Annotated in this window: 52 protein-coding genes, 1 tRNA gene and 1 pseudogene; 23 read left to right on the top strand and 31 right to left on the bottom strand. The window is 58.7% G+C overall.

The features are described from left to right. Positions 1-7: 7 nt before the first annotated feature. Positions 8-745: a 23S rRNA (guanosine(2251)-2'-O)-methyltransferase RlmB gene (rlmB, locus tag ACJO5Y_RS08605; protein WP_406986185.1), complete on the bottom strand. Its 738-nt coding sequence runs from the start codon at positions 743-745 to the stop codon at positions 8-10. A gap of 3 nt (positions 746-748) precedes the next feature. Further along, a complete protein-coding gene (rnr, locus tag ACJO5Y_RS08600; RefSeq protein ID WP_406986183.1) occupies positions 749-3,322 on the bottom strand; it encodes a ribonuclease R in 2,574 nt (857 codons plus the stop codon). 253 nt (positions 3,323-3,575) lie between these two features. On the opposite strand from rnr, the gene ACJO5Y_RS08595 reads away from it, so the two are divergent. After that, positions 3,576-3,662 (top strand) — tRNA-Leu (locus ACJO5Y_RS08595). 95 nt (positions 3,663-3,757) lie between these two features. On the opposite strand, the gene ACJO5Y_RS08590 is transcribed toward ACJO5Y_RS08595, so the two are convergent. From ACJO5Y_RS08590 to mpl, 4 genes are all read right to left on the bottom strand, one after another. Continuing rightward, the gene (locus ACJO5Y_RS08590; protein ID WP_406986180.1) at positions 3,758-5,602 is read right to left on the bottom strand and encodes a hypothetical protein; all 1,845 of its coding nucleotides are present in this window, start codon (positions 5,600-5,602) and stop codon (positions 3,758-3,760) included. A 140-nt stretch (positions 5,603-5,742) separates the two neighbouring features. Continuing rightward, positions 5,743-6,882 carry an acyl-CoA dehydrogenase family protein gene (locus ACJO5Y_RS08585; RefSeq protein WP_406986178.1) on the bottom strand — a complete coding sequence of 380 codons (1,140 nt, stop codon included), beginning with the start codon at positions 6,880-6,882 and terminating at the stop codon, positions 5,743-5,745. Between the two features lie 111 nt (positions 6,883-6,993). Beyond that, the gene (locus tag ACJO5Y_RS08580; RefSeq protein WP_406986175.1) at positions 6,994-7,647 is read right to left on the bottom strand and encodes a flavin prenyltransferase UbiX; all 654 of its coding nucleotides are present in this window, start codon (positions 7,645-7,647) and stop codon (positions 6,994-6,996) included. Then, complete coding sequence (mpl, locus tag ACJO5Y_RS08575) at positions 7,644-9,041, bottom strand: UDP-N-acetylmuramate:L-alanyl-gamma-D-glutamyl-meso-diaminopimelate ligase (protein WP_406986172.1); 1,398 nt, start codon at positions 9,039-9,041, stop codon at positions 7,644-7,646. Before mpl ends, ACJO5Y_RS08580 begins: the two co-directional genes overlap by 4 nt. A gap of 156 nt (positions 9,042-9,197) precedes the next feature. Between mpl and ACJO5Y_RS08570 the strand changes: the two genes are divergently transcribed. Then, positions 9,198-10,460: a 6-phosphofructokinase gene (locus ACJO5Y_RS08570; RefSeq protein WP_406986170.1), complete on the top strand. Its 1,263-nt coding sequence runs from the start codon at positions 9,198-9,200 to the stop codon at positions 10,458-10,460. A gap of 68 nt (positions 10,461-10,528) precedes the next feature. On the opposite strand, the gene ACJO5Y_RS08565 is transcribed toward ACJO5Y_RS08570, so the two are convergent. Continuing rightward, complete coding sequence (locus ACJO5Y_RS08565; RefSeq protein WP_406986167.1) at positions 10,529-10,783, bottom strand: GrxA family glutaredoxin; 255 nt, start codon at positions 10,781-10,783, stop codon at positions 10,529-10,531. A gap of 170 nt (positions 10,784-10,953) precedes the next feature. Further along, positions 10,954-13,080 carry a methyl-accepting chemotaxis protein gene (locus ACJO5Y_RS08560; RefSeq protein ID WP_406986164.1) on the bottom strand — a complete coding sequence of 709 codons (2,127 nt, stop codon included), beginning with the start codon at positions 13,078-13,080 and terminating at the stop codon, positions 10,954-10,956. 46 nt (positions 13,081-13,126) lie between these two features. Here ACJO5Y_RS08560 and ACJO5Y_RS08555 point away from each other — a divergent pair, with 46 nt between their 5' ends. After that, positions 13,127-13,579: a YqaA family protein gene (locus ACJO5Y_RS08555; protein ID WP_406986162.1), complete on the top strand. Its 453-nt coding sequence runs from the start codon at positions 13,127-13,129 to the stop codon at positions 13,577-13,579. Here ACJO5Y_RS08555 and ACJO5Y_RS08550 read toward each other — a convergent pair. After that, a complete protein-coding gene (locus tag ACJO5Y_RS08550) occupies positions 13,510-14,964 on the bottom strand; it encodes an ABC1 kinase family protein (protein ID WP_406986159.1) in 1,455 nt (484 codons plus the stop codon). The genes ACJO5Y_RS08555 and ACJO5Y_RS08550 overlap by 70 nt on opposite strands. Positions 14,965-15,226: 262 nt before the next feature. On the opposite strand from ACJO5Y_RS08550, the gene ACJO5Y_RS08545 reads away from it, so the two are divergent. Next, positions 15,227-16,318, top strand: a complete 1,092-nt coding sequence (locus ACJO5Y_RS08545; RefSeq protein WP_406986157.1) for a GGDEF domain-containing protein — start codon at positions 15,227-15,229, stop codon at positions 16,316-16,318. Between the two features lie 16 nt (positions 16,319-16,334). Here the strand turns inward: ACJO5Y_RS08545 and lipB are convergent, their stop codons facing one another. From lipB to ACJO5Y_RS08490, 11 genes are all read right to left on the bottom strand, one after another. Next, a complete protein-coding gene (lipB, locus tag ACJO5Y_RS08540; protein ID WP_406986154.1) occupies positions 16,335-16,973 on the bottom strand; it encodes a lipoyl(octanoyl) transferase LipB in 639 nt (212 codons plus the stop codon). A 4-nt stretch (positions 16,974-16,977) separates the two neighbouring features. Then, positions 16,978-17,247 (bottom strand): HP0495 family protein, encoded by a 270-nt coding sequence (locus ACJO5Y_RS08535; protein ID WP_406986151.1) that lies wholly within the window; start codon positions 17,245-17,247, stop codon positions 16,978-16,980. Positions 17,248-17,281: 34 nt separating this feature from the next. After that, positions 17,282-18,445 (bottom strand): D-alanyl-D-alanine carboxypeptidase family protein, encoded by a 1,164-nt coding sequence (locus ACJO5Y_RS08530; protein WP_406986148.1) that lies wholly within the window; start codon positions 18,443-18,445, stop codon positions 17,282-17,284. 38 nt (positions 18,446-18,483) lie between these two features. Further along, positions 18,484-19,377 carry a septal ring lytic transglycosylase RlpA family protein gene (locus tag ACJO5Y_RS08525; RefSeq protein ID WP_406986226.1) on the bottom strand — a complete coding sequence of 298 codons (894 nt, stop codon included), beginning with the start codon at positions 19,375-19,377 and terminating at the stop codon, positions 18,484-18,486. Further along, positions 19,374-20,381: a lytic murein transglycosylase B gene (mltB, locus tag ACJO5Y_RS08520; RefSeq protein WP_406986146.1), complete on the bottom strand. Its 1,008-nt coding sequence runs from the start codon at positions 20,379-20,381 to the stop codon at positions 19,374-19,376. The genes ACJO5Y_RS08525 and mltB overlap by 4 nt, the downstream gene beginning before the upstream one ends. A 138-nt stretch (positions 20,382-20,519) precedes the next feature. Beyond that, positions 20,520-21,656: a rod shape-determining protein RodA gene (gene rodA / locus ACJO5Y_RS08515; RefSeq protein WP_406986223.1), complete on the bottom strand. Its 1,137-nt coding sequence runs from the start codon at positions 21,654-21,656 to the stop codon at positions 20,520-20,522. Further along, positions 21,656-23,548, bottom strand: a complete 1,893-nt coding sequence (gene mrdA / locus ACJO5Y_RS08510) for a penicillin-binding protein 2 (protein ID WP_406986144.1) — start codon at positions 23,546-23,548, stop codon at positions 21,656-21,658. The genes rodA and mrdA overlap by 1 nt, the downstream gene beginning before the upstream one ends. Positions 23,549-23,556: 8 nt before the next feature. After that, positions 23,557-24,027, bottom strand: coding sequence for a 23S rRNA (pseudouridine(1915)-N(3))-methyltransferase RlmH (rlmH, locus tag ACJO5Y_RS08505; protein ID WP_406986141.1), 471 nt, complete (start codon positions 24,025-24,027; stop codon positions 23,557-23,559). A gap of 2 nt (positions 24,028-24,029) precedes the next feature. Then, positions 24,030-24,380 (bottom strand): ribosome silencing factor, encoded by a 351-nt coding sequence (gene rsfS, locus ACJO5Y_RS08500; RefSeq protein WP_406986140.1) that lies wholly within the window; start codon positions 24,378-24,380, stop codon positions 24,030-24,032. 70 nt (positions 24,381-24,450) lie between these two features. Then, complete coding sequence (gene nadD, locus ACJO5Y_RS08495) at positions 24,451-25,101, bottom strand: nicotinate-nucleotide adenylyltransferase (RefSeq protein ID WP_406986137.1); 651 nt, start codon at positions 25,099-25,101, stop codon at positions 24,451-24,453. 6 nt (positions 25,102-25,107) lie between these two features. After that, the gene (locus ACJO5Y_RS08490; protein WP_406986135.1) at positions 25,108-26,364 is read right to left on the bottom strand and encodes a glutamate-5-semialdehyde dehydrogenase; all 1,257 of its coding nucleotides are present in this window, start codon (positions 26,362-26,364) and stop codon (positions 25,108-25,110) included. Positions 26,365-26,566: 202 nt separating this feature from the next. Here ACJO5Y_RS08490 and ACJO5Y_RS08485 point away from each other — a divergent pair, with 202 nt between their 5' ends. Genes ACJO5Y_RS08485 through ACJO5Y_RS08475 form a run of 3 tightly spaced genes read left to right on the top strand, consistent with a single transcriptional unit; the run spans position 26,567 to position 30,032 of the window. Continuing rightward, entirely contained in the window at positions 26,567-27,586 is a 1,020-nt protein-coding gene (locus tag ACJO5Y_RS08485; RefSeq protein WP_406986132.1) for a GGDEF domain-containing protein, read from the top strand. Then, entirely contained in the window at positions 27,583-28,581 is a 999-nt protein-coding gene (locus ACJO5Y_RS08480) for a GGDEF domain-containing protein (protein ID WP_406986130.1), read from the top strand. Before ACJO5Y_RS08485 ends, ACJO5Y_RS08480 begins: the two co-directional genes overlap by 4 nt. Then, positions 28,578-30,032: a bifunctional DedA family/phosphatase PAP2 family protein gene (locus ACJO5Y_RS08475; RefSeq protein WP_406986127.1), complete on the top strand. Its 1,455-nt coding sequence runs from the start codon at positions 28,578-28,580 to the stop codon at positions 30,030-30,032. Before ACJO5Y_RS08480 ends, ACJO5Y_RS08475 begins: the two co-directional genes overlap by 4 nt. A gap of 9 nt (positions 30,033-30,041) precedes the next feature. On the opposite strand, the gene ACJO5Y_RS08470 is transcribed toward ACJO5Y_RS08475, so the two are convergent. Continuing rightward, positions 30,042-30,620 (bottom strand): LON peptidase substrate-binding domain-containing protein, encoded by a 579-nt coding sequence (locus ACJO5Y_RS08470; protein ID WP_406986124.1) that lies wholly within the window; start codon positions 30,618-30,620, stop codon positions 30,042-30,044. A 50-nt stretch (positions 30,621-30,670) separates the two neighbouring features. Continuing rightward, positions 30,671-31,927, bottom strand: a complete 1,257-nt coding sequence (locus ACJO5Y_RS08465) for an HDOD domain-containing protein (RefSeq protein ID WP_406986122.1) — start codon at positions 31,925-31,927, stop codon at positions 30,671-30,673. 172 nt (positions 31,928-32,099) lie between these two features. On the opposite strand from ACJO5Y_RS08465, the gene ilvD reads away from it, so the two are divergent. Beyond that, positions 32,100-33,935, top strand: coding sequence for a dihydroxy-acid dehydratase (gene ilvD / locus ACJO5Y_RS08460; RefSeq protein WP_406986120.1), 1,836 nt, complete (start codon positions 32,100-32,102; stop codon positions 33,933-33,935). A 70-nt stretch (positions 33,936-34,005) separates the two neighbouring features. Here ilvD and ACJO5Y_RS08455 read toward each other — a convergent pair whose 3' ends face one another. Next, a complete protein-coding gene (locus ACJO5Y_RS08455; RefSeq protein WP_406986117.1) occupies positions 34,006-34,425 on the bottom strand; it encodes a peptidoglycan-binding domain-containing protein in 420 nt (139 codons plus the stop codon). Between the two features lie 142 nt (positions 34,426-34,567). Then, the gene (locus tag ACJO5Y_RS08450; RefSeq protein ID WP_406986115.1) at positions 34,568-35,644 is read right to left on the bottom strand and encodes an AI-2E family transporter; all 1,077 of its coding nucleotides are present in this window, start codon (positions 35,642-35,644) and stop codon (positions 34,568-34,570) included. Between the two features lie 126 nt (positions 35,645-35,770). Here ACJO5Y_RS08450 and ACJO5Y_RS08445 point away from each other — a divergent pair, with 126 nt between their 5' ends. The 3 genes from ACJO5Y_RS08445 (at position 35,771) to ACJO5Y_RS08435 (ending at position 37,513) form a co-directional block, all read left to right on the top strand. Continuing rightward, positions 35,771-36,115 (top strand): hypothetical protein, encoded by a 345-nt coding sequence (locus ACJO5Y_RS08445; protein WP_406986113.1) that lies wholly within the window; start codon positions 35,771-35,773, stop codon positions 36,113-36,115. A gap of 125 nt (positions 36,116-36,240) precedes the next feature. Continuing rightward, positions 36,241-36,489: a hypothetical protein gene (locus tag ACJO5Y_RS08440; protein WP_406986112.1), complete on the top strand. Its 249-nt coding sequence runs from the start codon at positions 36,241-36,243 to the stop codon at positions 36,487-36,489. Between the two features lie 124 nt (positions 36,490-36,613). Continuing rightward, positions 36,614-37,513 carry a haloalkane dehalogenase gene (locus ACJO5Y_RS08435; protein WP_406986109.1) on the top strand — a complete coding sequence of 300 codons (900 nt, stop codon included), beginning with the start codon at positions 36,614-36,616 and terminating at the stop codon, positions 37,511-37,513. A gap of 40 nt (positions 37,514-37,553) precedes the next feature. Here ACJO5Y_RS08435 and ACJO5Y_RS08430 read toward each other — a convergent pair whose 3' ends face one another. Further along, positions 37,554-38,147 carry a phenylacetic acid degradation protein PaaY gene (locus tag ACJO5Y_RS08430; RefSeq protein ID WP_406986107.1) on the bottom strand — a complete coding sequence of 198 codons (594 nt, stop codon included), beginning with the start codon at positions 38,145-38,147 and terminating at the stop codon, positions 37,554-37,556. 453 nt (positions 38,148-38,600) lie between these two features. On the opposite strand from ACJO5Y_RS08430, the gene paaG reads away from it, so the two are divergent. The 11 genes from paaG to paaZ all read left to right on the top strand — a co-directional run bounded on the left by paaG (position 38,601) and on the right by paaZ (position 50,149). After that, entirely contained in the window at positions 38,601-39,392 is a 792-nt protein-coding gene (paaG, locus tag ACJO5Y_RS08425; RefSeq protein WP_406986103.1) for a 2-(1,2-epoxy-1,2-dihydrophenyl)acetyl-CoA isomerase PaaG, read from the top strand. Positions 39,393-39,395: 3 nt separating this feature from the next. After that, positions 39,396-40,916, top strand: coding sequence for a 3-hydroxyacyl-CoA dehydrogenase PaaH (gene paaH, locus ACJO5Y_RS08420; protein WP_406986101.1), 1,521 nt, complete (start codon positions 39,396-39,398; stop codon positions 40,914-40,916). Further along, entirely contained in the window at positions 40,913-41,359 is a 447-nt protein-coding gene (gene paaI, locus ACJO5Y_RS08415; RefSeq protein ID WP_406986098.1) for a hydroxyphenylacetyl-CoA thioesterase PaaI, read from the top strand. Before paaH ends, paaI begins: the two co-directional genes overlap by 4 nt. Then, the gene (gene pcaF, locus ACJO5Y_RS08410; RefSeq protein WP_406986096.1) at positions 41,356-42,603 is read left to right on the top strand and encodes a 3-oxoadipyl-CoA thiolase; all 1,248 of its coding nucleotides are present in this window, start codon (positions 41,356-41,358) and stop codon (positions 42,601-42,603) included. The genes paaI and pcaF overlap by 4 nt, the downstream gene beginning before the upstream one ends. A 60-nt stretch (positions 42,604-42,663) precedes the next feature. Continuing rightward, positions 42,664-43,971 carry a phenylacetate--CoA ligase PaaK gene (gene paaK, locus ACJO5Y_RS08405; RefSeq protein ID WP_406986094.1) on the top strand — a complete coding sequence of 436 codons (1,308 nt, stop codon included), beginning with the start codon at positions 42,664-42,666 and terminating at the stop codon, positions 43,969-43,971. Positions 43,972-44,298: 327 nt separating this feature from the next. Continuing rightward, positions 44,299-45,291 (top strand): 1,2-phenylacetyl-CoA epoxidase subunit PaaA, encoded by a 993-nt coding sequence (paaA, locus tag ACJO5Y_RS08400; protein WP_406986092.1) that lies wholly within the window; start codon positions 44,299-44,301, stop codon positions 45,289-45,291. Between the two features lie 17 nt (positions 45,292-45,308). Then, on the top strand, positions 45,309-45,590 hold the full coding sequence (gene paaB / locus ACJO5Y_RS08395; RefSeq protein ID WP_406986089.1) for a 1,2-phenylacetyl-CoA epoxidase subunit PaaB: 282 nt from the start codon (positions 45,309-45,311) through the stop codon (positions 45,588-45,590). 11 nt (positions 45,591-45,601) lie between these two features. After that, on the top strand, positions 45,602-46,366 hold the full coding sequence (paaC, locus tag ACJO5Y_RS08390) for a 1,2-phenylacetyl-CoA epoxidase subunit PaaC (protein WP_406986087.1): 765 nt from the start codon (positions 45,602-45,604) through the stop codon (positions 46,364-46,366). Next, the gene (gene paaD / locus ACJO5Y_RS08385) at positions 46,350-46,919 is read left to right on the top strand and encodes a 1,2-phenylacetyl-CoA epoxidase subunit PaaD (RefSeq protein ID WP_406986085.1); all 570 of its coding nucleotides are present in this window, start codon (positions 46,350-46,352) and stop codon (positions 46,917-46,919) included. The genes paaC and paaD overlap by 17 nt, the downstream gene beginning before the upstream one ends. A gap of 13 nt (positions 46,920-46,932) precedes the next feature. Continuing rightward, on the top strand, positions 46,933-48,012 hold the full coding sequence (gene paaE / locus ACJO5Y_RS08380) for a 1,2-phenylacetyl-CoA epoxidase subunit PaaE (RefSeq protein WP_406986083.1): 1,080 nt from the start codon (positions 46,933-46,935) through the stop codon (positions 48,010-48,012). A 91-nt stretch (positions 48,013-48,103) separates the two neighbouring features. Further along, positions 48,104-50,149, top strand: coding sequence for a phenylacetic acid degradation bifunctional protein PaaZ (gene paaZ / locus ACJO5Y_RS08375; RefSeq protein WP_406986080.1), 2,046 nt, complete (start codon positions 48,104-48,106; stop codon positions 50,147-50,149). A gap of 121 nt (positions 50,150-50,270) precedes the next feature. On the opposite strand, the gene ACJO5Y_RS08370 is transcribed toward paaZ, so the two are convergent. From ACJO5Y_RS08370 to ACJO5Y_RS08345, 6 genes and pseudogenes are all read right to left on the bottom strand, one after another. Then, on the bottom strand, positions 50,271-50,975 hold the full coding sequence (locus ACJO5Y_RS08370) for an ABC transporter ATP-binding protein (RefSeq protein WP_406986221.1): 705 nt from the start codon (positions 50,973-50,975) through the stop codon (positions 50,271-50,273). A 210-nt stretch (positions 50,976-51,185) separates the two neighbouring features. After that, positions 51,186-51,614, bottom strand: a pseudogene (locus tag ACJO5Y_RS08365) (hemerythrin domain-containing protein); the annotation flags it as partial. A 38-nt stretch (positions 51,615-51,652) separates the two neighbouring features. Further along, entirely contained in the window at positions 51,653-52,411 is a 759-nt protein-coding gene (locus ACJO5Y_RS08360; RefSeq protein ID WP_406986077.1) for an ABC transporter ATP-binding protein, read from the bottom strand. Next, positions 52,408-53,415, bottom strand: coding sequence for a branched-chain amino acid ABC transporter permease (locus ACJO5Y_RS08355; RefSeq protein ID WP_406986075.1), 1,008 nt, complete (start codon positions 53,413-53,415; stop codon positions 52,408-52,410). The genes ACJO5Y_RS08360 and ACJO5Y_RS08355 overlap by 4 nt, the downstream gene beginning before the upstream one ends. Further along, positions 53,415-54,290 carry a branched-chain amino acid ABC transporter permease gene (locus ACJO5Y_RS08350; protein ID WP_406986074.1) on the bottom strand — a complete coding sequence of 292 codons (876 nt, stop codon included), beginning with the start codon at positions 54,288-54,290 and terminating at the stop codon, positions 53,415-53,417. Before ACJO5Y_RS08350 ends, ACJO5Y_RS08355 begins: the two co-directional genes overlap by 1 nt. Before the next feature lie 79 nt (positions 54,291-54,369). After that, the gene (locus ACJO5Y_RS08345) at positions 54,370-55,527 is read right to left on the bottom strand and encodes an ABC transporter substrate-binding protein (protein ID WP_406986072.1); all 1,158 of its coding nucleotides are present in this window, start codon (positions 55,525-55,527) and stop codon (positions 54,370-54,372) included. A gap of 306 nt (positions 55,528-55,833) precedes the next feature. Between ACJO5Y_RS08345 and paaX the strand changes: the two genes are divergently transcribed. Beyond that, positions 55,834-56,796 carry a phenylacetic acid degradation operon negative regulatory protein PaaX gene (gene paaX, locus ACJO5Y_RS08340; protein WP_406986070.1) on the top strand — a complete coding sequence of 321 codons (963 nt, stop codon included), beginning with the start codon at positions 55,834-55,836 and terminating at the stop codon, positions 56,794-56,796. The last annotated feature ends 90 nt before the right edge of the window (positions 56,797-56,886 follow it).

Genomic DNA, 56,886 nt, shown 5'->3' with positions numbered 1-56,886 from the left:
GGACACTCTATGCAAGCCTCTGACGCAGCGCTTCGTACAGACAGACGCCTGTCGCCACGGACACATTCAGGCTGTCCACGTGCCCCTGCATCGGAATGTTGATCAGGGCATCGCAGTGTTCCCGGGTCAGGCGCCGCATGCCCTTGCCCTCAGCCCCCATGACCAGGGCCACGGAACCGGTAAAGTTTGCCTGGTACAGTGTGCTGTCCGCTTCTCCTGCGGTGCCGATTAGCCACACCCCCTCATCCTTAAGGGTTCGCAGGCATCGCGCCAGATTGGTCACCCGCACGAAGGGTACGGTTTCCGCTGCGCCACAGGCGACCTTGCGGGCCACCGGCGTCAGGGTTGCTGACTTGTCCTTGGGAACAATCACCGCCTGCACGCCAACGGCATCCGCCGTTCGCATGCAGGCCCCCAGGTTATGAGGATCGGTCACGCCATCCAGCACCAGAAGAAACGGCGGCTTGTCGGACCCGGCGAGCATAGCCATCAAGTCGTCTTCGCCCCATTCCCGGCTTTCAGACACCGCTGCCACAACCCCCTGGTGGACACCGGACACTTTCCCATCCAGCTCCTTCCGGTGCACAACGCTCCAGCGAACACCGAGATCATCAAGGGCAGAAGTGATGCCTTTTACCCGTTTGTCCTGACGCCCCGTCTGTATCCAGACCTGTTGCAGCCGTTCCGGCTCGCGCTTGAGGACGGCCTCAACCACGTGCCAACCAAATATGAATTCTCCGGACACTGGTTATTTTCCTGACTTGCGGGATTTCCGTTTCTTGTCCTTGCCAAGGGCCAGCTTGGCAGCCTGCGCCACCAGCTCATCCCGCGCGGACATTGGCTCATTGCCAGAACCCTGCTCCTTTGCAGCTGGCTTGCCCTTGGGCTTGTCACCTGCGGCTTTGGCGGGACGCTTTTTAGCTGCGGGCTTTTCACTGGCCTCGGAACGGGGCGTGGATCTGGACTTGCCACCCCTTGCCGCACCCTTGGGCGCGCCCTTCGCCCCGCCCTTACCTCGACCTTTCGCCTTGCCGCGAGGTTCCTTGCGGGTCACGTCCAGCGCATCCCGGTCGGCCTGCCGATGGCGGGGCTCACTGATCAGTTCAAGGTCTATTTTGCGATCTTCCATACCAACTCGAACCACCTTGACCCGCACCTCGTCGCCAAGGCGGAAACTCTGGGCGGTACGCTCACCGATCAGGCGGTGCTTGGCCGCATCATGGTGGAAAAAGTCACCACTGAGGGTAGACACATGGACCAGCCCCTCGATGTAAACGCCGGACAATTCCACAAAGAAGCCAAACGGCACTACCGCGGCAATAACCCCGTCGAACTCTTCGCCAACGTGGTCACTGAGGTATTCGCACTTGAGCCAGGCCATGACATCGCGGGTAGCGTCATCGGCACGCCGCTCGGCCATGGAGGTATGCTCGCCAAGTCGCTCCATGCTGGCAAAGTCGTAGGGATATTCCGCCAGCTCCGGGTCACGCCTGGGCGGCTTTACGACATCTTTTGCCGGGTTTTCACCGTGGATAATGGACTTGATGGCCCGGTGCGCGATCAAGTCCGGATAGCGGCGAATGGGCGACGTGAAATGGGCATAACCGGCAAAGCCAAGACCAAAATGGCCGCCCTCTTCCGGGCTGTAAACCGCCTGGCTCAGTGACCGCAACATCACGGTCTGGATCACATTCGCATCCGAGCGGTCAGAAATATGAGACAACAACTCCTGGTAATCCGCCGAGGTCGGGCTATCGCCGCCACCGAGCTGAAGGCCTAGCTCGCCAAGGAACAACCGGACTGCATTCAGGCGCTCTTCCGAGGGGCCATCATGAACCCGGTACAGCGCCGGCAGCTTGTATTTCTTGAGGAAACGAGCAGTGGCAACGTTCGCGCACAGCATGCATTCCTCGATGATCTTGTGGGCTTCGTTGCGTTGCACCGGCACGATTTCTTCAATCTTGCGCTCGGCATCGAATACGATTTTGGTTTCGGTGGTTTCAAAATCAATCGCGCCGCGCTCGGTGCGCGCTTTCCGCAGCAGCTGGTACAGACCATACAGATTGTGCAGCTGCGGCAGCACATGGGCGTACTGCTCACACAGCTTGTAGCCCTGCTCCGAGTCCGGGTGTTCCAGCATGGAACTGACCTTGTTGTAGGTCAGCCGAGCATGGCTGTACATCACCGCCTGATAGAAGCTGTAACTGCTGATATTGCCCGCCGCACTGATGGTCATATCCGCCACCATGCACAGCCGGTCAACCCCGGGGTTCAGGGAGCACAGCCCGTTGGAGAGTTTCTCCGGCAGCATCGGCACCACATGGTCCGGGAAGTAAACCGACGTGCTGCGATTGACGGCCTCGTCGTCCAGCGGCGTTCCCGGGCGGACATAATGGGACACGTCAGCAATCGCCACCAGCAGGCGATAACCGCCACGCGGGCGCGGCTCGCAGTAGACTGCGTCATCAAAGTCCCGCGCGGTTTCATCATCAATCGTCACCAGGCGCAGATTGCGGATATCCACCCGGTTGGCCTTGTCTTTTTCTTCGACCTCTTCGGAAATCTTCGCCGCCTGTTCGCCGACGGCGGGCGGCCAGCTGTGGGGAATATCATAGGAGCGAATGGCAACGTCGATCTCCATGCCGGGCGCCATGTGTTCGCCCAGGATCTCCACCACCTTGCCAAGCGGCTGGGTACGAACGGTCGGCTGGCGAACAATGTCCACAACCACATACTGACCGTGCCGGGCCTCGCCACAATTCTCCTGGGGCACCAATACCTCGTGGTTGATACGGGCGTTTTCCGGAACCACAAAGCTGATCCCGCTCTCCTGGAAAAAGCGGCCAACGGTCTGGTTGGTCTTGTGTTCCAGCACCTCGACAATGACCCCCTCGCGGCGGCCTTTGTCATCAACACGGTCCACCCGGGCGGCAACCCGATCACCATGAAATACCTGGCGCATCTGGCGTGCGGTCAGGAACAGGTCACTGCCGCCATCGTCCGGGACCAGAAAACCGAAACCATCCTTGTGCCCTATCACCCGGCCCGAGACCAGGTCGGCTTCTTCGATGGGCAAATAAGCACCCCGACGGTTACAGATCATCTGGCCGTCACGGCACATGGCGATCAGTCTGCGCCGCAATGCCTCGATACCTTCCGGGGAATTCTGTCCGAGTTCCTGGCAGAGGGTTTCGTGGGTCGCCGGGGCGCCACGCTCTTTCAGATGCTCAAGAATGAACTCCCGGCTCTGGATAGGGTTGTCGTATTTTTCCGCCTCACGACTGGCGTGCGGATCTCTGTCCGTCTTATTTCTTGAAACCATTCGGATCCTTGTCCTGTCCGCCTTTAAATAACGCGGTCATATTGCATGTGCTCAGGAGTATAACGCCGGTTCGACCAGCCTGCCTAACCGTCAGCAAAATAAAGCAATTAATTTCCCGATAATTTACCGAAAAAAATGTTTGACAGCTTTTTCCGCAATCATTAAAGTACGCGCCATCGGTTGAGGGACACACCTCACCGCTGGCAGAAACGCCAAGTTTTCAATAAACTGTAGGCAACTCTGTGAATCACCTGCCGAGGTGGTGAAATTGGTAGACACGCTAGCTTCAGGTGCTAGTGGGGGCAACCCCGTGGAGGTTCAAGTCCTCTCCTCGGCACCATTTCCTTCCCCAGGAAATGGCAAGAAAGAATCCCAAACACAGCAAACACTTATGGTTATCCAGTCACCCGGCCGTTGATCGCTCAGGGCTTTTGGCTATTCCACCAGCTCCGTCAGATAGTCCGAGAGCCGCTGGTACTGATAACTCACCCGCCCGAACACTGCGGACGGCACCTCCTCGAATTCCCGGCCACAGTCCGCGGTGGATCGATGATCCGTGAGGTAGGCATCCGCAATCAGGTTGGGTTGCTCACCCACATAATGGCTCATACCTTCCTGCGGATAGAACATGATCCAGTCGAACCCGTCTTCCGCAGACACATGGTCTGGCCCGGACATCCCCGGGTCAGTAAATGAGTATCGCAGCAACCGGACATAGTCACCCCGGGTATCGAACTCCAGAGCCAGACTGGCGAAGCCATCGGGGGCGTCTGCAGCGGCGTAACTGTACGCCTGCTGAGTAGAAACCACATGGCTGGCACCTTCACTGCCGTCATCAATGGCGCACTCGCCCGGTGCGCCTGCCAGACTGATGGCCGCCTGCTCCACACCATCAACCAGGAGCCGATAGCCGTTGAACAACGGGGTTCCGTTGGTGTAGTCCGGCTCAAGGCTCCGGTTTTCAAGAGCGGAATCGGCTGTCAGCCGTTCCAGCCTGCCATCGGACATGGCCCAGCTGTAGGTAATTTCCGGCGGGCCGCCAAACTCCGAGGCATCCGCCAGACCATCCTGACATTGCGTGGTGGTCTCGAAAGTGGCCTGGCGATTGGCCCAGTCAAAACTCAGGCGCTCATCCACCCCGGGATCGTCATAAGCCACCCGGCTTTGCAGGGACAGGGAGATCGATGGCAACCACTGGACATCCAGATCCGCCATTCGCCCACCGACGCTGATCAGCCTCGCAATCTCGGGCATGGAGGGAGCCATGCACCCTTCTGACGCTATCGCCATCAACCGACCATCGGGACCGTAATCAAAGGACAGTTCCGCCGTGGTTAACAGCGAGGAGCGGTTAGCAGGCAGGTCACCATATTCCGACTGGCCCGAGACCACCTGACGCGTCAACAGCACGGGATCGGTCAGCTCCAGATCGACTTCCGGCAACGCCAGACTGTCGATGTCGACATTGGCGTAACCTCCCTGGGAGGCGGCGTCGTCCACGACGGTGACAATCCCGGCGGCGTTCTGAACCAGTGACAGCCCCAGCAGATAGGCCGCCCGCGGGCTCAGGAAGCGCTCTGTCCCATCGGCAGCGTCTTTAGCCAGTGCCTCGCTGTATGCCTTGGGGAACTGCCCCGCCATGAACCGTGCAAACGCCCGTGCGTAACCATGAGCGCGCAGATCTCCGGCCCGAATGTAATCGGTCAGCAGGTTCACTTCCGCCAGGGACGAACCTGCACCCTCCGACACCAGTGACGATGCGCCGGCCAGACCACGGTACCGCGCCAGCGTCGTCAAAGGCGTAACCTGCCTGACACCCGGCGGCGCCGACATCATATAGGCGCTGTCAACGGGCCGGTCACCACCAGGCAATTGCTCCACCGTCTTACCCGGCAAGGCCAGGGCGTAAAGGGGATAGTCCCTCGGATCAATATCGGGGGCATCTGCAGAATCCTGCACCAACTCCTCAATCTCCAGCGCGAACGCGCCGTCTTCCCCGGACATCGCAGTCGGTTCACCGGATGCCAGAGTCACAGTGGTGCCAGACGCCAGTTCCACCGTCAGTGGCCCCGGCGAGTACTGGCTGTCGCCGTCAATATCGAGCCACACCCTGGCATTACGCAGGTAACCGTCAATCACTTTTCCGGTGTAGGGCGCGGGTTCACTGTAACCCACCCCGTCGAAATCACGACCATCAACAGGCCGCTCATCGGATTCCTTGCCACATCCGGCCACGGCCAGGGCAAAAAGAGACACGGACAGGGGAAGAAGACGTTTCATGGCAGCAACCGGTTATCCTTGTTAGAGGTTGTGCCGCTACTGTAGGGGATGATGAGGGGAGGAACCTTGATAGGTTTGGCAATTTGTAAAGTTTGGTAACAGAAGGCTCCGGCGGGGCATGGCCGCCGGAGCCAACCCGATCAGAACGACCGGGCGACGATTTCCTTCATGATCTCGTTGGTGCCAGCGTAAATGCGCTGTACGCGGGAGTCGGCCCAGGCGCGGGCGATCGGGTATTCCCACATGTATCCGTAGCCGCCGTGCAACTGGACGCACTCGTCCATCACCTTACACTGGATGTCGGTGGTCCACTGCTTGAGCATGGCCGCAGTGGGGATGTCGAGCTTCTTCTCCAGGTGCAGCTCCAGGCAGCGATCACAAAATACCCGTGCTGCGGTGATTTCCGCTTTCATTTCCGCCAGCTTGAAGCGGGTGTTCTGGAACGCAATCACCGGTTTGCCAAAGGCCTTGCGCTCTTTGACGTAATCCAGAGTCCACTGCCAGGCCGCTTCAGCTGCGGCAACGGCGGCCAATGCCACCTGCAGGCGCTCAGCCGGCAGTTCCTGCATCAGCTGGAAGAAGCCCTGCCCTTCCATGGAACCCAACAGGTTTTCCGTCGGCACTTTCACGTCCTGGAAGAACAGTTCCGAGGTATCCTGGGCCTTCATGCCCACCTTGTTCAGGTTCTGGCCTTTCTCAAACCCTTCCGATGCGGTCTCGACCAGCAGCAGGCTGGTGCCTTTGGCGCCTTCCTTCGGATCGGTCTTGGCCACCACAATAACCAGATCCGCCAACTGACCGTTGGTGATAAAGGTCTTGGAGCCGTTAAGAATGTAGTGGTCGCCATCCTGGATCGCGGTGGTTTTGACGCCCTGCAAATCGGAACCGGCGCCAGGCTCGGTCATGGCGATGGCACCGATCATTTCGCCGGTGGCCAGCTTGGGCAGGTATTTTTCCTTCTGTTCCTGTGAACCGTGATTGAGAATGTAGGGCGCTACGATATCGGAATGCAGACCCCAGCCAATACCCGACAGGCCGGCGTAGGAAATTTCTTCCATGATCACGGCGCTGTAACGGAAGTCAGCGCCCACACCACCAAACTCTTCCGGCATGGTCGGACACAGGAAGCCCAGCTCCCCGGCTTTGAGCCACAGCTCACGGCTGACCTGCCCGTCTTTTTCCCATTGTTCATGATAGGGCGCCGCTTCCTGCTCCAGGAATTTGCGAACGGAATCGCGGAAGCCTTCGAGATCGGCGTCAAAGAGTTTGCGTGGAATCATGGTAAACCTCGGTGAATGACCTGTGTTGTGGTTATCGTTCACCAAGTCTCTGCGCAGAGGCGGTTTCGCTCAATGGTGAAAACCATCAATCGGGCTGACCAAAACCATCGTCTAGCGCTGATCACCGCGCTTGCCGTTGGCGCGCTCCTCGCCCCAGCGCGGCATCAGGTCCTGGGGCAGGCCCAGGTGATCGAGTATGCGAGCGACAATGAAGTCGACCAGATCACTCACCGATTGCGGGCTGTGATAGAACCCGGGGCTGGCCGGCATGATGACCGCGCCCATGCGGGTCAGCCGCAGCATATTCTCCAGGTGCACCTCGGAATATGGCGCTTCGCGGGGCACCAGAATCAGTTGCCGGCGCTCTTTCAGGGCCACATCTCCGGCCCGTTCGATCAGGTTGTTGCTGGCACCGGTGGCCAGTGCTGACAGGGTGCCGGTACTGCAGGGACAAACCACCAGCGGAGCTTTTTCGCCGGAACCGGAAGCCGGTGGCGCGAACCAGTCTTCCCGCCCGAATACCAGCAATTGCCCGGGGCCCGCGTGGGCATACCCGGCCAGCGCCTCTTGCATCGCCTGCGGGGAGCCCGGCAACTTGAGCTCGGTTTCCGTGGCGATCACCACCTGGGCGGCACGGCTGACCATCACATTCACCCTACAGCCGGCCGCCACCAGGCACTGCAACAGGCGCAGACCGTACTGGGCGCCAGAGGCACCGGTAAAGGCCAGGTTGATGGTTCGTGGTTGTGCCGCAGGTTCAGTCATGACGGGTATCTACGTTCGAGTTCGGCAACCAGTTTCTGATGAATACCACCGAAACCGCCATTGCTCATAATCACAATGTGGCAGGGACCGCTCACATTCGCCAGTGTCTGTTCAATCAGGGCGTCGACGTTGGCTTCCACATGGTGTTGTACGGTTTCGCCCTCACCGCCCTTCCAGCTCTTCACCAGCGCAGGCAGCCACTCCAGCTGATTCAGATTGGCCCAGATTACATGGTCGGCGGCGACGGCACTGGGCAACAGTGCCTGCTGGTGTACCCCCTGCTGCATGGTGTTCGAACGGGGTTCGATCAGGGCGATCACCGGTTCCTCGCCCACTTTATTGCGCAACCCCTCCAGGGTGGTGGCAATGGCAGTTGGATGGTGGGCAAAGTCATCATAGACGCTGACGCCGTTAATCTCAGCCAACAACTCCATGCGCCGCTTCACCCCGGAAAAGCGGCACAGGGCAGCAACGGCGTGGTCCGGCGTGACGCCCACATGACGGGCGGCGGCAATGGCCGCCAGGGCATTGCGAACGTTGTGCATGCCGGTCTGGGACCAGTTCACCGTGGCCACTGGCTGCTCGTGGTGAACCACCATGAAACGGCTGCCGTCCTCTGACAGCAACTCCGCCCGCCAATCCGTGGTGTAGGGTACTTCACTGCCAATGGCGGTGGTTTGCACCCCGCTCCAGCATCCCATGTCCAGGGCGCGATCCAGATGCACATCGTTCGCTGGACGAATGATCAGACCGTTGGACGGCACGGTACGAACCAGGTGGTGAAACTGGCGCTCGATGGCCTCGACATTGTCGAAGATGTCGGCGTGATCGAATTCCAGGTTATTCATGATCAGGGTGTGGGGCCGGTAATGGACGAACTTGGAACGCTTATCGAAAAACGCGCTGTCGTATTCATCGGCCTCGATCACAAAGAAGTCACTGGAACCGAGGCGTGCCGATACCGGGAAATCCTTCGGCACCCCCCCGACCAGGTAACCAGCGTCAAAGCCGGCCTGCTCGAGAATCCACAGCAGCATGGACGTTGTGGTGGTCTTGCCATGGGTGCCGGCCACCGCCAGTACCCAGCGATGGCGCAATACTTCCCGCGCCAGCCATTCCGGGCCGGACATGTAATCAATATTGCGGTTGAGGACAGCCTCCACCTCGGGATTGCCGCGGGACATGGCGTTGCCGATCAGCACCAGATCCGGCTTCGGCTCCAGGTTCTCGGCGCGGTACCCTTCCATCAGACCAATGCCCTGGGCTTCCAGTTGGGTGCTCATGGGTGGATACACGCCCTGATCCGAGCCCGTTACCGTGTGCCCCTGCTCCCGGGCCAACACCGCAAGGCTGCCCATGAATGTGCCACAAATTCCCAGAATATGAATGTGCATGACCGGTCTGACCTCTTGAATTGGACGTGCCAAGCCTCCCGTATACATCACCGACCGTCAAGGGCTTCGTTATCCGCAATCCTGCTCATGAAAAAAGCCGGCATTTGGCGTATCATCTGCGGCAATCACTGAACCAGCAGGAGGCTCCAGCCCGAGATGGCCACCAAGAACGCTTTTTACGCTCAATCCGGCGGTGTGACCGCAGTCATTAACGCCAGCGCCTGCGGGGTTATCCAGACCGCCCGCAAACACCCGGAAAGCATCGGCAAGGTCTACGCCGGCCGCAACGGGATCATTGGCGCACTCAAGGAAGAGCTGATTGATACCAGCCTGGAAAGCGACGAGGCCATTCAGGCGCTGATCCACACTCCCGGTGGGGCTTTCGGTTCCTGTCGTCACAAGCTCAAGAACATTTCCGAGAACAGGCGTGAATACGAGCGCCTGATCGAAGTGTTCCAGGCCCATGACATTGGCTACTTTTTCTATAATGGCGGCGGCGATTCCCAGGACACGGCCTACAAGGTCTCCCAGCTGGCCGAGAAAATGGGCTACCCGATTACCTGTATCGGCGTGCCCAAGACCGTGGATAACGATCTGCCCTTTACCGACTGCTGCCCCGGCTTCGGCTCAGTGGCGAAGTACATTGCCACCTCGACCCTGGAAGCCAGCCTCGACATCAAATCCATGTGCGAAACCTCCACCAAGGTCTTCATACTTGAGGTCATGGGCCGCCATGCCGGCTGGATTGCCGCTGCTGGGGGACTGGCCGGCGAGGGCGCAGACCAGCCGCCCCACATCATCCTGTTCCCGGAGATGCCGTTTGACCGGGATGCATTCCTGGCGCGGGTTGAATTCTGCGTGAAGGAATACGGCTACTGCGTCATCGTCGCCTCTGAGGGTGCCCAGTACGAGGACGGCCGCTTCCTGGCCGATGCCGGCGTCAAGGACGCCTTTGGCCACACCCAGCTCGGTGGCGTGGCGCCGGCGCTGGCCAACATGGTCAAGCAGGCATTGGGCTATAAGTACCACTGGGCAGTGGCGGATTACCTGCAGCGCAGCGCCCGCCATATTGCCTCTGCCACTGACGTTGAGCAGGCCTACGCGGTGGGTAAGGCGGCGGTTGAAATGGCCGTGGCAGGCAAGCAGGCGCTGATGCCGACGATTGTCCGCGAACAGTCCAAACCGTATCGTTGGCACATTGGCGAAGCACCGCTAAGCGAAGTGGCGAACCAGGAAAAGAAAATGCCCATCCATTACATTTCGGATGACGGCTTTCACATCACCCAGGACTGCCGCGACTACCTGGAGCCGCTGATCTACGGCGAAAGCTTCCCGCCGTTCGACAATGGCCTGCCCCGGGTGGCAAAGCTTCAGAACAAGCTGGTGGAGAAAAAACTCAGGACCGACTTCCAGCTCTGATCTCTGGCCGGGAAATAAAAAAGGCGCCTGCGGGATAACCGCAAGCGCCTTTTTTCTTCCCGCAGGGATCAGTTCGCTCTCGCGGTCTCCCGCGCACTCAGGTAACGCACGAACTCATCCGAGCCGCCAATGTACTCCTGCCCGACCAGGATCTGGGGCACGGTATAAACCGGCCGGCCAATCCTGTCAGCGATGTCCTCCTTGGACATGCCTTCTTCAATCATATCCACGTAGGTAAAGGGAATCCCCTTTACTTCGCACAACTGTCTGGCACGAACACAGAAACCGCAGGAAGAGCGGCCGTAGATGGTCACATGCTCCATACATTACTCCTTAACCGAAACGATCAGGCGGGGGTCTCGCCCTGAATAACTATTGCCGCCATGATGTCATGCCACCGGATAAAATAAAATTGATGGTTTGAATGATCACCATAGTACCAGCCGATACGCTGGTTACTGCCTGATCCCACAGTGGAAAGCCGGTGGCGGCGTCAGGTTTTCAGACGCCCCAGTTCGGAATCCAGCACCTCTACCTGCTCATCCAGGGCGTCACCGCTACCACGCACCCGCTGTGCAAGCACCCGCAGATCACTGGCGGCATCCCCGATTTTCGTCAGGTTCCGGTTGATCTCCTCGCTGACCGAACTCTGCTCCTCGGCCGCTGTCGCCACCTGGGTTACATGCTCCACGATGGTGCCAATGCGTTCGACCACGGCCGCCAGGGAATGATCCGCCTCGCGGGTACCGTCCACTGCGGTTGTGGCACGGTCCACTCCGGAACGGATCACTGACACCGCGCCATTCACGTCGCTCTGCAGGCCTTCGATCATTTCACTGATCTCGTCCGTGGACTGTCGGGTACGGGATGCCAGTGTGCGCACCTCATCCGCCACCACCGCAAAGCCACGCCCCTGCTCACCGGCCCGGGCCGCCTCTATGGCGGCATTCAGGGCCAGTAGGTTGGTCTGCTCGGCAACGCCGCGAATCACGTCCAGAATGCGATTGATGTCGTCGCTGCGGGTAGCCACCTGGGTAATCGCTGTACTGGCCTGGTCCATGTCCGCGGACAGCGCACTGACACCATCCACCGCCGTGGTGAGAGTATCCTGGGTAAAGCGCACCCCATCCTGAGCCTGGCGTGCATTCTCCGCCGCCTCCCCGGCAAACCCGGCGACTTCTCCGGCCGCCGCCGACATCTCGTTCATGGCGGTCACCACGCTCTCAATATCCTGATGCTGGCGCTCGGTCTGTTCGTCCGTCTCCCGCGCAATGCCCCCGACATCGGTCGCCTGCTGGCGAACCTGGCCGTTGACGTTCTTGAGGTCGTTGATCATATCCCTCAGGCGGGCAAGGAATGCGTTGAATCCGCCCGCCAGCTCAATCAGCTCGGCGTGGGTATCAATCGACAGCTCGCGGGTGAGATCCCCCTCGGCACTGGCCAGATTCTTCATGCGGTCGCGGATTTCGTTGAGCGGGCGGGTAACAGAGCGAACCAGCAGCACCAGAATCAGAATGGCAAGCACCGATACCACAACGCCCACCAGGGTTTGACGCGCGGCCGTAGCGCCGACCTCGTCGGACAACAGGGCGGTGATGGCCGAAACCTCAGCCAGGGCGGCTTCCCGGGGCAGCTCAATCAGCAAGGACCATTGAGTGCCCGGCAGATCAATCTCCACAGGATAGGACACGGCAAGGGTCTCGCCATCGTCAAAGGTCCGCTCCCCCCGGTGCAAATCAACGAACTCGCCCGCCAACTCGGGCAAGGCCTCGTTCAACGGGCGGCCAAGGTGGCTGTCGTAGTGACTGGAGGCGGCAATCAGCCCCTGGTCACTCAGCAGCGTGACGCGGGATTTGCCACTGTACAGCTCATTACTGACCTCCCGAATGGTTTGCTGGAGCGTCGAAAGATTGATATCAACTCCCACCACCCCAGCGAACTCACCACCATCGAGAATCGGCACCACCAGACTGGTCATCAGCTCGGAGTAGCCTTCCTCGATCTCATACTCGTAGGGCTCCATGATACAAGGCTGCATGCTGTCTCTGGAGCACAGGTACCATTCCGCTTCACGAATGCCGAACTCATTGCGATTGTCGAGGTACTTGGTGGCGGGATCCCCGGTGCGACTGAAGATCACCTCGCCCTCAGGCGAGCGATAGAAATAGATTTCCAGGGTGCCCTCATCACTGCTGTGCTCTTCCACACCGCCAGTGAAGTATCGGTCCTGCCCGTCGTACGCATCCGGCTCAAACTGCGCGTACACCGAGCTCAGGCTTTTTTGTTCCTCCAGCACCGTGCCAACCGTCTCCTGCAAAGCAACCCGACTGATCCTGCCGGAGCTGTCAGCCTGGATATTGCGAATGATCACGTTGCGAACCACTTCCGGCGTACGGTAGGCGGTCGCAAACTGGCCGCTGACCAGTTCCCCGTACTTTCCCGCAGTTGCACCGAGGCGCTCCATCACAATACCCTGCACGGTATCGCGGGTTTCGGTGGTCATCCGCTCTTCCATGGCACTCAGCGACAGTTGGGCGGTCACTACGATACTGACCCCCATCACAAGCAGCAGCGTAATAACCAGGGCGTAGAGTTTGAAGCGTAGCGAAAGCTCTTTCATTGCAATGGAACCTGTTCGATGGCGGTGTAAAAAACGAGGTAACAACTTGGCATACCTGACCCTATTCCTGACGGCCTTTGCCGCAGCCACCCTGCTCCCGGCGTATTCCGAAGTCATGCTCGGCGCTATGGTAACCCAGGGTTATCCCCTTGGCTGGCTCTGGTTCTGGGCAACCGCGGGGAACACTCTGGGCTCCGTTGTTAATGGGGTTATCGGCCGGCAGGTGGATCGCTTTAAGGACAAACGCTGGTTTCCGGTTTCAGAGAAGCAGCTCGAGAAAGCGCGGGACAGATTCAACCGCTATGGTCAGTGGTCTCTGTTATTGGGCTGGCTACCGCTGGGAGGCGACGCGCTCACCCTCATCGGAGGCGTGATGCGCGTGCCCTGGATCAACTTCGTGGTACTGGTTGCGATCGGCAAGGGCGCCCGTTACGGCTTCGTACTCTGGCTGGTCCTGGAAACCGCTGGGGTTCCCTCGGAATCGGTACCGTCGCCGTAAAGGTAGGCCCGCAGCAGTTCTTCACCGTTAAACTCCGCGTTCAGCACCGCGATGAAGGTGTATACCCCAATCAGTTTCCGGTTCAGGAACACAAATTCCTTGGGCGGCACCCTGAAATAACGATTGATGGCCGATCGCGCTGCCTGGCGGGCCACCCGCGACGGCAGATCGCTCTGTTTCCAGCGATACTCCCCGTCGGCATTCACAGCATAATCCGGCCACTGGCTTCGGTCGCGGGCCAGGGGTTCCAGCACTGACATACAGACAGCGCCAAACTTGTCGAGCACATCGTCTGGCCAGTCACGGCTCATGAAGCGCAGCTCCACGCCACCCTCGATAACCGCTGGCAAGTCCCCTTCATAGGAGGCGCGAATCATCTGAATGACCGGGTCGAGGAACGACGACGAATAGGCCTGCACCGCGCCAAAATCAAGCAGCACAATCTGGTCGTAATCCTGATCGGATCCCTGCTCGCCGGAGATACGAATGCGGTAATTACCGAAATTGGGGTCGGTCTGGATTTCGCCCCAGACAAACAGTTCCCGGAAAAACAGCTCCAGCGCTGCCATCCCCAGCTCAGAACGCCGCTCCAGCGAAAGCTCCCGCACAGCCACGGAACTGACCGAATGGCCGTGTTCGTAGGTGGAGGCAATCACATGGGCAGTGGAGAACTCCTGCAACACTCTGGGCACAACAAATCTGGGATCGGCAACCAGCATCTTGCGGAATTTCTCGGTCGTACGGGCTTCCAGCCGGTAATCCACTTCCCGGTGCATCATTTCCCGGACTTCTTCCAGCCAGTCGTTGAATTCCGGTCCAAAAGAAACCAGCCGCGCGATTTTCAGGAGTTGGGCCACTGCATTGAGGTCACTGTCCACCGCATCCGCCACACCCGGATACTGGACTTTCAGCACCAGCTCAAGGCCATCGCTTTTGCGCCGCGCACGGTGTACCTGCCCCAGTGACGCTGCCCCGATCGGTTCGGGATCGACATCCAGCTGTGCCAGCCGGTCGGCGCCCAGCTCATCCTTCAGGACACGCTCAATGGCAGACCACTCGAGGGAGGTTGTCTGGTCCTCCAGAGTGTGCAGCGCTTCTGTCACTTCCTCCGGCAGGAAATGCTCACCGTAGAGGGCCATAACCTGGCCGATTTTGACCACACTGCCCTTCAGTTTGCCCAGTTCATCCACCAGAAACTCGGCCTGACTGGACAGCATGGCGCGGTGGCGCTGGTCCCGCTTGTCACGGCTGCTGAACCAGTTCGTTGCCATGTGGGACGCCATCCGGGTGCCGGCAAACAGCCCTGCCCGGGTCAGCGTCAAACGGCGTTCGAAGCTTCCGGTCTTGATACGTGAAACGGAGGTTCCTCGCTTTTTGGATACCATCAATTATCCGCCCGGTTCATTGCATTTCAGCCCTGAGGCTGCTTCGGTCATTATACGGATAGCGCCTGCCTCAAACCTCACTGATTCGCCAGTCTTTTCCCGGCCTTGCGGCCAATGCAACCGGGATCTCCGGCGTATAGTGATGAATTCATTGCAACTCTTTACGTTTTTACACACTTTGAAGCCAGGAATCCGTCTAGTATGGATCTGCGGACCTGGCATTCCAGGCCCAACAATAACACCAGAACAACAAGACCTTAAAATGACTCACATAGCCACACACAACGCGGATACCGACCTGTCCCAGTATCGGGTGAAGGGAGAGATTCCCGTTCCCACCCTGATCGGATGGCTGACACTTGCCGCCGTGCCTCTGCTTGTGTTCTTCGCGTATCGCTCATCCCTGCGGGGAGACCCCACCGCGCCAACGGTGCTGGTCATATTCGCAGGGCTCCTGGCAGCCAATGGCATTGCTTACCTGATCAGACACAGCAGCACCCTGCAACGCCGGGGCTTCATCACCATCATCACCGCACTGTTCACCTATCTGGCAGTCCAGGCGGTCGAGGATGGCTCCGCGATTATCTGGCTGTTTGCCTACCCCCCGATCATTTTCTACATCAGCCAGTCCCGGGTCGGCGTGTTTGCCTGTGCTGGCGGGCTCGCAGCCGTGGCCGTGCTGTTCAGCCCGATTGGCGACCTGGTGTTTGATGCGCCCTACAGCACCAGTTTCCGCTTGACCATGATTGCCGTGCTCGCCTTTGAGATGTCCACCTGCTATGTGCTGGATCAAAGCCGGCGGCGCAGTAAACTGGGCCTCCTGAAACTGGCACGGGACTTTGAGTATGCCGCCAAGCACGATGCCCTCACTGGTCTCGCTAACCGGCGCGAAGTGCTGTCGCAACTGGATAACGAATACCAGCGTTACCTGCGGAACTCACGGGTGTTCTCGGTACTGCTGATGGATATCGATCTTTTCAAGAGCGTTAACGACAACTACGGCCATCACATTGGTGATGAAATGATCGTGCTGGTGGCCTCGACGCTGAAAGAACAATGCCGGAAAGTGGATACCCTGGCACGGTGGGGAGGAGAGGAATATCTGGTGTTATTGCCGGAAACCGGCACTGAGGAGGCAGTAAAGACCGCCAACCGGATCCGTAAGGCTGTCAGCAGCAAATCCGTGTCAGCTGAAGGCCAGGCCATCGCTGCAACCATCAGCGTTGGCGTTGCCACTATCTGCGATGACGAGTCCGTGGACAGATTGTTGCAGCGGGCGGACGAGGGGCTTTACCGGGCAAAAACCCTGGGACGAAATACCGTCTGCGAGTTCGAAGGGGCATTCACGGACTAGACGGGCACGGGTTGCCCTACCACCCGGAGCGGTACTCGACATGGTCGTGGCCGAGCCCTGCAACCAGTTCGTCGGCAAGCTTTACGGCAAAATCCTCCACGGTTGCACCGGCAACAAAGTCGCTGACCTGACACATGGCCATACCGGCATAGCCACAGGGATTGATACGGCGGAACGGCTCCATATCCATGTCCACGTTCAGCGCCAGGCCATGGAACGAGCAACCACGGCGGACCCGCAATCCCAGTGAGGCAATTTTCGCGTCACCCACATAAACGCCAGGGGCATCGGGTCTGGGTGCGGCTTCGATCCCCGCGCCCGCCAGTACACGGACAATGCCCTGCTCAATCTGATCCACCAGTGTCCGCACTCCCAGCTTGTGGCGAGGCAGGTTGATCAGCAGGTAGATGACCAGCTGACCAGGCCCGTGATAAGTGACCTGCCCACCCCTGTCCACCGGAATCACGGGGATATCCCCGGGCGCCAGGATATGTTCAGCCTTGCCTGCCTGGCCCTGGGTATAGACTCTCGGATGCTCAAGGCACCAGAGTTCGTCCGCGACTGATTCATCGCGATCAGCGGTGAAGGTTTTCATCGCTTCCCAGGTTTCCAGGTATGGCTGCTCTCCCAGGGAGCGTACAATCAGTTGCGACATTGGCTCAGAGCACCATATGGACCCGGCCACTGGCCTTCAGGTCCTCAAACAACGCCTTGAGCTGGGCTTCGCCAGTGGCCACTATCTTCAGCTGCACGGAAGAGAAACGGCCGCCACTGCTCTTATTGACGGAAACATCAGCATCAGTGATGCCTGGTGCATGCTGCTCCACGACCTCAACCACGAATTCGGTAAAATCCGGCGCCGAATTGCCAATCACTTTGATGACATAGTCACAGGGAAATTCAATTTTAGGTGCTTTCGGCTCACTCATGCCGGCTTACTCCCGAAGACGTCAGTGGTTTTCACTAGAACAACTGAACAAAAAAGAGCTTGATGGCATCCCACAGGCGCTTGAACAGCCCGCCCTCGGGCACGTCGCTGAGTGCCAGTACCGGCTGGTCCACGATCACGTCATCGCCCAGTTTGACCTGTACACGGCCAAGCTCATCCCCCACCTTGATGGGTGCTTTAATGACAGAATCAAGGTCCACAGTGGATTCCAGTGTGTCACGGGAACCACGGGGAATGGTGACATTAACTTCTTCAGTGACACCAACCGACAGTTCATCTTCACGACCGCCCCAGATCCGTGCCTCGATCAATTCCTGACCGGCGCCAAACAGCGTCTCGCTTTCATAGTACCGGAAGCCATAGTTCAGCATCTTCTGGATTTCCTGGGCCCGGGCTGCCGTACTGTCGGTTCCCATCACAACGGCAATCAGCCGGGTACCATTGCGCTTGGCCGAAGCCACCAGACAGTATCCGGCCTCTTCGGTGTGCCCGGTTTTAAGACCATCAACACTGTCATCACGCCAAAGCAGGCTGTTGCGATTGGGTTGTCGGATGTTGTTGTAAGTGAAGTGCTTCTCAGCGTACAACGGGTAATTCTCGGGGTAATCATTGATGATCGCCATCGCCAGCAGCGCCAGATCGTGGGCGGTCGAGAAATGGTCCGGTGATGGCAGGCCGGTGGCATTCTCAAAGTTGGTATCTTGCATGCCCAGCAGTTGGGCCTGCTGGTTCATGATGTCAACGAATGCACTTTCACTGCCGGCAATGAACTCCGCCAGGGCAACCGAGGCATCATTTCCCGATTGAATAATCACGCCCTTGAGCAGGTTTTCCACCGAGACCTCTGTCCCCTCCTGGACAAAGGTGCGCGAGCCTTCCGTGCGCCAGGCATTGACACTGATCGGAACCATATCCGACAAGGAGATACGGCCTTCGTCCAGCTCGCGCTCAACGATGTAGGCGGTCATCATCTTGGTCAGACTTGCCGGCGGTAGACGTTCGTTACTGTTCTCATCCATGATGACCCTACCACTCAGCGGGTCCATCAGGATGTAGGAGCTGCCCGCCACTTGCGGAGGCGAGGGAATCAGTACTGTCTGGGCGTGGGCCGATCCCAGGGGGATCAACACCAGAAGCAGAACTGCGGTTAAAGCGCGGAAAACAGAATTAGTCGCCATGGGTTCGTTCATTCGTCGTTAAGTGTATTGATTCTTTTTTAGTGGGAATCGGTCAGCAGTATGGTCTGGCCAAATCCCCGGTTTTCAAGCCTCGCCTGGGCTTTTCGGGCTTCATCCGGGGTGCTAAAGGGGCCTACCTGCACACGATGGAAACGTCCGGACGCCGTATCCACCTCCCTTACCCGCATCGGGTTCTCGATTACACTTTTGACCTTGCCCAGCAGGGCTTCTGCAGGATTCCGGCTGCTAAAGGAGCCCAACTGCACAAACAGTGCCGCCGCGCCGCCATCGGTTTCGGAACGCTCCGCCACCGCTTCCACCGGGACCGTTTCCCCGCCGCCAGAGTATGGCTGGCCAGCCAGCGTCATGGTCCCGTCTTTCCTGACCGTAATGGCGGCCACTTCAACCCGGGCGGTGCCTTTGCCCTGATAGCCGAGCTTCTTCGCCGCTGCATAAGACAAGTCAATCAGCCGATCGCCATGGAAGGGCCCCCGATCATTCACACGGACAATCACCGAACGGCCGTTGTCCAGGTTAGTCACCCGGGCGTAGCCTGGAATTCTCAGGCTTTTATGGGCCGCCGACATTTCATACATATCAAAAACCTCGCCATTGGAGGTTTTATGGCCATGGAACTTTTCGCCGTACCAACTGGCAATGCCCCGCTCGACGTATCCGTCATTACTGGCCATGACAGTGTATTGCTTGCCCCACACCGTGTAGGAAGATTTGTTGCCCGCGGAGCGGGGCGCCTCGTATCGCGGCGTTGCATTCCCAAGATCTGACACATCAAAGTTACCAGCGGGTGCGCGATCCTGTGAAATGGTGTACCGGGAGGAATGGTCCTTCTCCGGTGCGGGTGAAGATGCACAGCCTGACAACACCAGCGCCGCAGCGATCAGGAACGGCAACGAAAACGGAAAATTGATCACCACTGGTCAGGATTCCTGTGTTTGTCCAGTTCATCAGCCAGCTGTTTGACCGCCAGGGCGTACAGATGACTGTGATTGTAGCGGGTTATCACGTAAAAGTTATGGTAAGTCAGCCATAGCTCCGGTCCGTTGGCCCCCTGTAACAGGATCGCCCGGGCAGCTGCGTCCCCTTCCACCTCTTGCCTGGGTTCCAGTCCCGCATCGCGATAATCACTGACCGTCAGCTGCGGTTTGAGTTCCCGCGTCAACAGCGGGGACCCCTCTGGCAGGTCACTTTCCAGGCGCTCTGCAACTGGCTCACCTTCGCGCCAGTGGTGCTTGCCGAAATAATTGGCGACACTGCCAATGGCGTCTACCGGATTGGTCAGAATGTCTGCAATACCGTCATCATCAAAGTCGATGGCAAAGTTGCGATAACTGCTGGAAATAAACTGCCCATAACCCATGGCGCCGGCATAGGAGCCTTTGACAGCAAGGGGATCAAACCCCTGTTCCCGCGTCATCAGCAGGTATTGAACCAGCTCACTGCGGAAAAAACGGCTGCGGGGAGGATAGTCGAAGGCCAGGGTCGCCAGCGCGTCCATGACACGGTAGTTTCCGGTGTAGTTGCCGTACCAGGTCTCCACGCCGATAATGGCCGCAATGATCGGAGCGGGCACACCGAACCGGGATTCCGCCCGGGCGAAGGCTTCTTCATACTCCTCAAGAAACGCCAGGCCGCGCTTGATCCTGTCCGGCTTGATGAAGATCTGCCGGTACTCCCCCCAGGTCAGGGTTTTCTCTGCCGGACGGCTGATGGATTCGAGAATTCTATCGATGCGTGTTGCGTCGGCCAGCAGGGATTCTACCCTGACCTGTTCAAAACCATACTTCGAAACCATCTCCTCGATCAGCTTCCTGCCTTCCGGCGTAGCTTCGTACCCCCCTGCATGGACGAGAGACGCGAACACCCCGAACAGGACGGGCACGAGGCGGATAAAACCTGGGAAACGGACAGCTGTCATTACTTACCTGTGAGTTAATGGCCGAAAAGAAATCCCGGGATCCCGGCAGACCGGATCCCGCTTCTTCGCCAGCTTGCTGAAAACCGGGGCTACATTACCATGGAGCGCAAGCGGCGGACCATTACCCGCTGTCCATGGTCAGGCGCTGATCATTCGTCGGTGAGTGTGAATCGACATCAACACACCAAAGGCAGCCATCAGGGTGACACTCGAGGTCCCTCCATAGCTGACAAGGGGCAGCGGAACGCCCACAACCGGCAACAGCCCGCTGACCATCCCCACGTTAACGAAGATGTAGATAAAGAATGTCATGGTCAGTGCTCCGGCCAGCAGCCGGCTGAATGAGTCCTGGGCTGTAGCTGCGATGTAGAGGCACCGAAGAATAATCAACAGATAGACAGCCATCAGCACCAACATGCCGATGAAACCGAACTCCTCAGCCAACACCGCAACGATAAAATCGGTGTGGCTTTCCGGCAGGAACTCAAGATGGGACTGGGTGCCCTGCAGCCAGCCCTTGCCGTCAACCCCACCGGAGCCAATGGCGGTTTTCGACTGGATGATGTTCCAGCCCGCACCAAGTGGATCGCTTTGCGGATCCAGCAGAGTCAACACCCGCTGCTTCTGGTAATCCCGCATGACAAAGAACCACATCAGTGGCGCGGCCACCGAGACCATCGCTACAAACGCTGCAATCAGGCGCCAGCTCATACCGGCAAAAAACACCACAAACAGACCGGCGGTACCCACCAGCAGAGAGGTCCCCAGGTCCGGCTGGAGAATGATCATGGCCATCGGCGCCAATACAATCAGCAGGGAAACTCCCACTCGCGACAGCGTCGGCGGCAGGAAATGACGCGACAGGTACCATGCCGCCATCATCGGCACCACAAGTTTCATCAATTCCGACGGTTGGAAACGAGGCAGCCCCGGAATAGCCAGCCAACGCTGGGCCCCCTTGGCGCCAACCCCCGCCAGCAGGACCGCAACCAGACCCGCAAGGCCAGCCAGATACAGCCAGGGTGCCCAGCGCCGGAATACGGCCGGGTCCAGCTGGGCAAACACCAGCATGACCACAAGGGCGACGCCCATGCGAATCCCCTGGGCCTTGACGACTTCGATGTTGCGGTCGGCACCGCTGTACAGGACCACCAGCCCCCCGCCAATCAGGAGCAAAAGCAGGGCCAGCAGGATAGGGTCAATATGAAACGCAGACCACAGGCTCCGCGGCCTGGACAGCGGGTGATGCGACGACTGCAGGCTATTACCCAGCATCATTCAGCTCCCTCCTCGGTGGTGCCCGTCACCAGCGCCTTACCTTCCTCGGGGAATCCAAGCAACCAGGCGTCAAACATTGCCCGCGCCACTGGCGCGGCGGTACCACTGCCACTGCCGCCGTTTTCGACAATCACCGCAACGGCGATCTCGGGGTCATCAATCGGGGCAAAACCCACAAACAGGGCGTGATCACGCAAACGCTCACGCACGTCCTCTTCCTCGTACTCTTCATCTTCAGCCAGACTGAACACCTGCGCCGTACCGGTCTTGCCCGCCATGCGATACGGCGCGCCCCGCGCGGCTCCACGAGCGGTACCCTTGGTTCCGTGCATGACTTCCGCCATGGCATCAACCACAAACTCCCAGTCGTCCGCATTCTTGAGCGTCAGAGGATCATGATCCCCGCGGGGGAGGAACTCATTGGCGGAGCGATCTCCCTTGATGCTTTTCAGCAGTCTCGGTTCCACCCAGCGGCCACGGTTCGCAATCAGAGAAGTCGCTGTCGCCAGTTGCAACGGAGTCGCCAGCATAAACCCCTGACCAATCCCCATGTTGACCGAATCCCCTGGATACCAGGGCTCGTTCTTCACCGCCCGCTTCCAGTCACGGGATGGCAACAGGCCGCTCAGCGCACCGGAGACATCCAGAGTCGCGTCTTCGCCAAATCCGAAGTGGGAAAGGTACTCGTACATGGTGTCCACGCCCATCTCAACGGCGATCTCATAAAAATAGATATCGCAGGACTCCGCCACAGCGTCGGTCAGGTCGACCCAGCCATGACCTGAACGTTTCCAGTCACGGTAGCGACGCCCGCCGGAGTTCAGTTGGAAATAACCGGGATCCCAGATGGTCTTGTCCCGGGTGGTTGCACCACTGTCCAGGGCTGCCACCGCCAGCATGGGTTTCAGGGTGGACCCCGGAGGGTATTGCCCCCGCAGCGCACGGTTAAAGAGGGGCTTGTCGATATCAGTGCTCAGGGCCCGGTAGTTCTCGACACTGATACCGGTTACAAACTGATTGGTATCAAAGCCGGGGACACTGGCGAGTGCCAGCAGACCACCGGTATCCGGCTCAATCGCGACAATGGCGCCTCGCCGGCCGTCCAGCAATTCGTGGGCCAGGCGCTGTAGCCGGAGATCAAGATGCAACTGGATGTCTTCACCCGGGACCGGGTTCTGCCGCTCCAGGACCCTCAGCGTTCGGCCCCGGGCGTTGGTCTCCACATGCTGGTAGCCCACCTGGCCATGCAGCAGCGCCTCATAGAATCGCTCAATCCCGGATTTGCCGATGTAGTTGGTGCCAGCATAGTTAACCGGATCTATACGCTGCAGCTCCTCCCGGTTGATCCGGCCCACAAAACCCAGGGCGTGGGCGGTCAGCTCACTGTGAGGATAATACCGGACAAGCTCCGCAGACACTTCCACGCCTGGCAGCTCATGGCGATGAACCGCGAGGCTGGCGATTTCTTCTTCATTGAGATCGTAGCGCAGGGGAAGTGGCTGGAATGGTCTACGGGGTTCCCGCAGGCGACGCTGGAACCGTTCCACGTCCTCTTCGGAAATGTCGAGAAGCGCTTCGAGCTTGGCCAGCGTATCTTCCATACCGTCAACACGCTCGGGCACCAGGGTTACGCCGAACACCGGTCGGTTTTCGGCCAGCAGTTCATCATTGCGGTCATAGACCAGACCACGGGGAGGTGCAACCGACTGGACCTGGACCCGGTTCTTGTCGGAGAGGGTAGTGTACACATCGTGTTCAACGATCTGGAGCTGGTACATCCTGGCTACAAGTAGCCCCAACATGACAAACACGACGCATACCATAACCAGCGTGCGTCTCTGGAACAGACGCCGCTCGGCGGCTACGTCTTTGAATTCTCCCCAGGGCATGATGCGTCCTACGCCCGATGATACGGATGGTTGCGGGTGATTGACCAGGCACGGTACAACTGCTCAGCCAACAGGATTCTCACCAGAGGGTGCGGGAGCGTCAGGGGTGACAGCGACCAGAGCTGGTCTGCCCGCTGTCGACAGGCCTCTGCAAGTCCGTCCGGCCCACCGACCAGGAAACTGACGTCACGCCCGTCCTGCTGCCAGTTTTCCAACTGGCTGGCGAGCTTTTCCGTCGACCAGGGGCGTCCACCCACTTCCAGGGCGACCACACGATCCCTGGGCCCCGCGGCAGCGAGGATCGCATCGCTTTCCTTTTGCATCAGCCGGGTAATGTCCGGATTCTTGCCCCGATGGGCCATGGGAATTTCTACCAGTTCCAATGGCAGCTCCGGCGGCATTCGGCGGGCGTAATCAATGTATCCCTGACTGACCCAGTCGGGCATTTTCTGCCCCACGCAGATCAGGCGCAATCGCATGGTTATTCGCTACCTGCAACACCCAGATCCGGGGCATCGCGCCACAGACGCTCAAGATCATAGAATTCGCGGGTGGCCGGCATCATCACATGCACAACAACATCCCCCAGATCCACGAGAATCCAGTCACTGACGTTGCTGCCTTCCACATTACTGGCGCGAACTCCCTGCTCTTTCGCTTCCGCAAGTACGGAATCCGCCAGTGATTTCAAATGACGATTGGATGTTCCCGACGCCAGCACCATGTAATCCGTCACGCTGGTACGATCCCGAACATCAATCACGCTCACATCCTGTGCCTTTACTTCACCAAGTGCACCTATCACCAGATCTTTCAGTTGCTCAGCCTGCATAATCACCCTGTTGGACGGATGGCGGCGAGGGCGGCCACCCGAAAAGTCATGTTCAGATGCGATTGTAGCATTAAAAGTTCTCGTCAGGGCAGGCACTGTATAGCCCGAGACGGCGAATTTCCTGCCAGACCGGATCCGGCAACAAATACCGGGGCGAGTGGCCAGACAGGATTCTTTCACGGATACCGGTGGCGGATATGTCCAGAAGGGGCGGATCCAGCTCCAGACAGTACCCGCCGGGAGCGCTGTGAAGCTGATCGGCGCTTGAGACCCCGCGTTCCTGCAGCAGTTTCGCCGGCACGCCCAGCGGTTCCAGCGCAGGCCCCGGGCGTTTCACGACAACCACATGGGCCAGCTGTGGAATCCGCTCCCACTCCCGCCAGCGATCAAACCCTGCGAACGCGTCCGTACCCACCACCATGACCAGCGGCTCATGCTCCCCCAGTTGCTCACGCAACTGGCGCAAGGTATCAGCGGTGTAGGAAGCCCCCGACCGCGTCAGCTCGCGATCATCCACAATCAGCCCGGGCTCGTCAGCGACCGCCAGTTGCAGCAGCGCCAGGCGCTGGGCGCTGCTGGCGTCCGTCGAGCCGCGGTGCGGCGGGATATGGCACGGCACCAATGACACTTCCGACACCCCCAGGCGCTCCTTCAGCTCAATCGCGAGCCTGAGGTGGCCATGATGAATCGGATCAAACGTTCCGCCGTATATGACATGCATAAGCAATCAGGTCCGGATGTGGCCGTCACCAAACACGACGTACTTCTGGGACGTCAGCCCCTCCAGCCCGACGGGCCCGCGGGCATGGATCTTGTCGGTGGAGATGCCGATTTCGGCACCCAGACCATACTCAAAGCCGTCAGCAAAACGGGTAGAGGCGTTGACCATTACCGAACTGGAGTCCACTTCGGTAATGAAGCGCCGCGCCCGGGTATAGTTTTCCGTAATGATACTGTCAGTATGCTGCGAGCTGTATCGATTGATATGGGCAATGGCAGCTTCCAGGCCATCCACCACTCTGACCGCCAGAATCGGGGCAAGGTATTCCTCTTCCCAGTCCGCCTCGGTTGCTGCAGCCATGGAAGACACAATAGCGCGGGAACGCTCACAGCCCCGCAATTCGACGCCCTTGCCCACAAAAGCGTCCGCCAACAATGGCAGCATGTCTTCGGCGATCTCGGCATCCACCAGCAGGGTTTCCATGGTGTTGCAGGTGCCGTACCGGTGGGTTTTTGCGTTCACGGCAACGTTCAGGGCCTTTTCCGGGTCCGCGTGACTGTCAATGTATACGTGACAGACCCCGTCCAGGTGCTTGATCACCGGCACCCGGGCATCGCGGCTGATACGCTCAATCAGCCCCTTGCCGCCACGGGGTACGATGACATCCACATACGCAGGCATGGTAATCAGCTCACCCACGGCGGCGCGATCGGTGGTCTTGATCACCTGCACCGAGGTTTCCGGCAGTCCGGCTTCAGCCAGCCCCTTGGCCAGACATCGGGCAATGGCCTGGTTGGAGTGGATGGATTCGGATCCGCCACGAAGAATGGTGGCGTTTCCCGATTTCAGGCACAGGCTGGCCGCTTCCACGGTTACATTGGGGCGGGACTCATAAATAATGCCAATCACCCCCAGCGGCACTCGCATCTTGCCAACCTGGATGCCCGAAGGGCGGTAGGTCATATCGGTAATCGCACCAATGGGGTCCGGCAACGAGGCGACCTGCTTCAACCCTTCAATCATGGTATCGATCCGCTGCGGGGTCAGTTCAAGGCGATCCAGCATGGCCGCATCAAGCCCGCTCTCATGCCCCTGTGACAGGTCCCGCGCATTTGCTTCCGCCAGCTCACTGCGGGCGGAATCCAGCGCCTCGGCGGTTGCCAGCAGGGCCCGGTTACGCACGGCCGTGGTCGAGCGCGCCACAACAGTAGCCGCGGAACGTGCCTGCTGACCCACTTCAGCCATGTAAGCTGCAATATCCATTCGATTACCTTCGGTGTTAATAGCTGAATTCACAAATAAGGCCCTAACTTTACCTTTCCCGTTTCAAGTACGCACCCCAAACGATTATTATACCGCTGCCGAACAGCCTGTTCGGCATTGAATGACAGACGATGGACGCAGGCTATTCAATGCTACCTGCGTTATGCTGACACAAACGGATGTCCGGGAGAGGATGGATACTATGGCCCAGATGGCCGAAAAATTCCTGTTGAGTCGCCTGTCGAGAGCCGGCTTCATTGTATTGGCTGCCATCGCCATACTCTCCGCCGTAAACGGTGACCACCTCACAGCACTTACTGCCCTGGCCGCAACGGCACTGGTGTTTACCGGTAGCGCCTTTCATCCTCATCGTTCACGTGCCCCCTGGCCAACGATTAACCGACTGGTCCTTGGTGCGTTCCTGGCCTTGTTGGCCGCAAGCCTGTGGGCCGGTCCGTGGAGCCTTGTGCACTGGCTGTATGCCGCACCGCTTCTCGCCTTTGCACTGCTGCCCCTGCCCTGGGCCACGGTCACAACCCTGGCCTGTGCCCTGCTGGCGATGATTGCAACCCAATGGTCCGCCGGCCTGCCGGAACGCCACCAGATGATCAGTGCCTTTTTGCTGACGATCATGCTGACTGCAATCCTGGTATTCCTGCGCGAGTATAAATCCCGCCAGCTGGCGCCACTGCGCCGTACCGATGAACTGACCCAGGCCGCCAGCCGCGAATATCTGTCCGCTGACCTGCATAAGGAAATTCAGCGCAGTGAGCGGGAAGGCACGGACATGTCCATCATCATGCTCGGTCTGGATACCCACCTGAGCGATACCGATCCGGATGCAGACATCCGCTCCATATTGCCCCGCATCGGACGCTACCTGCACTCGCAACTGCGGGATTTTGACACTTATTATCGTGTCGCAGACCTGCAGTTCCTGGTTATCCTGCCCGGCATTGCCACCGCTGATGCCGCCAGCCGGGCCGAGATCATTCGCAAGGGGCTGCGAGCACTGCTGGTTTCCCACGGCCTGGAACTAACCGTCAGCGCCGGTATCGCCGGCCTCAACATCGGAGACAACGCCGACAGCCTGCAGCAGTCCGCCGCCAATGCCCTGCGCCGGGCCCAGCAGCAGGGCGGCAATCGCGCCCAGTCCTACAGCACCTGGTCCCATTCTTCACCCCCCACCAGGGAAGCCGATGCGGAGGGCCCCGCGGCATGACCGAGACACGCCTGAGAACCTTTACCCATCTCGCCGGTTATTGCCTGGCAACCCTGTTCATTGCCAGCCTGGCATTCCAGAACCTTCGTTATGGCTTCTATAGCCTTTTCTACCTGGCGGCGGGCATGGCGCTACTGACCCTCGCGGGGGCCGGTTACACCTTTGTGTGCCGCCGCCACCAGTTGTCCGCCCCGGGACACCTGGCGATACTGGCCGCCCTGAACTGCGGTCTGATCGCCGCCATGTACACCATGAGTACGCCGGGGATCAGCCACTGGAGCATGCCCTTGATCCTTCTCAACCTGCTGATCCTGCCCTTGCGCCAGGGGCTTATCCTGTCGCTACTGTTATTCATGGCCCTGGCGGCCTTTCTGCTGGTCCGCCAACCTTTCCAGGAAACCGTCACCGTGATGACCGGCGCCCTGGCACTGATCACCATCGGCGCGCTTTATATCTGGCACTACAATCACATGGCCCAGTCGGCGGAAGATCTGGCCATCACCGATCCGGTCACCGGAGCCCACAACGCACGCTTCCTGGACGAAACACTGCAAAAGGAAATCAGCCGCGCCATTGCCACCGGCCATTCACTATCGGTGGTTACGCTGGCCATTGATTACGCCGACGAAGTGGAAGACCTGCATGGCAAGCCCGGCATGCAGACCCTGTTCCGGGATGTCACCCAGCATCTTTTCGGGGTCATTCGTGCCGGAGATACCCTCTATACCCTGAATGAATCCGAATTCTTCCTGATCCTGCCCTTTACTCCGGAAGAGGGCGTAAGGGTGATTGCCGAGCGCATCCGCAGAACCATTGCCGAGCATAACTGGGCTATGGTCGGAAAGGCCACAGTCAGTCTGGGTTGCACCACGCGCGGGTCCGGTGACACCCGCACGGACACGCTGCGCAAACGCGCCAGCCTCGCCCTGGAGGAAGCCCGCAAACGCGGTGCGGATTCCATCTGGTTTCTGCCGGGAGATGCCGCCGGATCATGAGCGGTGACTGGCTGACGTCCCTTGCCACCTGGCTGACCGCCCATTCCGAATGGCTGGCCGTGGCGCTATTCGCAACCGCGTTCGCCGAATCCCTGGCCATCGCCGGTATACTGATTCCCGGCGTGGTCATCATTTTCACCATCGCCGCTCTGGCCGGACAGATCGCCATGCCCCTGGCCGAAGCCCTGTTGTGGGCCGCGCTGGGCGCGATTCTCGGCGACAGTATCAGCTTCGCGCTTGGACGACTCTGCCAGGGAAAGCTGGACCGGGTCTGGCCCCTGAGCCGTTACCCGAAAGCCATCCACAAGGGTGAGTATTTCTTTCACCGGTACGGCGGGGTCAGCGTGGTGATCGGCCGCTTCGTTGGCCCGATACGGCCCGTTATTCCCCTGGTGGCCGGCGCATTGATGATGCCGTGGCGCCGGTTCCTGCTGTTCAACCTGACCTCAGCGCTGGGCTGGGCGCCGGTCTATGTGATACCGGGCTATCTGGTAGGCAGCGCACTGGCCAGTGACATAAAACCGCCCGCCCACTTTTACCCGGTCATCGCCATCAGTATGGGCGTGCTGATCATCATCTACCTGACCGTCTTCCGCTTTCAACTCGGACTGGGATACAGCAGCCGGCTTTATCAATGGCTGGCCGGCAAAATGGAGAAGTACGACGCCACTCACCGGTTCTGGCGGCTCTATTCCAGTGAACGTCCCGCCCAGGCGGGCGAATTCCCCCTGCCCTCTCTGTCCCTGGCGGTTACCGCGACGGCGCTGCTCCTGATCTGGAGCCAACTGGCCACCGGCACCACGCTGTTACAGCCGTTCGACACCGCCGTATCCACCTGGTTTTCGCAATTACGACAACCGCTGTTCGACCCGGCCATTCTATTCTTTACTATGACCGGCGACGCACCGGTGCTGATTACCGCGGCGGGCTGCCTCTCCCTGGCCCTGGTGTTCCGGGGTTACTATGGCGCGGCTGTTCATATTCTCGCCGCGGCAGGACTCACCTTCCTGCTGGTGTGGCTGCTGAAGTCCTTTACCGGAATAACAAGGCCTGATGAGGTCCTGGCCCCTCCGTCATCGGGCGCTTTTCCCAGCGGTCACACCGCCGGCATAACGGTACTGTGCATGCTGGCAGCCAATTTCGTCGCCAGAGAAACACGGCACCGTCGCCGCTGGCGCACCTATCTGGTATTCAGCCTGCCCGTTGTACTGGTGGCCTTCAGCCGCCTGTATCTTGGCGTGCACTGGTTCACGGATGTTATCGGAGGGTTGTTCCTTGGGCTGGCCATTACCGGCTACATTCGCGCCAGTTACAGCCGTTATGACCGGGTACCACTGGCTCCGGATGTCTCACTGCTTGGGGCAATCGTTGCCTGGGTCGCCTTCACAGCCGCCTATGCCTGGCACCAATGGCCGCAAGCCATGCTATTCTACCGGACGACCGGGTTCTAGGCGCGTCACTCAGTCCTGCTCCAGCGCCTCAAGCAGGGACTGTAACCTGCTCAGTCGTTCTATCGGATCCTGCAATTCCACCAACCGCTGTTTTTCCTGCTTGTCCAGCGGTAACAGCTCCGTCAGACGCCACCCGACATCCCGGGCATCGCTGTAATCAACGTCCATTTCCAGGTCACGGATCACGGGATGGCGAAACAGCGCTTTCAGCACGGCGGGTAGTTCGGTGTAACGTTCCGGAACCTCGCAGTCGGCCTCGTCCATCAGGCATTCAACGTCCCCCAGGTTCAGCCCATCGTTCTCTTGCCAGCTTCGAACAACCGAAACCTTGCCCTGGCCCTCCACCGTAATACCCAACAGGCCGTTATCCAGCTGCTGGAAATCAATGATCCGCACATAAGTACCGATATCGTAAAAGGCTGCCTCTTTGGCCGTTTCCAGGCCTTCGCGAAGCATCACGACCACAAACCCCCGGTCCTCCTTGAGACATCGGGTCAGCATATCGATATAGCGCGGCTCGAACAGCTGCAGGGGGATTCTCCCCTTGGGCAGGACGATGGAGTTGAGCGGAAACAGGGGTACATTCATCTGGGGGCCGCTCACCTGTCAGTCGAATCCGAATTAACCATTACATAGCCTCAGTGAATTGACAGCAGCCTGTGAACCTCGTCCACCCTGGCGCGGGCTTCTGTCAGCAGCTGCAGGCTCCGGGAAGCGTTCAATTCAAGTTCACCCAGCCTCCGGTAGGCTGGCACCTCGTCAAACCGGGGAAGGTTCGCATTCTGACTGGAACCGATCATTGAGTGCAACTGAGCTACGATCACCACGTCCACCAGCTGTGGCTCCGGGCTGCGGCTTTCATACCCCCAGTCCTCGGCATGACGCACGGCCTCGACAAAAGGCGCGGGGAACGACCAGCTCTCCAGCATGGCGGTGCCAATATCCGCCCTCAGCTCGGCAATAGCGTGGCTCAGGTTCGCCGGATCCGCAAACAGGTTGACATGATGCTCCGCCTGCACCAGTACCGGGACCACCCCGATATCGTGCAGCAGCCCCGCCAGCAAGGCCTCCTCGGGATTGAGCCGGGTGGCGCCGTCCGCCAGCACCCAACACAGGGCCGCCACCTCCCGGGAGTGACGCCAGAGCCGGTCCATTTCCTTCTGCAGAGCGGCCTGGCGGGTCTTGAACACTTCCCGCATGGCAAAGACCGTGACCAGCTGACGGGTAGTACGCATGCCAAGGCGCACCACCGCCTCCCGAACATTGCGGACATCGCTGAACCCACGGTACAGGGGGCTATTGCTCGCTCGCACCAGTTTGGCGGCCATGGCGGGATCCGCGGATATCGCCTGCGCCACTTGTTCTGCGCTGGAATCCTCCCGCTCAACAAGCCGCCTCACCTTCCAGGCCACATCCGGCACACTCGGCACGCTCAGCTGATTGGAGCGCAGTTCGGAATAGAACTCCATCAGCAGGTGATGCTCCTCGCTTTCACCGCCTCCGGATCCCGCTGCGGATTCGATCTCGACCTGCCGAACCGGTGCCGAGCGCAGCAGCTGATTGAGGATTTCCTGCTCCACCGCCAGAAATTCACAGGACTGGATCGCGGTCACATCGTAAATTCTCGGTTGCAGACGTGCGATCGGATTGAGCGCCTTGTCACTGTCGGCCTCAATGGTCGACTTGCGGCCATCCGCCGACTCCAGCTCAACCGCCCCCTCCACCAGGAACAGGTCCATACCGTCCCGGACACCCCGTTCGACCACTCGCTGCCCAGCCCCGTGTACGCGCCTTTCAGCCCGACTGGCAAGCACAACCAACTGATCGTCGGTCAGCCGATTAAGAGGCTGAAACTGCTTGAGACGACGCAGTGACAGACTTTCCTTGACCGCCATAGACACTCTCTCCTTCCACATTGACTCTCCCGTCCCTGCAGGCAACGTTTCGCCCCTATTGTTACTCATTGTAAACACGGACCCGCAAAACAACCATGCGATCAGGGTCGAATCTGGTATCCTCTGTGTTCCCAAACCCCGTCACAGGCAACAATAGAGAGACCAGAACCCCATGCCTCAGTATCGTTCGCGGACATCCACCGCAGGCCGTAACATGGCCGGTGCCCGTGCGCTCTGGCGCGCCACCGGTATGAAAAACGAAGATTTCGGCAAGCCAATCATTGCGGTTGCCAACTCATTTACCCAGTTTGTGCCGGGGCACGTTCACCTCAAGGATCTGGGCCAACTGGTTTGCCGTGAAATCGAAACCGCGGGCGGCGTTGCCAAGGAATTCAATACCATCGCCGTGGACGACGGCATCGCCATGGGGCACGACGGCATGCTGTACTCGCTGCCGTCCCGGGAAATCATTGCCGATTCCGTCGAATACATGGTCAACGCACACTGCGCCGACGCCCTGGTGTGCATTTCCAACTGCGACAAGATCACACCAGGCATGCTGATGGCCGCCATGCGGCTGAACATTCCCACCATCTTTGTCTCCGGCGGCCCCATGGAAGCTGGTAAAACCAAGCTGTCCGAGCACAAGCTGGACCTGGTGGATGCCATGGTCATCGCCGCCGATCCCAACGCGGATGATGAAACAGTCGCCGAATACGAGCGCAGTGCCTGCCCCACCTGCGGGTCGTGCTCCGGCATGTTCACGGCCAACTCCATGAACTGTCTGACCGAAGCCATCGGCCTGGCACTACCGGGCAACGGGTCGATGCTGGCCACCCACGCCGACCGCGAACAGCTGTTCCTTAACGCCGGTCGCCAGATTGTAGAGAACGCACGGCGCTATTACGAAGAAGACGACGCCAGCGTGTTGCCGCTGAGCATCGCCTCCATGGCCGCCTTTGAGAATGCCATGGTGATGGACATCGCCATGGGTGGCTCCACCAATACCATCCTGCACCTGCTGGCAGCGGCTCAGGAAGGCGGCGTTCCGTTCACACTGAACGAAATCGACCAGCTCTCCCGCCGGGTACCGCAGCTTTGCAAGGTGGCGCCCAACTCACCCAAGTACCACATGGAAGACGTCCACCGCGCCGGCGGGATTATGGGCATCCTCGGTGAGCTTGAACGGGGCGGACTGATCAACACCGACCTGCCGACGGTGCACAGCAAAACCATGCGCGAAGCCCTGGAAACCTGGGACATCATGCGCAAACCGCCCGCGGAAGTGGTGGAGTTCTACAAGGCCGGCCCGGCTGGCATTCCCACCCAGACTGCGTTCAGCCAAAACACCCGCTGGCCGTCACTGGACGGTGACCGGGAGAGCGGCTGCATCCGCTCCGTCGAGCACGCCTACTCGTCTGAGGGGGGGCTCGCGGTTCTGTACGGCAACATCGCCATGGATGGTTGCGTGGTCAAAACCGCCGGGGTGGATGAAAGTATCTATGTCTTTGAAGGCAAGGCCCGGGTTTTCGAAAGCCAGGACTCCGCCGTGGCCGGCATCCTCAGCGACGAGGTCAAGCCCCACGAAGTCGTGATCATCCGTTACGAGGGCCCCCGTGGTGGTCCCGGCATGCAGGAAATGCTCTACCCTACCAGCTACCTGAAATCGAAAGGCCTGGGCAAGGAATGCGCCCTGCTGACTGATGGTCGTTTCTCTGGTGGCACTTCCGGCCTGTCCATCGGTCACGCCTCGCCAGAAGCAGCGGCGGGCGGTGCCATTGGCCTGATTGAGAATGGCGACCTCATCCGCATTGATATCCCGAACCGGAGCATCAACGTAGAAGTCGACCAACGGGAACTGGATCGCCGGCGCGCTGAGCGCAACGACAAGGGCTGGAAACCTGAGCTTCCCCGTGACCGCAAGGTTTCTGCAGCGCTGAAAGCTTATGCCCTGCTGGCTACCAGTGCCGACAAGGGCGCCGTCCGCGATCTCGACAAGCTCGACTAAGCCACGGCTGGCCCACAAAAAAGCCCGCCCAGGTTCTACCTGAGCGGGCTTTTTCGTTACGGAACCAAGATCAGAACAGTGACCAGCCGCCGTCATCGTCTTCCTCAACGGCGTCATCCTGCTCAGGCTCCGATCTGGCCTCGGAGTCCCGGGATTCTCCGGTGTCAGCCGCAGCAGCATTGGCGCTACCGGACGCAGGCGCGGCATTGGCCGCCACTTCCATCGGCACCATCCCCAGGGCGGACTTGGTGGCCTCATCCAGCTCTCCACTCACTGTCAGCCCCTGATCACGCTGAAAGGCTCGCAGCGCCGAACGGGTGGTATCGTCCATGGTGCCGCTGACATTGTTCACGTCATAACCGGCCCCATAGAGGGCATTTTTGAGGGCCACGGTCTCGTTAGCAAACGCAGCGGGCACAGCAGCGATGGTCAACGCTGCTGTGATAATGGCAGCGGCCAGCGGACGACGGTTCGTTGTTTTTATACGCATGAATTTCTCCTGAAAATCCTCTGGTATCATGACGATACTCATTCTTCTTATCGGATTGAGCCTATCCCCGCAGGGGGCATGTGGTGAGGAGCGTAACACAATTCTTTTATGTGCCGCCCCGACCCTGATCACGCTTTCCCGATTACTGGCCAGCCTCGTCACTTCCCGCCACCACCGAGGCCTCACTAAACTCCCGGATAAAGATCCCCCAGAACGCCATGAACAGTGCCGCAACCAGTGGCCCCATCACAAACCCGTTAATACCAAACATAACAATACCGCCCAGGGTCGATAGCAGCACGATATAGTCCGGCAGTTTGGTGTCACGCCCCACGAAAATGGGGCGTAAAACATTATCGGCCAGGCCGATCACAATGGCGCCATAGGCAGCCAGGATAATGGCCGGAACCACGTCCCCGACGGCTGTCAGGTAAATCGCAACAGGCACCCACACCAGGGAGGCGCCAATTGCGGGTATCAACGAAACAATCGCCATCACCACACCCCATAACAGAGCACCGGTGATGCCCAGTATCCAGAAAATCAGCCCCCCGAGAGCCCCCTGAATAATGGCGATCAGCAGGTTACCTTTCACCGTGGCCCGGGTGACCTCCGCGAACTTGGCAAACAACAGGCGTTCCCGCTCGTCCCCCAGGGGCAGAGCGCGGATCATCAACTCCACCAGCTTGTTGCCATCCCGGATCAGGAAAAATGCCAGGTACACCATCAGCGCCAATCCGAGGAAAAACTGGAAGGTATTCTGGCCAACGCCCAGGGCCTGCTTGGCCAGGAACTGACTCCCCCCCAGAAAGGCGCTGACAGCGCGATCCCTGAGTTCGCTGAAATCAATGTCGAATTGCGCAAGGAAGGCCTCGATCGCCGGGAACGACTGGTTGACCTTGTCAATGTACTCGCCTGGCTGGATCTCCCCGCTCTGGATTTTCTGGTACAGCCCCAGCCCTTCCGCGATCAGGGAGGTCAGCAGAATGATGACCGGGATAACGACAATGATCAGGCAGATGAACAGCGTGAGCAGCGCGATCATATTGGGGCGATCCCCCATTTTACGAGACAACGCCTCCCGCACCGGGTAGAAGATCAGGGCAATGGCCACCGCCCAGAAAATCGGGCCGAAAAATGGCTTCATCAACCAGATAAATGCCAGGGAGACCCCCACCAGCATTGCCAGAAAAGTCCGTGTTTCCAGTTTTCCGTACATCAATTGAGCATCCCCTGAGCTGCGGTTCCCGATAGCTGGATCATAGCCTAACACGGCCCGTGGCCAGTGCAGGCTTTTTCAGGGTATAGTGGTGGGTTATTGATCAGTAATAAAACAGGTCATGCCTTGGATCACGAAGAGTTTACGACTGAAACGGCCCTTGATGCTGCCACCGCTCTGCATAAGGTGCTGGCCGCCCGAACCCATCGTCGCAAAGTGATGGGGCAGGACGTGTGGGTGCCAGGCCAACTGGGCGAGGCATTGCAACTGCCCCGCATTATTCGTCGCCTGCAAAGCAAGCAGCTGAAACAGCGGGACCAGGGCCTGGACGAGTTTCAGGAGCTGTGGCCGACCCTGTCCCCGGCGACCCGGGACAAGGTGCTGGACCATATTGGCTGGTACAACCCGAAAGAGCTGGATTGGGACGACAAGCGCTCCAATCGCCGACCGACTCCCGAGGCCGACAGCTGAACTCGAAAAAGTGAAAGTGAACATTCAGGGATTTGTGTACGTACTATCCATCAGTTACACAAGGCGCCCCAGTCGTTGAAATGTCACATAGGGCCCTTATGTTGGGAAGACTGAGGAGGTCTATGATGAGTAAACCAGAACATTACCGCGCGGTAGCGGCCGAAGGGAGCGCCGTCCCCACACTGCTTTGCGGCCATTGCCATTCGACATTGCCCCGTGCCCGCATATTCCGAAACGACCGCGAGCGCTTCCAGGATTTCCAGTGCCAGACCATTGGCCTATGCTCTGCCGACGATTGCAGGGCTGTTAACTGCTGTGACGACGCCCTGACGGCGTTCGACAACCCGGAAATGCTGTTCGGTCTTGCGTCCTGATTCAATCAGACAACGCTCTGTTACCTAAACCAAACACACAAATTTCCCATCTGATTTATCCTGAATGAAGTTAAGGCTGCGATCACCACAGCCACGCAACCACTCAGTCAGGACAGTCGATGGCATGCGTATTCTGAGAACCGATGAGGCCCGTTTCGACGGCCTTCCGGACTACCCTTTTGCACCTCACTACCTGGACGTGGAACCGGGCCTGAGAATGCATTTCGTTGATGAAGGACCGGCAACCGCCTCGCCCGTGCTCATGCTTCATGGTGAGCCGTCCTGGTCGTACCTGTATCGCCACATGATCCCGGTTGTCGCATCTGCGGGACACCGGGTTCTGGCCCCCGACCTGATTGGGTTCGGCAAGTCTGACAAACCTGCCAACGTGGGCGACTACAGTTACCAGCGTCACATTGACTGGCTGACCGGCTGGCTGGAATCCCTGGAACTGACCAACATAACACTGGTTTGCCAGAATTGGGGATCCCTGCTGGGACTGCGCCTGGCGGCGGAAAATCCGCACCGGTTCCAGCGGATCATCGTTGGCAACGGCATGCTGCCCACGGGTGAAACCCGCATCCCCCCGGTCTTTACGCTATGGAAAGCCTTCGCCACCCACAGCCCATGGTTCCCGGTAGGACGTATCGTTCAGCTGGGTACGGAACGTGCTCTCAGCCGGGCCGAGCTGGCGGCGTACGAGGCGCCGTTCCCCGGCCCCGAGTACAAGGCCGGGGCCAGAGCATTTCCCAAACTGGTACCGGTCTCACCGGATGATCCGGCCAGCGAACCCAACAAGGCGGCCTGGAAAGTCCTGGAGAAGTGGCGAAAGCCATTCATCACCTGCTTCAGCAGTGGCGATCCCATCACCCGTGGCGGTGACCGCTATATGCAACGACGCATCCCCGGGGCCTATGGCCAACCTCACATCACGCTCAGGGGCGGTCACTTCCTCCAGGAAGACTCCCCGGATGACTTTGCACGCATCATCAACGATGCTCTTAAATCGGTACAGGCGGCCTGACACTTTTAGTAGCCGAATGCGGTAAACAGCTGCCCCCAAATCAAGCCTGGTGTTTGGGCTGGTAGCTGCCAGCATCAACCCTGGGCCGATCAGCGTCAGCCTCTTCCAGAGGCTGGCACTCCTCCAGGCTCGCGAAGCAGCGAAGAGTCAGCCTCTTGTATTCTTCGGTTCCCTCCGCCTTCCAGGCTATCTCGTTATCACTCAAGGTGCGTACCACCTTAGCGGGCGTACCCACAATCAATGATGCAGGATCGCACTGAAAACCGGCTTTAACCAGGGCCCCCGCGCCAACGATGGAACGGGGGGCTATAACGGCCTCGTCCATAACCACTGCGTTCATCCCGACCATTGCATCCTCACCGACGATACATCCGTGAAGAATCGCGCCATGCCCTACGTGCCCGTTTTTCTCGACCACCACATCTTTGCCCGGGAAGGCATGTGTCACGCAGGTGTCCTGAATATTCGCCCCCTCCTTTAACACGATACGCCCAAAGTCGCCACGCAAAGAGGCTGCCGGACCAACGTAGCAACCAGGGCCGATCCATACATCTCCGATCAGAATCGCGGTTGGGTGAACGTACGCAGACGGATGAACAACAGGCTGAACGCCCTCAATACTGTAACTAGGCATGGTTATCTCCTTCACTCACAAGACCCGGAATGTGATGATACATTCTGATTCATTTTCCGAACCACTTTATCGCTTTCTGGAGAAGTTTTCACAGATAAAGAGGTGAAAAAACCGCTCCAAACACGTCAAAAATCAGAAAAACCCGGAAAATATCAACAAATTCCCTTTAACTATCAGATACTAAAGAGCTTTCCACAAAAAACAATCAACGTGATACATAAATTGGAAAGCATTACCATTGACCAGTATCAATTAATAGATATACTTATTTTGACAATCAGCCCGTTCAGCACTGGAACATCGCCTTGTGGCAATTCTGATTCCGGTCGGCTGAAACATACTTCGGACAAAAACAAAGTCACATCGGATTGCTTATGCCAAACAACCTGCTCATCAAAGGGCCAATAACCCCTGCCCTGAAGCCATCCATCACTCTATCTACAGGATAACGCCATGACTCAGTCCAGCATTCTTCTCGAAATCGATCAGGGTGTGGCTCTGCTTACGCTGAACCGCCCCGACAACCTGAACAGCTTCAACGTCGAGATGCACGAGCAGATGCGCGATGCCGTCAGCCAGGTCGGCCAGGACAGCTCTGTTCGCGTACTGATCATCACCGGCGCCGGCCGTGGTTTCTGCGCCGGTCAGGACCTGTCTGACCGCAGCGTTGTACCGGGACAGGAAGCTCCCGACCTGGGCGAGTCCCTGGAAAAATACTACAACCCTCTGATGCGGAGTCTGCGTGATCTGCCCATGCCGGTTCTGTGTGCCGTGAACGGTGTTGCCGCCGGCGCCGGCGCGAACATTGCCCTGGCCTGCGACATCACTCTAGCGGCTCGTTCAGCGAGTTTCGTGCAGGCATTCTGCAAGCTGGGCCTGGTGCCTGACTCCGGTGGCACCTGGACCTTGCCACGGGTTGCGGGTATGGCGCGCGCCAAGGGCATGGCCTTGCTGGGTGACAAAATCAGTGCCGAGCAGGCCGAAAACTGGGGCATGATCTGGCGTTGCGTTGATAACGAGACACTGATGGACGAAACCATGAAGCTGGCAAGGCACTTTGCCACCCAGCCCACCAAAGGCCTCGCCCTGATCAAGCGCGCCCTGCATGCCAGTGCCAGCAACACCTTTGAAGAGCAGCTCGACCTTGAGCGTGACCTCCAGCGCATGGCCGGACGGTCCGAGGATTACCGTGAAGGCGTAGCCGCTTTCATGGAGAAACGCACGCCGGACTTCAAGGGGAAATAAACGATGCAGGCTCTTGATACCCAGACTACGATTGCCGTCATCGGTGCCGGCGCCATGGGTTCCGGCATCGCCCAGGTGGCCGCCCAGGCGGGTCACAAGGTCTACCTTCACGACCAACGCGATGGCGCTGCCGTCGCAGGCCGGGATGGCGTCGCAAAACAGCTTCAGCGCCGGGTGGACAAGGGCAAGATGGAGCAGCAAACCATCGACGCCGTTATTGGTCGCATTCATCCGGTCAGTGCACTGTCGGAAGTTGCCGATAGTGGCATGGTCATTGAGGCTATTATTGAAGACCTCGAGATCAAGCGCGCACTGCTGGCGGACCTTGAAGAACTGTGCAGCGAGGACACCATCCTTGCCACCAACACCTCATCCATCTCCGTGACCGCGCTTGGCGCCAAACTCCACCGTCCGGAGCGACTGGTCGGCATGCACTTTTTCAATCCGGCCCCCCTGATGGCGCTGGTGGAAGTGGTAAAAGGCCTGGCCACGGACAACGATGTGGCAGAGGTTGTCCATGCCACCGCGACAAACTGGGGCAAGAAGCCTGTGTTCGCCACCTCGACGCCAGGCTTCATTGTTAATCGCGTGGCACGGCCGTTTTATGCCGAAAGCTTGCGACTGCTCCAGGAAGGCGCTGCCGATCCGGCGACCCTGGACGCCATCATCCGTGAGGCGGGCAATTTTCGGATGGGGCCGTTTGAACTGACCGACCTGATTGGCCACGACGTTAACTACGCGGTCACCAATTCGGTCTTCAATTCCTATTATCAGGACACCCGCTTTCTCCCCTCACTGATACAGAAAGAACTGGTTGAGGCTGGGCGACTCGGCCGCAAGAGCGGTCAAGGTTTCTACCGCTATACCGAGGACTCCAAGCACCCGGAGCCAAGCACCGAGCCTGCTTGCCAAAGCGAAGATACCCGACTGATCGTTGAAGGCGAGATAGGGGCCGCAGCCCAACTGGTTGATCGCTTCCGCGAGGCCGGCCTCGAAATCATTGAACGGGACGGCCCCGGGCAACTCCGGTTCGGAGAGGCGGTACTAGCCCTTACCGATGGCCGTATGGCGACCGAGCGCTCCCATGTGGAAGGCACTCCCAATCTGGCGCTGTTTGACCTTGCATTCGACTTCAGCAAGGCAACCAGGCTGGCGATTTGTGTCGCCGACCAGGCCTCCGACAAGGCGCGTTCCGATGCCTGTGCTTTACTTCAAAAAGCGGGTATCGCCGTGAGCCTGATTGCAGACCGTCCCGGCATTGTGGTCATGCGCACCGTCGCCATGCTGGCAAACGAGGCCGCCGATGCCGAACTGCACGGTGTGGCAACCAAAGAGGACATCGACCTGGCCATGAAAGCCGGATTGAACTATCCGGAGGGTCCGCTGAGCTGGAGCGACCGGCTTGGCAATGGCCGGGTATTTCAGGTTCTCACCAACATCCAGAACAGTTATGGCGAAGACCGCTACCGGCCTGCCCTGCTGCTCCGGAAAAACCATTATGCCGAAAAGGGGTTTTACGCATGACCGAAACCGATCCGCAACAATTGGCCGAACGCTGTGCGGAAGCCATGTTTGCCCGGGATCGGGCAAGCCAGAAGCTTGGCATGAAAATCGAATCCGTCGCCCCGGGCCGGGCCGTGCTGAGCATGATGGTGACCGACGACATGATCCAGGGCCATGGCTCCTGTCACGGTGGCTACCTGTTCACTCTTGCCGACTCCGCTTTTGCCTTCAGCTGCAACACCTATGACAAGGCGACGGTCGCCTCCGGATGCAGCATCGACTATATGTCTGGCGCCAAAGCCGGCGACCTACTGACTGCAACCGCCGAGGAGCAGTCCCGCGGCGGCCGAACGGGCGTCTACGACATCACCTTAATCAATCAGGATGGCCGTATTGTTGCCCTGTTCCGGGGAAAATCCTACCAGGTCCGCGGCCCTGTCATTAATTCGGAGGAACACTCATGAGCGCAGATAATCGCCTACAAGACGCCTACATTGTTGACGCTATTCGCACTCCGATTGGCCGCTATGGTGGTGCTCTGGCAGCCGTTCGGGCCGACGACCTCGGGGCCATCCCGATGAAAGCCCTGATGGAAAGAAACCCGGATCTGGACTGGTCAAAAATTGATGACGTTCTGTATGGCTGCGCCAACCAGGCTGGCGAAGACAATCGTGACGTTGCCCGTATGTCGTCGCTGCTGGCCGGCCTTCCGGTCGACGTTCCCGGTAGCACGATCAACCGCCTCTGTGGCTCTGGCATGGACGCCGTAGGAAGCGCGGCGCGAGCCATCCGCACCGGGGAAGCCGGTCTGATGCTGGCGGGCGGTGTGGAATCCATGTCCCGGGCGCCTTTCGTCATGGGCAAGTCAGAAACCCCGTTCAGCCGCAAAGCAGAAATTTTTGATACCACGATTGGCTGGCGCTTTGTCAATCCGGTACTGAAAAAGCAGTACGGCATTGATTCCATGCCGGAGACAGCAGAAAACGTGGCCGCCGACTTCGGCATTGCCCGGGAAGATCAGGACGTCTTCGCGCTGCGCAGCCAACAACGCACCGCCGCAGCCCAGAAGGCCGGACGATTCGACGCCGAGATTACCCCGGTGACCATCCCCCGTCGCAAGCAGGATCCACTGGTAGTGGATACCGACGAGCATCCACGGGAAACCAGCCTTGAGAAGCTGGCCACGCTGCCCACACCGTTCCGCGACAACGGCACCGTGACCGCCGGCAATGCCTCCGGGGTGAACGATGGCGCCTGCGCCTTGCTGCTGGCCGGGCCTGGCGCTCTCAAGCAATACAACCTCAAGCCCCGCGCCCGGGTGGTTGCCATGGCGACTGCCGGCGTTGAGCCACGGATCATGGGCTTCGGACCCGCTCCGGCAACCCGCAAGGTGCTGGCAACCGCGGGCCTTGAGCTCGCCGATATGGACGTGATTGAACTGAACGAAGCCTTCGCCGCCCAGGCCCTTGCGGTCACCCGCGACCTTGGGCTTCCGGACGACGCCGAGCACGTAAATCCCAACGGTGGCGCCATTGCCCTTGGCCATCCGCTGGGCATGAGCGGTGCCCGACTGGTGACCACGGCCCTGAACGAACTGGAGCGCCGTCACGCAGCGGGCCAGAAAGCTCGTTACGCTCTCTGCACCATGTGCATCGGCGTTGGCCAGGGCATTGCCCTCATCATTGAACGGACGGATGCGGCGGCCTGACGCCACCGCCCGGACCAGAACACAGACCATTACCCGACAAGAACAATGCAGGACAAAATCATGAGCTTACCACTCCAGAAAATTGGCAAACTCGACCGGATGGAGACCGCCAGCATTGACGAACTCCGCCACGAACAGCTTCAGCGCCTGCGCTGGAGCCTGATTCACGCGTACACCAACGTGCCGTACTACCGTAAGGCGTTTGACGATATCGGCCTCAAGCCGATGGACATCAACTCCCTGGAAGACCTGGCCAAGGTACCCTTTACCACCAAGGCGGACCTGCGGGACAACTACCCGTTTGGCATGTTTGCCACGCCCATGTCGGATGTGGTGCGGGTGCACGCCTCCAGCGGCACAACCGGAAAACCAACCGTGGTCGGTTACACCCAGAGTGACATCAACACCTGGGCCGATGTGGTTGCCCGCTCCATTCGGGCCGGTGGCGGCTCCCGTGGTGACAAGGTGCATGTTGCCTATGGCTATGGTCTGTTCACGGGCGGCCTCGGCGCACATTACGGGGCTGAACGTCTTGGCTGTACGGTCATCCCCATGTCCGGCGGCCAGACCGAGAAACAGGTCCAGCTGATCAGGGACTTCGAGCCCGACATCATCATGGTGACCCCTTCCTACATGCTGAACATCGCTGACGAGATGGATCGCCAGGGCATTGATCCACACAAGTTGCCCCTGCGCCTGGGTATTTTCGGGGCAGAACCCTGGACCAACGCCATGCGCACCGAGATTGAAGAACGCCTTGGCATCGAGGCCCTGGATATCTATGGCCTGTCCGAGGTGATGGGCCCCGGGGTCGGAATGGAATGTATCGAAACCAAGGACGGCCCCACCATCTGGGAGGACCATTTCTATCCGGAAATCATCAACCCGGAAACCGGCGAAGTGCTGCCAGACGGAGAATACGGTGAGCTGGTCTTCACCTCCCTGACCAAGGTGGCCCTGCCAATCCTGCGCTACCGCACCCGGGATCTCACCCGCCTGCTGCCGGGTACCGCAAGGCCCATGCGCCGGATCGACAAGATTACCGGCCGCAGTGATGACATGCTGATTATCCGTGGCGTGAATGTATTCCCGAGCCAGATCGAGGAACAGGTACTGAAGTGTGAAGCCTTGGCACCCCACTACGAGATTGAGGTTTACAAGGAAGGCAACCTGGACTGCGTGGATATCCGGGCTGAACTCAAACCGGGCGTTTCCAGCGATGACGTGCGTGCCAACGCAGCCAAAGAGCTGGCTCACCACATCAAGTCCTACATCGGTATCAGCACCCGTGTCGAGGTGGTGGAAACCAACTGCCTGGCCCGGTCTGAAGGCAAGGCCAAGCGCGTGTTTGACCGCCGCAACAAATAGACTTGCCTGGCGGGGAGCCGTCCCACAGCAGTGGCTGTTGACTCCCCGCCTCTTTCTTTTCTGCCTGCCCGCCCCGGAAACACCGATTTAAATTTACTTGCCCACAACTAATCTTAATAGAATTTCATTACGTGTCACTTTCTTTTCCAATTAAATCATAACCTTGAAATTAATAATCTGAATCTACCACGAAAACATGACACACAATGACAGCACTTGATATTTATTCAGTATCATATAATATGAGGTAAATGGCCCTTCAGTCATTCCTGAGGGCATCGCTGTTCACGGACAACAGAACAACAAGCCCGATCCGGAGGTATTTTTATGTACGCCCAGCTCGTTGAAACTGGCGCCAAGCGCCTGAAGACCATGGAAGAAATGTCGCCTGAAGAGCGCGAGTTTCAGGAAAAGGTCGACGCCGAAACCAAGATTGAAGCCAAGAACTGGATGCCTGAAGGGTACCGGAAAACCCTGGTTCGCCAGATCTCCCAGCACGCCCATTCCGAAGTGGTCGGCATGTTGCCGGAAGGCAACTGGGTTACCCGGGCACCCACCCTGAAGCGCAAGCTCCAGCTGATGGCCAAGATCCAGGACGAGGCAGGTCATGGCCTGTACCTCTACAGCGCCATGGAAACTCTCGGCGCCGATCGCGATGAAGAAATTGAGAAGCTGCATCAGGGCAAGGCCAAGTACTCCAGTATCTTTAACTATCCGACCCTGAACTGGGCTGATATGGGTGCCGTTGGGTGGCTGGTTGATGGCGCCGCCATCGTGAACCAGGTTGTGCTCCAGCGCACCTCCTATGGTCCTTACTCCCGCGCCATGGTCCGCATTTGCAAGGAAGAGAGCTTCCACCAGCGCCAGGGTTACCAGATTCTGCTGGACATGATGCGTGAGGGCACGGAAGAGCAAAAAGCCATGGTGCAGGACGCCATCGACCGTCTGTGGTGGCCAGCCCTGATGATGTTCGGCCCCCATGATGACGAATCCCCCAACTCGCAGCAGTCCATGGCCTGGAAGATCAAGCGTAAAACCAACGACGAACTGCGCCAGATGTTCATTGACCAGACGGTTCCGCAGCTTGAGTTCCTGGGATGCACCGCACCGGATCCGGACCTGAAGTGGAACGAGGAGCGTGGCCATTACGATTTCGGCGAAATCGACTGGCAGGAATTCTACGACGTTCTCAAGGGCAATGGTCCCTGCAACCGCGAGCGCATCAATACTCGCAAGAAAGCAATTGACGAGGGCGCCTGGGTCCGCGAAGCGGCCGTCGCCTATGCCAAAAAACAAAAACAGCGCGCACACGCTGCTTGATACCGGAGGAATAACAGATGTCAGAATGGCGCCTTTACGAAGTTTTTGTGCGGTCCAAGCACGGCCTGAACCACAAACACGTGGGCAGCGTGCACGCCGCTGACGCCGAGATGGCCATGGAAAACGCCCGCGACCTGTACACACGCCGTAACGAGGGCGTGAGCATCTGGGTGGTTCCTTCCGACACCATCACGGCCTCCGCATCCGACGAGAAAGAAATACTTTTCGACCCTTCGGAAGACAAGATTTACCGGCATGCTTCTTTTTACAAGCTGCCCGATGAAGTCGGACACATGTAAGGAGCATTTCCATGACACAAGCAGAAGCATTACAGGAATACCTGCTGCGCCTGGCAGACTCCGACATGATCCTGGGCCAGCGTCTGTGCGAGCTGTGCGGCAAGGCCCCGGCACTTGAGGAAGAGATGGCGCTGATGAACGTCGCCCTTGACCTCGTCGGCCAGGCCCGTAACTGGTACGAGTACGCAGCCGAGCTGATTGATGATGGCCGGGACGCCGACAAGCTGGCATTCCGCCGCGACGCCCACAATTACCGCAACCTGTTGCTTACCGAGCAACCCAATGAGGATTACGCGGTCACTATGGGTCGCCAGTTCTTCTTTGACGTGTGGCACTACTTCACACTCAAAAGTCTGACTGAAGCCAGCGATGAGCGTATTGCCGGTATCGCTGCCAAAGCTCTGAAAGAGGCCACCTACCACCTGCGCCGTTCTTCGGAGTGGGTCAAGCGTCTGGGCGATGGCACCGAAGAGAGCCACCAACGCATGCAGGATGCCGTGGATATCCTTTGGCGCTTTACCGGAGAACTGATTACCCCGGACGACACGGATCGTGCCATGGCTGAGGCAGGCATTGGCCCGGACCCCGACCAACTCGCCGAAGACTGGCGCGGTCTGGTCAACGAGGTGCTCACTCAGGCCACCCTGACACCGGGTGCCGAAGACGCCTGGATGTACATGGGTGGCAAGCACGGCGAGCACACCGAGCATCTTGGTTTCATTCTGGCGGAAATGCAGTTCCTGCAGAGGGCCTATCCCGATGCCACAACCTGGTGATTCAGACAGCCGGTCAGCCGTCGATATCCTGATTGCCAGCGATCGGGTGCCGGCAAACGCCCGCCCCGATCTGCTGTCAGAGGACGACATCTGGGCACTTCTCGATGAAGTAAAAGATCCTGAAGTGCCGGCAGTAAGCGTCGTGGAACTCGGTATTGTTCGCGCCGTACGTTGGGACAGAAAAGAGCTGTCCATTGACGTAACCCCGACTTACTCCGGCTGCCCGGCCACCGAGTTGATTGAGGAGTTGATCATCGAAGCCCTGCGCGCTGAGGGCTTCCGGAATCCAAAAATCAACCGGGTGCTGACTCCTGCCTGGACCACCGACTGGATCACAGACGAAGGCAAAGAGAAGCTTCGGAAATTCGGAATCGCCCCGCCCGAGGGCAGCTCCAGCAAGATGAGCCTGATCGGGGAACCGGACGTCATTACCTGCCCGCACTGCGGCAGCAAAGACACTGAACGGGTGAGCGAATTTGGATCCACCGCCTGCAAAGCCCTTTATCGTTGCACGGAATGTCTCGAACCCTTCGACTATTTCAAATGCATCTAGAGCCGATACGATCATGAACAAATTCTACTCACTGACCCTCAAAGAGGTCAGACCTGAAACAAGAGACGCCGTATCACTATCTTTTGACCTGCCGGCAGACCTGGCAGACGAATTTACTTACAAGCAAGGCCAGCACCTGATTGTCAGAACCCGGCTGGATGGTGAGGAAGTTCGCCGCACCTACTCGATCTGCCGCAGTGTCGCCGACCAGGAACTGCGCATCGCGGTCAAGCAGGTGCCCGGTGGCCGTTTCTCCACGTTTGCCAACGAGCAGCTGAAACCCGGCGAAACGCTGGAAGTCATGCCGCCCCAGGGCCATTTCTCCATCGACCTGGACCCCGAGCGCGAAGGCAATTACCTGGCGGTCGCCGCCGGCAGTGGCATTACCCCGATCCTGTCGATCGTCAAAACCACCCTGGAAACCGAGCCCAAGAGCGAGGTAACCCTGTTCTACGGCAACAAGGCCACCAGCAGCACCATGTTCCGGGACGAACTCCAGGACCTCAAGAACGAGTTCATGGCCCGCCTGAACCTGGTTTATATCTTCACCCGTGAAGAGCAGGACATTGACCTGTACAACGGGCGAATTGACCACGACAAGTGCGACGCCCTGTTCGACCACTGGATCAACGCCAAGGATCTCACCGCCGCCTTCATCTGCGGCCCCCAGTTAATGACAGAGGACGTGCGGGACTCCCTGCTTCGCCACGGCATGGAAAAAAGCAGGATCCATTTCGAGCTGTTCACGCCGGCCGGTGGTGCGCCCCAGGCCCGCAAGGACAGAGCTCCATCCAAGGTGGATCCAGAATCGGTGAGCGAAGTGACCGTCATCGCCGATGGCCGCACCCTGACATTTCCGTTGGTTCGTGACACCAAAAGCATCCTCGATGCCGGCAACGAAGAAGGCGCGGATCTGCCCTACTCCTGCAAGGCCGGCGTCTGTTCCACTTGCCGCGCCAAGGTTGTGGAAGGCGAAGTGGAAATGGACCAGAACTTTGCTCTGGAAGATTACGAGGTGGAAGCCGGCTATGTGCTCTCCTGCCAGTGCTATCCGGTCAGCGACAAAGTGGTTCTGGACTACGACGAGATGTAGTGCCCAGTCGGCCAACAAGTAAGACACGAGCAAGGCAAGTTCCGCGTATACGGGACTTGCCTTGGTGTTTCAGAAACGAATGGAGTTTCCCATGTCAGTCCTGAAAAGTTTCATTGCCGGCCAATGGGTCGGTGAAAAGACCGCCAAGGCACTGCCCAGTGCGATTAACGGCGACATCGTCGCCCATACCCACGACGACACCCTCGATTTCAGGAAAGCCGTTGAGTATGGCCGCAAGGTCGGTGGCAAGAACCTGATGGCGATGGATTTCCAGGAGCGCGCCCTGGCCCTGAAGGCCATGGCCATGTACCTGCAGGAACACAAGAAAGAGCTTTACGCCCTGTCGATGCATACCGGTTCCAGCAAAGGCGATAACGGCATCGATATTGATGGCGGTTTCGGCACCCTGTTTTCCTATGCCAGCATGGGCCGTCGCGAATTGCCTTCCGGCAACGTCGTGCATGAGGGTCCGGTGACGCCGCTGGGCAAGAACAACCACTTCGCCGGCACCCATATCCTGGTGCCCCGGGGCGGTGTGGCGGTACACATTGACGCCTACAACTTCCCGGTGTGGGGCATGCTGGAGAAATTCGCGCCTACCTTCCTGGCGGGTATGCCCTCCATTGTGAAGCCGGCCACCTCCACCTGTTACGTCACCGAACTGGCGGTTCGCCTGATGCAGGAATCCGGCGCTCTGCCCGAAGGCAGCCTGCAGTTGATCATCGGCAGCACCGGCGACCTGTTCGATCACCTCGAAGAGCAGGACGTGGTCACCTTCACCGGCTCGGCAGCCACCGCCCGCAAGCTCAAGAATCACCCGAACATCATCAACCGTTCGATTCCGTTCAACGCCGAGGCCGATTCACTGAACAGTGCCATTCTGGCGCCAGATGTGACCCCCGAGCACGAAGAATTCGATGTCTTCGTGAAGGAAGTGGGCCGCGAGATGACGGCCAAAGCCGGACAGAAATGTACTGCAATCCGCCGGGTCCTGGTCCCGAAAAGCCAGGTGGAGGCCGTCTGCGACAAGCTCAAGGAACGGTTGTCGAAAGTCACGGTTGGCGATCCTTCCGTTGAAGGCGTTCGCATGGGCGCCCTGGCTTCCGTTGACCAGCTTGAGGACGTCAAAGCCAACATCCAGGAGTTGCTGAAAACCAGCGAACTGGTCACCGGTGGTAACGGCGACTTCAAGCCGACCGGCGAAGGCACCGAGAAAGGCGCGTTCATCGAGCCGCATCTGCTGCTGTGCCGGAACCCGGAAAATGGCTGTGGCGCACACGACATCGAGGCCTTTGGCCCGGTGGCGACGGTGATCCCGTACGACACCGTCGAAGACGCAGTGGCTCTGTGTGCGCAAGGCCGGGGCTCACTGGTCACCACCCTGACCACCCGCGACCCGGCCATTGCCGGCAAGATCGCTCCGCTGCTTGCGGCCTTCCACGGACGTCTGCACCTGCTGGATGCCGAAGCGGCAAAGGAATCCACGGGCCACGGTTCACCCCTGCCCATGCTCAAGCATGGCGGCCCCGGCCGCGCTGGTGGCGGCGAAGAGCTGGGCGGAATCCGCGCGGTGCATCACTATCTGCAGAGAACCGCAATCCAGGGTTCTCCGTCCATGCTGGCTGCAGTCACCCGCGAGTATGTGCGTGGTGCCGATTTGATCGAAACCGAGGTGCACCCGTTCCGTCGCCACTTTGAAGATCTGCAGATCAACGAATCCCTGCTGACTCACCGGCGCACGGTCACCGAGGCGGACATCGTCAACTTCGGTTGCCTGTCCGGCGATCACTTCTACATGCACTTTGATGAAATTGCGGCGCGGGACTCCCAGTTCGGCAAGCGCATTGCCCATGGCTACTTCGTGCTTTCCGCTGCGGCCGGCCTGTTCGTTTATCCGGGCGAAGGTCCGGTTCTGGCGAACTACGGACTGGACACCCTGCGCTTCATCGAGCCGGTGGCCCCGGGAGACACTATCCGGGCGCGGCTGACCTGCAAGCGCAAGATCGATCAGGGTCGTACATCTCCGGACGGGCACCCACAGGGTGTGGTGGTCTGGGATGTTCAGGTTCACAATCAGAACGACGAAATGGTTGCGAGCTACGACATCCTGACACTGGTTGCCAAAAAGCCCGAGTAACATCGGGCTGCCAGATTTTCTCCCTGTCTTGGACCCCAGGGAGAAAATGACAGGCAAATAAAAGGGGGACAGGTTTCACGACCTGTCCCCCTTTTATTTGTGCGTTATAAACTCCGGGCAACTACATGCCCAGGTACGCCTCACGGACTTTCTCATTGCTGAGCAGTTCCCGGCCAGTGCCTTCAATCACCACCTTTCCGGTTTCAAGCACATAGCCACGGTCAGCCAATGCCAACGCCTGGGAGGCATTCTGCTCAACCAGGAAGATGGTAATACCCTCTTCTTTCAGCTCTTTTACGATGTTGAAAATCTCTTCAATAATCAACGGGGCGAGGCCCATGCTGGGCTCGTCCATCAGCAGCAGTCTTGGCTTGGCCATCAAGGCCCGGCCCATGGCCAGCATCTGCTGCTGACCACCGGACAGCTCACCGGCCAGGTTGTGGCGCTTCTGGCGCAGGATGGGGAACTTGGTGTACATCCGTTCCAGGTCGTCCATTACCTCGGGCGTCTTGCCCCGGGTATAGGCACCGAGCAGCAGGTTGTCCTGGACACTGAGATCCTTGAACACCTGCCGGCCCTCAGGCACCTGCACAATGCCATCGGCCACTCGCTGATCGGCCGGAATCTTCGCCAGGTCCTTGCCCTCAAAGGTGATCGCACCGCGGTCCGTCGGCTGCAATCCGGAGATGGTCATCAGCAAGGTAGACTTGCCGGCACCATTGGCACCCACAAGCGAGACGATCTCTCCACTGTTGATATGGATATCCACATCATGCAACACCTCGATCTGGCCGTAGGAGGTCACCAGCCCCTTGATCGACAGCATTTCCTGCTTTGCGTGAGGCGCAGTGACCCGATCCTCATGCTTGAGACCAAGACCACCGAACTGTTCCGGAGTGTAGCTGACAATCTGGTGGCGTAATTCCCGGAATTCTTCCTGGACCCGTTCGCCGAACAGCGGATCGTTCTCGACATCCCGGGACTCAATAATGTGCTCCCAGTCTTCCTCGGTCAGCAGTTTCCGGGCACGGGGAATGACCACCCCCTCTTCCTTACGGATATGCTTACGCAAGGATTCGGTGAAACGTGCCAGGGCATGACTGAACTCTTCACGCCCCTCTGGCCAGCCTTCCATGCAGCTCTCCAGCAACTGGCGCAACTCCATAAGCTTTTCGTGCCCGATCACGTAACCCTTGGCCAGTTTCTCCAGCAGAGGCGCTGTCTCAGGGGACTTCTGACTAAGCCGCTTGTACAGCTCAATGTCCGTGGGCGTGCTGTGAACCCGTTGGGAAAAATGCTGGATGTAATTAAAAATCGTTTTGAACAGTCGCTCGTCGGGGCGCTGTTCGTTCACGTTCATATCGCTGAGAAGCTGATCCAGCAGATCCAGGATCCGCCACAGTGCCTGATGTTCCCGAACGATAATGCGGACAGCCTGCTCACTGCGTGACTGGGCAGGCGCCATTCCAGTGTGTTGCTCGCTCATGTGAAATGTCTCCTTGCTCAGCCACCCAGATAGGCGGCGATAACGTCCGGGTTCTGACGGACTTCCTCGGGCGCACCCTCGGCCAGAACGCGACCATAGTTCAGCACCAGCAACCGGTCGGAGATGCCCATCACCAGTTTCATGTCGTGCTCAACCAACATCACGGTTATGCCCTGATCCGCGATTTTCCGGATTAACGCCTCCAGTGCCGCGGTTTCCGTGGCGTTCAGGCCCGCCGCCGGCTCATCCAGCAGGATGACCTTTGGTTCAGCCGCCAGTGCCCGGGCAATCTCGAGCCGCTTCAGGGCACCGTAGGACATGGCAGAGGCCTCGGCACCCACGTATTCGCCACAACCCACGTACTCCATAAGGTCAGCGGCGCGTTTATAGGCAGACTCCTCGTCCCGACGCAAAGCCGGCAACCGGAACAGCGTGGTTAACAGGTTGCTCTTGAGCTGGAGGTGCCGGCCGAGCATCACATTCTCGATGGCGGTCATATTCATGCAGATCTGCATCTGCTGAAAGGTCCGGCACATGCCCCGTTCCGCAAGCTGGTTCGGCTCGAGCTTCGCGGTACTTTCTCCGTTAAGCAGGACCTCCCCCTTCGTGGGGATGTAGAGGCCGGTAATCAGATTGAACAGCGTGGTCTTGCCGGCACCGTTCGGGCCAATGACAGAATAGACCTGCCCGGCTTCCACGGCGAAACTGACCCCTTCAACCGCATGAACACCACCAAAGGCCTTATCCAGACCTTTTACTTCAACCAGTGCTGTCATGCCTCACCTCCCGCTTTCTTGCGCATTCTTTTGGAAACGATTGCAGTGATGGTGGGCAACAGGCCCTTGGGCATAAAGATCATGGTCAGCATCAGGATCAGGCCGAACATCACGGTTTCCAGCTCCTGGAAATCCGCCAGCACCTGCGGCAGAAGCTTAAGCACCACGGCACCCAGAATCACACCGAAGGTGGACCCCATGCCACCGAGTACAACCATGGTGATAAAGAGAATGGAGAATTCGAAGCTGGCTACAGCCGGCGTAATAAAGCCCTGAAAGTGGGCGTAAAGGCCGCCCATGATGCTTGCATAGATGGCGGAGATCACGAATACGAGGCTTTTGTACTTCGCAGTGTCGACGCCCACCACGCTGGCCGCTACTTCCGAGCCTTTCACAGAGCGTAACGCCCGGCCGATGGGCGATTCAATCAGGTTCAGGGCGAACCAGACCCCCAGCAGAAGAACCACACTGGCCAGGATATACCAGGCCTGAACGCCAGAAATATCCAGTCCAAACAACGAATATTGGCCAAATGTACTGAGCTCCCAGCCGAACAGATCAAAGGCGGGAACCGGCATGCCGTCCGGGCCACCGGTAATGGCACGCTCGTTGTTCAGAATGATGGCAATAATGAAGCCGACCGCGAGGGTTGCCATGGACAGGTAATGGCCCTTCAGGCGCAGGATCGGGCGCCCCACGACCCAGGCAATGATGCCGACGGCCATAGCACCAACCACCAGCGCGGGGACAGAAGACCAGCCGTAGGTTCCGGTCGCGATACCCGTGAAATAAGCACCCAGACCAAAGAACCCGGCGTGGCCGAGACTGATCTGGCCGGCAAAGCCCACCAGCAGGTTCAGGCCGACCACAGTAGTGGCAATGATGGCCATCTGGATAACCAGTTCATAATGGAACGGGTTGCCCAGAAAAGCCGGAAGAATAATCAGGATTAAGGCGAGGATCACCAGACCCCGCAGGCGCGACTGCATAAACCGGTTCAACATCAGACGCGCTCCACGACTTTGGCACCAAACAACCCGCGGGGCATGAAGAACAGCACCAGCAGAATCATGGAAAACGCTACCGCGTCCTTGTAATCGGAAGAGATATACCCCGCCGCCATGGCTTCAACAATTCCGAGCGCAAGACCGCCAACAACAGCACCCACACCACTGCCAAGGCCACCAATGGCCGCAGCAACAAAGCCTTTCAGGCCCAGGATGATGCCGATGTCGTAGGACGTAAAGGTAATCGGCGCAACCACAATGCCGGCAACGGAGCCGAGCAGCGCAGACATCATAAAGGCCAGCATCAGCACCATCTGGGTGCGGATGCCGACCAGCCGTGCAGCTTCCTTGTTCATCGACGTCGCCAGAATCGCCTTGCCTATCAGAGTCTTGGTAAAAAACAGTACAAGTGCCACAACGACAATGGCACCGATCCCCAGAACCCAGAGACTCTGGCTATTCAGAACAGCACCAAACACCCGAATGGGCTCATCGCTACTGAAATTCTGCATCACGTGATATTCCTTGCCCCAGATAATCTGGGCAATACCACGAATAAAAATGGAGGCACCGATCGTGATGATGATCAGGGTAACCACATCAGCCTGCTTGGCCGGTGCAATGGCGAAGCGCTGAAGCGCTATGCCCAGTACCCCGGCAAGGATAATGGCGAGAACGATGGCAAGCACCATGGGCACGCCCATGGCCGTCAGCGAAACAGTTGCCATGCCCCCAATCATCAGGAATTCGCCCTGAGCAAAGTTGATGACATGACTGGCGTTGTAAATCAGGGTAAAACCGAGAGCTATCAGGGCGTAGGTCGCACCGATGGTGATCCCGGTGAACAGGTATTGTAAGAATTCTGCGAGCATAGCGGTGATTCCGGTCGAACATCGGCTGGCGGCTTACCCCATGAGGAAGCCGCCAGCCGCGAGACAGGTGAAAGGGAGTTCAGTTAATCAGTTTCCATTCGCCGTTCTGGACTTCCAGAATGCGGAAGGAGTCTGGATCAAGACCGTTATGGTCATCCGGAGACATGTTGAATTCACCGGTAACACCTACGTAGCCCTTGATGTTTTCCAGAGCCTCACGCACAGCTTCAGGATCGGTAGAGCCGGCTTCTTCAATGGCGCGTACCGCCAGCATCAGACCGTCGTAAGCGTAGGCACCGAAGGTTGAAACCTTGGAATCCCAGCGCGCTTCATACTCTGCCTTGTAGTTCTGCACTACCGGTTTCTGGGGGTCGTCATCCGGGAGTGAATCCGGAACCAGCAGCGGGGATGCCGGCAGGCGGAGCCCCTCGGCAGCAGAACCAGCCAACTCCAGGAAGCTGTCAGAGGCGACCCCGTGGGATTGGTAAAACGGAAGCTCCATCCCCAACTGGGCGTAGTTTCGGGTCACGATCGCCGGGCCCTGACCGAAACCGAAGTTGAGCACCGCCTCAACACCTTTTGTGTTACGGATATTGGTTAACTGAGCGGTCATGTCTGTATCAGATCCGCTGTAGGTGACATCCGCCAGTACTTCGATACCCATTTTCTCGGCTACTTCCAGGGTCTGGGTACGGCCGGAACTACCGAAACCACCCGTACCGGAGATCAGACCGATCTTTGTGATACCTCGATCTTTCATATCGGCCAGGATTCGCTCGGCCGCCATGCGGTCAGACTGGGGGGTTTTGAATACCCACTTTTTCACCGGTGTGGTGATGACCACAGCACCCGCGAGGGAAATGAACGGAATACGGGCCTGCTCAATCAGCGGCGCCGCCGCCATGGTCGCACCGGTGGTGCTGCCACCGACGATGATATCCACTCGGTCTGAACGAACAAGACGGCTTGCGAAGTTACGGGCAGAAGACGCATTTCCCACGTCATCGTAGTGAATCAGCTCCAGCTGACGCCCCAGCACACCGCCTTCTTCATTGATTTTTTCGACGTACATCTCAAGCGTTTTCAGCTCGGGGTCGCCAAGGAAGGATGCCGGACCTGTTATAGACAGGAACGAGCCGATTTTGATGGGTTCAGCTGCCTGGGCACTCATCATCATGAGACCGGCAGCAGCAACTGCTGCGCATTTTCCTGCGCGACGCATCATTGTTTTAAGCATTGTTTTTGTTCTCCCGAATTGTGCAGGGGCTTGAGTGTGTTTTTGTTCCTTCATCCCTGATTACAACAATCCTGATTTTTCGCTCCCGGTATAATTCGATACCATTGACGACTATTAAACGAAGTTATTGTATCATAACTTTCATGTCAACTGATTTCAGGGCGTCCGATCAAGGCTCTTTCAGTAAAGCTGACACTGACGCAACGCGCCAGCAAAGCATTCAGAGAGGCAAGCCTTTACCTGACACGCAAGACCCGCATAATACGTGCAACGTGTTTCATTGATTCTTATTTGCGAACCCAGACCATGACTGCAAAAAGCCAACTAGAACTGCTCGTCAAGAACTTCCAGAAGAAACGGCCGCTCCGGGCCGGGTCGCTCATCATCACCATCTATGGCGATGCCATCGTGCCCCGCGGCGGCAATGTCTGGCTTGGCAGCCTGATGAAGCTGGTAGAACCCATGGGCGTCAGCCAGCGACTGGTTCGCACCTCTGTGTACCGCCTGGCTCAGGAATCCTGGCTGCAAACGGAAAAGGTAGGGCGATGCAGTTACTACAGCCTCACCGGCCCCGGGCTGCGCCGGTTCGAGCAGGCGTTCCAGCACGTATACAACCTTGATACCGAAGAATGGAGTGGCAGCTGGTGCCTTGTGTACCTGAATCAGCTAGCACCGGACCTTCGCCAGAAAGTCCGGGAGGAACTCAAGTGGCTCAGTTTTGGCAGTATGGCTCCGGGCCTGATGGAACACCCTCGGTTCACCCGCAGCGAACTGATTCCGATGCTGCAGGAATGGGGCGCTCTGGACGATACCATCGTGATGCAGACCATGCCCATGGAGCAGAAAAGCCCCAGAGCACTTCGCCTGCAGGTTCGCGAAAGCTGGAATCTGGATGAGCTGGGAGGCCGCTACCGACGCTTCCTGAGTCAGTTCCGCCCTTTGTGGCGCGAACTACAGTCCGAAGACACCCTCAACCCGGAGGAATGCCTGATTCTCCGAATTCTGTTGATCCACGAATACCGCAAGATTCTGCTTCGGGATCCACTACTGCCCGACGAACTGTTGCCGGGTGACTGGGAAGGCCGCAGCGCCAAGCAACTTTGCCGCAATTTGTACCGCCAGATCTATGTGCGGGCCGAGCAGTGGCTGGACGGGACCCTGGAAAATGCCTCCGGCCCCCTGCCAGGGCCTAGTGAGAAGTTCTACAAGCGGTTCGGAGGATTACGGGATTCAGGCGTTCTCAGCAACGCCGTGCCCGAAATGGAATAGCGGTGCCCTGAAGCAGATTGCCCGGTCGCTATTCCGGGCACAGGGAAGGCGCGCCCTGCTCTCTTTGTTCCGCTCTGCGCGCCAGATGCA

This window comes from Marinobacter alkalisoli, from assembly GCF_045449855.1.
In the GTDB taxonomy this organism is placed as follows: domain Bacteria; phylum Pseudomonadota; class Gammaproteobacteria; order Pseudomonadales; family Oleiphilaceae; genus Marinobacter.
This window is presented reverse-complemented; position numbering and strand designations above follow the sequence as displayed.

Excerpts from the sequence above, each read along its gene's own strand:
- rnr (WP_406986183.1), bottom strand. The coding sequence starts at position 3,322 with ATGGTTTCAAGAAATAAGACGGACAGAGATCCGCACGCCAGTCGTGAG.
- ACJO5Y_RS08590 (WP_406986180.1), bottom strand. The coding sequence starts at position 5,602 with ATGAAACGTCTTCTTCCCCTGTCCGTGTCTCTTTTTGCCCTGGCCGTG.
- ACJO5Y_RS08585 (WP_406986178.1), bottom strand. The coding sequence starts at position 6,882 with ATGATTCCACGCAAACTCTTTGACGCCGATCTCGAAGGCTTCCGCGAT.
- ACJO5Y_RS08580 (WP_406986175.1), bottom strand. The coding sequence starts at position 7,647 with ATGACTGAACCTGCGGCACAACCACGAACCATCAACCTGGCCTTTACC.
- mpl (WP_406986172.1), bottom strand. The coding sequence starts at position 9,041 with ATGCACATTCATATTCTGGGAATTTGTGGCACATTCATGGGCAGCCTT.
- ACJO5Y_RS08570 (WP_406986170.1), top strand. The coding sequence starts at position 9,198 with ATGGCCACCAAGAACGCTTTTTACGCTCAATCCGGCGGTGTGACCGCA.
- ACJO5Y_RS08565 (WP_406986167.1), bottom strand. The coding sequence starts at position 10,783 with ATGGAGCATGTGACCATCTACGGCCGCTCTTCCTGCGGTTTCTGTGTT.
- ACJO5Y_RS08560 (WP_406986164.1), bottom strand. The coding sequence starts at position 13,080 with ATGAAAGAGCTTTCGCTACGCTTCAAACTCTACGCCCTGGTTATTACG.
- ACJO5Y_RS08550 (WP_406986159.1), bottom strand. The coding sequence starts at position 14,964 with ATGGTATCCAAAAAGCGAGGAACCTCCGTTTCACGTATCAAGACCGGA.
- ACJO5Y_RS08545 (WP_406986157.1), top strand. The coding sequence starts at position 15,227 with ATGACTCACATAGCCACACACAACGCGGATACCGACCTGTCCCAGTAT.
- lipB (WP_406986154.1), bottom strand. The coding sequence starts at position 16,973 with ATGTCGCAACTGATTGTACGCTCCCTGGGAGAGCAGCCATACCTGGAA.
- ACJO5Y_RS08535 (WP_406986151.1), bottom strand. The coding sequence starts at position 17,247 with ATGAGTGAGCCGAAAGCACCTAAAATTGAATTTCCCTGTGACTATGTC.
- ACJO5Y_RS08530 (WP_406986148.1), bottom strand. The coding sequence starts at position 18,445 with ATGGCGACTAATTCTGTTTTCCGCGCTTTAACCGCAGTTCTGCTTCTG.
- mltB (WP_406986146.1), bottom strand. The coding sequence starts at position 20,381 with ATGACAGCTGTCCGTTTCCCAGGTTTTATCCGCCTCGTGCCCGTCCTG.
- rodA (WP_406986223.1), bottom strand. The coding sequence starts at position 21,656 with ATGCTGGGTAATAGCCTGCAGTCGTCGCATCACCCGCTGTCCAGGCCG.
- mrdA (WP_406986144.1), bottom strand. The coding sequence starts at position 23,548 with ATGCCCTGGGGAGAATTCAAAGACGTAGCCGCCGAGCGGCGTCTGTTC.
- rlmH (WP_406986141.1), bottom strand. The coding sequence starts at position 24,027 with ATGCGATTGCGCCTGATCTGCGTGGGGCAGAAAATGCCCGACTGGGTC.
- rsfS (WP_406986140.1), bottom strand. The coding sequence starts at position 24,380 with ATGCAGGCTGAGCAACTGAAAGATCTGGTGATAGGTGCACTTGGTGAA.
- nadD (WP_406986137.1), bottom strand. The coding sequence starts at position 25,101 with ATGCATGTCATATACGGCGGAACGTTTGATCCGATTCATCATGGCCAC.
- ACJO5Y_RS08490 (WP_406986135.1), bottom strand. The coding sequence starts at position 26,364 with ATGGATATTGCAGCTTACATGGCTGAAGTGGGTCAGCAGGCACGTTCC.
- ACJO5Y_RS08485 (WP_406986132.1), top strand. The coding sequence starts at position 26,567 with ATGGCCCAGATGGCCGAAAAATTCCTGTTGAGTCGCCTGTCGAGAGCC.
- ACJO5Y_RS08480 (WP_406986130.1), top strand. The coding sequence starts at position 27,583 with ATGACCGAGACACGCCTGAGAACCTTTACCCATCTCGCCGGTTATTGC.
- ACJO5Y_RS08475 (WP_406986127.1), top strand. The coding sequence starts at position 28,578 with ATGAGCGGTGACTGGCTGACGTCCCTTGCCACCTGGCTGACCGCCCAT.
- ACJO5Y_RS08470 (WP_406986124.1), bottom strand. The coding sequence starts at position 30,620 with ATGAATGTACCCCTGTTTCCGCTCAACTCCATCGTCCTGCCCAAGGGG.
- ACJO5Y_RS08465 (WP_406986122.1), bottom strand. The coding sequence starts at position 31,927 with ATGGCGGTCAAGGAAAGTCTGTCACTGCGTCGTCTCAAGCAGTTTCAG.
- ilvD (WP_406986120.1), top strand. The coding sequence starts at position 32,100 with ATGCCTCAGTATCGTTCGCGGACATCCACCGCAGGCCGTAACATGGCC.
- ACJO5Y_RS08455 (WP_406986117.1), bottom strand. The coding sequence starts at position 34,425 with ATGCGTATAAAAACAACGAACCGTCGTCCGCTGGCCGCTGCCATTATC.
- ACJO5Y_RS08450 (WP_406986115.1), bottom strand. The coding sequence starts at position 35,644 with ATGTACGGAAAACTGGAAACACGGACTTTTCTGGCAATGCTGGTGGGG.
- ACJO5Y_RS08440 (WP_406986112.1), top strand. The coding sequence starts at position 36,241 with ATGAGTAAACCAGAACATTACCGCGCGGTAGCGGCCGAAGGGAGCGCC.
- ACJO5Y_RS08435 (WP_406986109.1), top strand. The coding sequence starts at position 36,614 with ATGCGTATTCTGAGAACCGATGAGGCCCGTTTCGACGGCCTTCCGGAC.
- ACJO5Y_RS08430 (WP_406986107.1), bottom strand. The coding sequence starts at position 38,147 with ATGCCTAGTTACAGTATTGAGGGCGTTCAGCCTGTTGTTCATCCGTCT.
- paaG (WP_406986103.1), top strand. The coding sequence starts at position 38,601 with ATGACTCAGTCCAGCATTCTTCTCGAAATCGATCAGGGTGTGGCTCTG.
- paaH (WP_406986101.1), top strand. The coding sequence starts at position 39,396 with ATGCAGGCTCTTGATACCCAGACTACGATTGCCGTCATCGGTGCCGGC.
- paaI (WP_406986098.1), top strand. The coding sequence starts at position 40,913 with ATGACCGAAACCGATCCGCAACAATTGGCCGAACGCTGTGCGGAAGCC.
- pcaF (WP_406986096.1), top strand. The coding sequence starts at position 41,356 with ATGAGCGCAGATAATCGCCTACAAGACGCCTACATTGTTGACGCTATT.
- paaK (WP_406986094.1), top strand. The coding sequence starts at position 42,664 with ATGAGCTTACCACTCCAGAAAATTGGCAAACTCGACCGGATGGAGACC.
- paaA (WP_406986092.1), top strand. The coding sequence starts at position 44,299 with ATGTACGCCCAGCTCGTTGAAACTGGCGCCAAGCGCCTGAAGACCATG.
- paaB (WP_406986089.1), top strand. The coding sequence starts at position 45,309 with ATGTCAGAATGGCGCCTTTACGAAGTTTTTGTGCGGTCCAAGCACGGC.
- paaC (WP_406986087.1), top strand. The coding sequence starts at position 45,602 with ATGACACAAGCAGAAGCATTACAGGAATACCTGCTGCGCCTGGCAGAC.
- paaD (WP_406986085.1), top strand. The coding sequence starts at position 46,350 with ATGCCACAACCTGGTGATTCAGACAGCCGGTCAGCCGTCGATATCCTG.
- paaE (WP_406986083.1), top strand. The coding sequence starts at position 46,933 with ATGAACAAATTCTACTCACTGACCCTCAAAGAGGTCAGACCTGAAACA.
- paaZ (WP_406986080.1), top strand. The coding sequence starts at position 48,104 with ATGTCAGTCCTGAAAAGTTTCATTGCCGGCCAATGGGTCGGTGAAAAG.
- ACJO5Y_RS08370 (WP_406986221.1), bottom strand. The coding sequence starts at position 50,975 with ATGCTGTCGATCAAGGGGCTGGTGACCTCCTACGGCCAGATCGAGGTG.
- ACJO5Y_RS08360 (WP_406986077.1), bottom strand. The coding sequence starts at position 52,411 with ATGACAGCACTGGTTGAAGTAAAAGGTCTGGATAAGGCCTTTGGTGGT.
- ACJO5Y_RS08355 (WP_406986075.1), bottom strand. The coding sequence starts at position 53,415 with ATGTTGAACCGGTTTATGCAGTCGCGCCTGCGGGGTCTGGTGATCCTC.
- ACJO5Y_RS08350 (WP_406986074.1), bottom strand. The coding sequence starts at position 54,290 with ATGCTCGCAGAATTCTTACAATACCTGTTCACCGGGATCACCATCGGT.
- ACJO5Y_RS08345 (WP_406986072.1), bottom strand. The coding sequence starts at position 55,527 with ATGCTTAAAACAATGATGCGTCGCGCAGGAAAATGCGCAGCAGTTGCT.
- paaX (WP_406986070.1), top strand. The coding sequence starts at position 55,834 with ATGACTGCAAAAAGCCAACTAGAACTGCTCGTCAAGAACTTCCAGAAG.